Genomic DNA, 57,323 nt, shown 5'->3' with positions numbered 1-57,323 from the left:
GCGGCGGCAGGTCGGCCAGCAGGTCGGCGTTGCACAGCAGCTCGACGGCCTGGCGGTAGCCGTGGTCGTTCAGGCGCGCCATGTTCCAGCGCACCCACTGGCGGGCGTGTTCGCTGGCACCGTCGGACACGAGCCGGCCCGCGCGCTTGGCGGCCATGCCGGCAATGCCAAGGTCGTCGAGCGTGGCCAGGCGTTCGGCGCGCACCTTGGCGCGGGCGTCGATGCGCGCGGCGGCGCCGTAGCCGATGGCGGGGCTCACGAGCACGAGGCGGCGGATGCGCTCACTGGCGCTCGACTCGCTGCGGGCGGCCGACGCGGCGACGATGGCGCCCAGCGAATGGCCGACGAGCACGCAGGAGCGGATCGACAGCGCATCGAGCATTTCTTCAAGCCGTGCGGCGTAGTCGGCGGCGGTCGGCGCGGCCGAGGCCAGCGGCGTCGAGCGGCCGTAGCCCGGTGCGTCCCAGGCGATGAGGCAGGCCTGCGGCGCCAGCAGCGCCGCGGTGTCGAGCCACGAGGCCGCGCCCGAGCCGATGCCGTGCAGGCACACGATCACCGGGCCCTGCCCGCATTCGCGCACCGACACCACCGCGCCGCCGCCGACCGCGACGTCGCGGGCCGGAAAGCGCGCGTCGAGCCGCGCCAGCTCGGAAGCCGGCAGGGTCTGCGCGGAGATGTCGACGGTGCTCATGGCCTGTTCGCTCGCTGGCTCGCTCGCTCAGCGCTTGATCTTGGCCAGCGGGTGGTCGGCGGGGTACGTCGGCGTGACGGGCTTCTTGGCGCCGAGCATCACGCACATCAGCGCGTCTTCGTCGCCGATGTTGATCTCTTCGCGGTACACGCCGGGCGGCACCGAGATCAGGTCGCGGTCGGTCATGATGGTTTCGAAGCGCTCGCCGTCTTTCTCGATCACGACCTTGAGCTTGCCGCGGATCAGGAAGAACACCTCTTCCACGTCGGTGTGGATGTGCGGCGGGCCTTCGTGGCCGGCCGGGATCACCATGGTCGAGAAGGTGAAGTGCTCCGAGGGCACGGTGTTGGTGTCGGCCGCGACACCGGTGCCGCCGGTGCCCACGTAGCGCATCTGCGCGCGGCGGAACTTGGGGTCGAAGTCGGCCTGGAACTTCAGCGCATCCCAGTCGTACTTGCGGGTTTCGTAGCGGGCGATGCGGGTGTTCATCCACTCGGCCAGGCTGCTGCCTTCGGGCTGCGCCAGGGTGTTGGCGTTGTTGATCTTCTGCTGTTCGGACAAATCGCTCATGGGTGTACTCCTTGGTCGGGAAATTCGGTCGGTGGTGACGGGTTCAGTGCATCGCGAAGCCGCCGTTGACGGCGAGCAGTTGGCCGGTGACGAAGCGCGCCAGGCCGGACAGCAGGAACACGGTCGCGCCGCAGACGTCGGCCGCCTGCTGCTCGCGCGGGATGGCGCGGCCTTCGAGGTACTTCTGGTGGCGCGCCATCGGCACGTACTCGGTGGCCTCGACCAGCGTGAGGCCGGGCGCCACGGCGTTCACCGTGATGTTGTCGCCGCCCCATTCGCGCGCCAGCGAGCGCGTCATGGAAATGACCGCGCCCTTGCTCGAGGCATAGGCCAGCAGGTTGGGCGCGCCCCACAGCGCCGTGTCCGACGCCAGGTTGACGATGGCGCCACGGCCGCTGGCCGCCAGCGCGGGGCGGCAGGCGCGGCCCATGAGCCAGCTGCCGCGCACGTTGACGTTCATCACGCGGTCCCACATGTCGATCTCGAGCTGGTGCGCGTCGCGACCGCCCGAGTTGGTGATGGCGGCGTTGTTGACGAGGCCGTCCAGGCCGCCCAGCAGGCGCACCGCCTCGGCGGCGCCCGCCTCGATGGAGGTCGGGTCCGACAGGTCGATCGCCAGCGCGTGCGCCGTGCGGCCGGCATCACGCAGCGCCTTGGCTTCGGTCTCGGCCAGCTCGCCGAGGATGTCGGCCAGCACCACGCTCGCACCCGCCGCGGCCACGCACTGCGCGAACGCCAGGCCCAGGCCGCGCGCACCGCCGGTCACGAGCACGCGGCGGCCGGCCAGCAGGTTGGCGGGCATCTCGGCCAGCAGCGACTGCAGGCTGGAGGGATCGGCGATGGCTTTGAGGTCGGTCATGGCGGGCGTCTCCGTGAGGTTCAGTCGGCCTGGATGCCGAGTTCCTTGATGACCTTGCCGAAGCGCGCGAAGTCGGCGGCGTTGGTCTTGGCCAGCACGTCGGCGTCGCCGCCCACGGGCGTGGTGCCCAGCACGGCCATGCGCGCGACGATCTCGGGCATCTTCAGGATCTCGTTGAAGTGGCCGTTGAGCGTCTTCACGATCTCGGGCGGCAGGTTGCGCGGGCCCCACAGGCCGTTCCAGGCGGTGAGCTCGACGTCCTTGTAGCCCAGCTCGGCGAAGGTCGGCACCTTGGGCGCGAGCGGCGAGCGCTCGCGCGAGGCCACGGCCAGCGGGACCATCTTGCCGTTGGGCATGTAGGGCGCCACCGGGCCCAGCGTGATGAAGGTCACCGGCACATGGCCGCCGAGCACGTCGTTGACGGCGGGTGCCACGCCCTTGTACGGCACGTGCGCCAGGCTGGTGCCCGAGGCGCGGGCGAACATCTCGCCCAGGATGTGCATCGGCGAACCGCTGCCCGGGCTGGCGTAGCTCAGCGACTTGCCGCCCTTGGCCGCGGCCACCGCGTCCTTCAGGCCGGTGTAGCCCTTGGCGCCGCTGGCCACGAGGAAGAGCGGCAGATTGCCGGTCTGCACGATCGGCGTGAAGCCGTTGAGCACGTCGTAGCCCGAGGCGCTGCCGGTCTTGAGCACCAGCTGCGCGATCGAGAAGGTGCTGGGCGCAAGCAGCAGCGTGTAGCCGTCGGGCGCGGCCTTGGACACGAAGGCGCTGCCGATGATGCCGCTGGCGCCGGGGCGGTTGTCGACCACCACGGGCTGGCCGACGCGGGCCGAGAGCTTCTCGGCATACAGGCGCGCCAAGGCGTCGGTGTCGCCACCCGCCGGATAGGCAACGACCAGCGTGATCGGCTTGCTGGGGTAGGTGTCTGCCCAGGCGAGTCCGGAAGCGCAAGCGGCGGCCAGGGAGACGGCAGCGGCGATGGCGAGGCGGCGAGTGTGTGTCATCGAGGGTCCGTGGAATCGGTGGTTTGTTTCACTAAAGAAACAACGATTTATTAATGGAACACCGCGAGAATACCGACGAAGACAACTTCATGACTAGGTAAAAACCCTAGTTGAGGTGACGCCGGCGCGCGCGGCCCACGAAAAAGGGCGGCCGTTTCGGGCCGCCCTTCGAGGGGAAAAGCGTGGAGCGGCTACCCGCCGTAGCGCGCCACGGTCAGGCCTTCCATGTCGATTTCGGGCGCCCTGCCCGCGACCAGGTCGGCCATCACGCGGCCGGTGCCGGCCGCCATGGTCCAGCCGAGCGTGCCGTGGCCGGTGCTCAGCAGCAGGTTGGGCACGCGGGTGGCGCCGATCACCGGCGTGCCGTCGGGGGTCATGGGGCGCAGGCCGGTCCAGAAGGACGCATCGCGCACCGGGCCGCCGCGCGGGAACAGGTCGGTCACGACGTGCTCGAGCGTGTCGCGCCGCCGCGCATCGAGCGCCAGGTCGAAGCCCGAGAGCTGCGCCGTGCCGCCCACGCGGATGCGATCGCCCAGGCGCGTGACGGCGACCTTGAAGGTCTCGTCCATCACGGTCGATTCGGGCGCGCCGCTCGCGTCGGTGATGGGCACCGTGATCGAGAAGCCCTTGACCGGGTAGACCGGCAGGTCGATGCCCAAGGGCCTCACCAGCGCGGGCGAGTAGCTGCCGAGCGCGACCACGTAGCGGTCGGCGGCGAACACGCCCTGGTCGGTGCGCACCGCGGTCACGCCCTTCCCCGCTTCGTGTTCGAGGGCCTGGATGTTCACGCCGAATCTGAATTGCACGCCCTCGGCCTCAGCGAGCTTGGCCAGCGCCTGCGTGAACTTGAAGCAGTCGCCGGTCTCGTCGCCCGGCAGGCGCAGGCCGCCGACGAACTTGTCTTTCACGGCGCCGAGCGCGGGCTCATGCAGCACGCAGCCGTCGCGGTCGAGCACCTGGTAGGGCACGCCGGACGCCTTCAGCACCTCGACGTCCTTCGCGGTGCCGTCGAGTTGTGTCTGCGTGCGAAAGAGCTGCAGCGTGCCCTGCATGCGCTCGTCGTAGCGGATGCCCGTGTCGGCGCGCAGCGCCTTCAGGCAGTCTCGGCTGTATTCGGCCAGCCGCACCATGCGGCCCTTGTTGAGTTCGTAGCGCGCCTGCGTGCAGTTGCGCAGCATCGACAGGCCCCAGCGCCACATCGCCGGATCGAGCATCGGCTTGATGACCAGCGGGCTGTGCTGCATGAGCATCCACTTGATCGCCTTGACCGGCACCCCAGGCCCGGCCCAGGGCGCCGAGTAGCCGGGCGAGACTTCGCCCGCATTGCCGAAGCTGGTTTCGAGCGCGGGCGCCGGCTGGCGCTCCAGCACCGTCACCGCGTGCCCGGCGCGCGCCAGGTAGTACGCCACCGAGGTGCCGATGACACCGCTGCCGAGAATCAGGACCTGCATGACAACCCCTCCCTCTTGAAAGCCGCCATGGCCTGAGGGTACAGGCTTGGCGCTCAGAGACCCAGCGAGTCCTGCAGTTCGCGTGCCGTCCAGCGCTTCGGCTGTTGCGGCCAGGCCTCGAGCAGCGCGACCATGCGCGCGTTGCGCGGTGCGCTCAGGCCGTGCTCCTGCGCGAGCCGCACCACCTCGCCACTCAGTGCGTCGATCTCGGTGCGACGGCCCAACGCGAGGTCGTCGGCCATGCTGGAGCGCGCCTTGGCGTCGATGCGCAGCATGCGTGCCGCGACGATGCGAAACAGCCAGTCGGGCAAGCGCAGCAGGCCTGGCAGGCGCCGCGCCGGCACGGCCGCGACCTGCGCGGGCACGATGCCGCCCGTGCGCAGCACGCCCAGCGTTTCATCGATGAGCGCCGCGAAGCAGCGGCGGTAGCCGCGCTGCATGAGCTCGTCGCGCAGCGGCAGGCCCGACAGCGCATTGACCGGGTTGTTGAGGTTGAGCAGCAGCTTGCCCCACTGCACCGGCAGCAGATCGGCATGCAGGTCGAGCGGCACGCCGGCGCGCTCGAACACGGGCAGCCAGTCGCGCAGCGCGGGGTCGTCTTCCGCGGCCAGCCGGCCTGGCGTGCCGCGGTGGAAGGCACCGTCGTCGATCTCGGCCACGTTGTACGGCACCATGCCCGCACGGATGTTGAGCGAGGGGCCGGCCTGCCCCGCGGCGGCGCAGTTCGAGATGCCGTTCTGCAGCGAAACCACCGTGGTGCCGGCCGGCAGCGCAAAGGCCAGTTCGCGCGCCGCCTCGGCCGTGGCGCCGCTCTTCACGCACAGCAGCACCAGCGCGGGCCGCGCGCCCACCGGCACCTGCTCGCACAAGCGCAACATGGGCGCCGCCAGCTTGTGTTTGGCGCCGTCGAGGTCGGTGAGCGTGAGGCCGTGGCGCGCGAGCTTGTCGAGCACGCGCGGACGGCCGACGAAGGTGACGGGCACGCCCGCCGCCGCGAGGCTGCCGCCGATGAAGCAACCGATGGTGCCCGCCCCCATCACGAGCACTTCACCGGGGATCGCGTCGGACATGAAGTGCTGTGTGGGTAGTGAGCGGAAAGGACCTCAGGTCCGTTGGGCGACCCAGGCCTGCACCGATTGCAGCGCGGCCGGCAGGCCCGCGGCGTCGGTGCCGCCGGCCATGGCCATGTCGGGCTTGCCGCCGCCCTTGCCACCGACCTGCTGGGCCACGAAGTTGACCAGCTCGCCGGCCTTGACCTTGGCGATGCTGTCGGCCGTGACGCCGGCCGCGATCTGCACCTTGTCGCCGTCGACGGCGGCCAGCACGATGGCGGCGGTCTTCAGCTTGTCCTTGAGCTTGTCCATGGTGTCGCGCAGCGTCTTGGCGTCGGCGCCGTCGAGCTTGGCCGCGAGCACCTTGATGCCGTTGACGTCCACCGCCTGCGCGATGAGCTCGTCGCCCTTGGACGACGCGAGCTTGCCCTTGAGCGCACCCACTTCGCGTTCGAGCGTCTTGACCTGCTCGAGCACCTGCGAGAGGCGGCCCTGCAGCTCGGCGGCCGGCGACTTGAGCGTGGCGGCCACGCTGTGCACGGTCGATTCGAGGTCCTGCAGGTACGACAGCGCGTTGGCGCCGGTGACGGCTTCGATGCGGCGCACGCCGGCGGCCACGCCGCCTTCGCTGACGATCTTGAACAGGCCGATGTCGCCCGTGCGGCCCACGTGGGTGCCGCCGCACAGTTCGCGGCTGGTGCCGATGTCGAGCACGCGCACGGTCTCGCCGTACTTCTCGCCGAACAGCATCATGGCGCCGGTCTTCTGGGCCGACTCGAGGTCCATCACGCGGGCCTGCGTGGGCGCGTTGTCCAGGATCTCGGCGTTGACGCGCTTCTCGATCTCGAGAATCTGCTCGCGCGTGACGGGGGCGTTGTGCGCGAAGTCGAAGCGCGTCTTGTCGGCGTCGACCAGCGAGCCCTTCTGCTGCACGTGGTCGCCCAGCACTTCGCGCAAAGCCTTGTGCATCAGGTGGGTGACCGAGTGGTTGCGCATGGTGGCGGCGCGGCGCGCGATGTCGACGGCGGCCTTGACCGTGTCGCCCACCTTCAGCGTGCCCTGGGTCTGCGTGCCGTGGTGGCCGAACACGTCGGCCTTGATCTTCTGTGTGTCGTCGACACCGAACTGCACGCCTTCGGCCACGAGCACGCCCTGGTCGCCGACCTGGCCGCCGCTCTCCGAATAGAAGGGCGTGGTGTCGAGCACCACGATGCCGCTCTGGCCTTCCTTCAGCGCGTCGACGGCCACGCCGTCGAGGTACAGCGCGACGACCTTGGCGTTTTCTTCGAGGTGGTCGTAGCCGGTGAAGGTGTTGCCCGCGCCGGCGTACTCGACGTTGCGGTCCATCTTGAACTTGCCGGCGGCACGGCCCGCGGCCTTCTGCTTTTCCATGGCGGCGTGAAAGCCCGCTTCGTCGACGCTCAGACCGCGCTCGCGGCACACGTCGGCCGACAGGTCGAGCGGGAAGCCGTAGGTGTCGTGCAGCTTGAAGGCGACGTCGCCCGGCAGCACCTTGGCATCGCCGGCCAGCGCCGCGTCGAGGATTTCCATGCCGTTGGCCAGCGTTTCGAAGAAGCGTTCTTCTTCGGCCTTCAGCGTGTCGATGATGCGTTTCTCATCGGCCACGAGCTTGGGGTACGCGTCGCCCATGAGCTTCACGAGGTCGGGCACCAGCTTGTGGAAGAAGGGCTTCTTCTGGCCCAGCTTGTAGCCGTGGCGGATGGCGCGGCGCACGATGCGCCGCTGCACGTAGCCGCGGCCTTCGTTCGAGGGAATGACGCCGTCGGCCACCAGGAAGGAGGTGGCGCGGATGTGGTCGGCGATCACGCGCAGCGAGTTGTTCGACAGGTCTTGCGTGCCGGTCTCGCGGCCTGCGGCCTTGATGAGCGCGTCGAAGATGTCGATTTCGTAGTTGCTGTGCACGTGCTGCAGGATCGCGGCCAGGCGCTCCAGGCCCATGCCGGTGTCGACGCAGGGCGCGGGCAGCTTCTTGACCGAGCCGTCGGGCTGCATGTCGAACTGCATGAACACGTTGTTCCAGATCTCGATGTAGCGGTCGCCGTCTTCATCGGGCGAGCCGGGCGGGCCGCCGGGGATCTCGGGGCCGTGGTCGTAGAAGATTTCGGAGCACGGGCCGCACGGGCCCGTGTCGGCCATCATCCAGAAGTTGTCGGACATGTAGCGTCCGCCCTTGTTGTCGCCGATGCGCACGACGCGCTCGGGCGGCAGGCCGATTTCCTTGGTCCAGATGTCGTAGGCCTCGTCGTCCTCGATGTAGACGGTGGCCCAGAGCTTCTCGGCCGGCAGCTTGTAGACCTGGGTCAGCAACTCGAAGGCCCACTTCAGCGAGTCGCGCTTGAAGTAGTCGCCGAAGCTCCAGTTGCCCAGCATCTCGAAGAAGGTGTGGTGGCGCGCGGTGTAGCCCACGTTCTCGAGGTCGTTGTGCTTGCCGCCGGCACGCAGGCAGGCCTGCACCGAGGCGGCGCGCACGTAGGGGCGCTTGTCTTCGCCGAGGAACACGTCCTTGAACTGGACCATGCCCGAGTTCGTGAACATGAGCGTCGGGTCGTTGCCCGGCACCAGCGAGCTCGAAGGCACCACCGTGTGGCCCTTGGAGGCGAAGAAATCGAGAAAGGTCTTGCGGATGTCCGCGACCGTGAATGTGGGCTGGCTCATCTTTGGATTTCGTCTGCTGTCGGGGGCGGCCTGGCGATGGCGACCCTGCGTCGAAACCACTGCGTTGAACCGGCCTAACTGCTTGATTTGCTTGAACAATCGATTATAGGTTTGCGCATGGTGCCCGGGCCCGCCGCGGGCCTTGCGCACGCGCGATCCGGGAGCCGGGGCTAATATGGACGGCTGAAGCGGTGCGCGCCCTCCCCGGCTGCAGCCTGTTTCTTCCCTGTTTTCATCGGCAACCATGAATCAAGGAGCACGCATGGCGGGTCAGGCGTCGGAACACTGGAAGATCGAAGACCTCGATTTCTCCCGCATCGCACGCGAGCAGGTGCGCACGGACGAGAACCTCTTCTACCTGGTGGCGTCGGCCTCCTTCATCGAGAGCGGCTCCGACCTGTACACGCAGAACCTGGTCGATTTCTTCCGGGGCGACGACGAGGTCACCGAGTGGCTGTCGAACCACTGGGAGCAGGAAGAGCTGCAGCACGGCCGCGCCCTGCGCGCCTACGTGGACCACGTCTGGCCCGAATTTCCCTGGGAAAGCGCCTATCGCGGCTTCCTCGACGAGTACGCCACCTACTGCAAGGTCGAGCTGCTGGCCCCGACCCGCGCCCTGGAAATGACCGCCCGCTGCGTGGTCGAGACCGGCACCGCCACCTACTACCGGGCCATGGCCCGCAGCACCACCGAGCCGGTGCTGCGCGACCTGGCCACCCGCATCGCGACCGATGAGGTCAACCACTACAAGCACTTCTACCGGTTCTTTCGGCGTTACCGCGCGCAGGAGCGGCTGAACCGTTTCCGCGTGATGGGCACCATCGGCCGGCGCACGCTGGAGCTGAAAAGCGAGGACGCCGACTGCGCCGTCCGCCACGTGCTGCAGGCTCGCGCTCCGCACCGCGCCGGCGACGCGGCCTACGTGCAGCAGCTGAGCGCGCACATGAACCGCACCATCCGCACCCACCTGAGCCCCGCCGCCACGCTGAAGATGCTGATGCGCCCGCTGGAGCTGCCGGCCCGGGTACAGACGGTGATCCAGTACCCGATCCGGCAGTTCATGGAGCATGTCTTCCTGCGCTGACGGGCCCCAAACACCAGAAAGCGCCAGATAACGCCAGTAAGCGCACAAAAAAAACCCAGCACGATGCTGGGCTGAATCTCTGGATTGCTGTCACGCACAGAGAACCCGCACTTGAAGCGAGTCCGCAAAATTTAGGGCCCAGGCCGCCCCCGGCTTGTCGGACAACACCGACAGTTCTGCACGATCGTGCGGACCGCGGGTATCCCCCGAAGCTCGAAAAAGTGCCAAATTCTTCACACTTTTTAACTTGTCCTACGGTTACGACATTTTTCAGCTGACATGCTGGGCGCGCGTCCTCGCCGAGGATGCACTTGCTGTCACGCAACAGGGCCGCAAAAGAAGAGCTCTCTGTTTGCCTTAGAGCGCGCCCCTTCGGGGGCCCCTCGAGATACCCGCTCCGGCGGGTATTTTTTTGCCCGCCACCGGGCCGGCCGTCGCCTTACCACATCGCCATGACGGGTTTTCCCAATCCGGTGGGGACAATGTTGTGGAAAACCGTGTGTGCAGCGCGCGAAACCCTTGCCTGGCGGGGCCTGCAACGCGGTGCCTGCGAAAGAGGCAGCGAAGGTAAAAAACCCGGAAAAATATTCTTCCCGCCCGTTTTCGCCCGTCGAGACCCGCCCGCCGCCGCCCCGAACGGCGCTGAAAGAATTCATCAGACTCCCATCCCGAAGCCCCCGCTAGCATCGAACGACCCGGGCGGCCAGCCTGCGCCGCGCCGGGGACCAAGGGAGCAAAACATCGTGAAGTGGATCGTGGCTGGCTTTGTGGCGCTGGTTTTCTCAGTGCTGTCGTTCAACGCATTCATCGCCAACGACCTGAGCCGCCAGACCCGCGGCAACCGGCTCATCGCCATGCTGACCGACCTGTACGGCTGGCTGATGGGCACCCTGGGCGCCGTGCCGACGGGCGTGCTGTTCGCGGCGTGCGCCGTGGGCATCGTGGTGCTGGCGGTCCGGGACGGCAAGAAGGCGTCCTGAGCCATGCCGGTGACCACGCGCGTGGCCCTGCTCGACCCGCAAGGCACCACCGGACCCCAGCTGCTGCACAGCCTGTCCCGCCTGGGCTACGACACCCTGCGGTTCTCGAGTGCGGGCGACTTCTTTGCGTTGCTGGACAGCGGCCAGCCGATCGACCTACTGCTGCTGGTGGTCGAGAACGAGCTGGCTTCGCGCAGCCTCTTCGCCGCCTGCCGGGCGCTGAACATCCCGACGCTGCTCATCGTGCGCGACAGGCGCTGGGAGCAGCTCATGCCCTGGCGCGACGCGCCGGGCTGGGACGACTTCATCGAGCTGCACGGCGCCGGCATCGACGACGCCATCAACGAACTGGCCTGGCGCATGCGCACCCTGCTGCTGCGCGCCCGACAGGCCGCGCAGACCGCCAGCCTCGGCGCGGCGAGTTGGGGCCCCTACCGCTTTCTCGACATGGCCCACACGGTGCTGCTGCACGAGCGGCGCATCCGCCTGCAGCCGCGCCAGTACGCCTTTGCCGTCACGCTGTTCCGCAACGCCGGGCAGGTGATCACGCGCGAGTGGCTGTGGCAATCGATCTGGGACAAGACCACGCCCTATGAAGGCACGCGCGTGCTCGACGTGTGCGCGGCCAACATCCGCAAGCGCCTGGACCTGTGCGCCGAGAACGGCTACGAGCTGCGCGCGGTCTACAAGCAGGGCTACCGGCTGGTGTCGGTGTTGCCCGGGCGCGAACCCGTCAAGGAGAGGGAGTTCACGCGAAGAGGCCGGCCACGCCATGCCGCCCTTGCCGTGAATTGCTGACAGGCCCGGCCCCGCAGCGGGCCGGGCCCCGGGCGCGCGTCAGGCGTCCGCCCCCACGCGAATCAGCCGCGCCGGCTTCAGCCGGCCATCCAGCGACGCCAGCCAGGCGCCCAGGTCTTCGTTCGACACGGGCGTCAGCAGCAGCTCGAAGGAACGCTGCGCGCGCACCGCGACGGGCACCGACTCCACGCTCTCCAGCTCCGAGCGGTGCGTGAGGTACAGCAGCGGCAGCATCCAGTCGGCCGCCTGGTGCATCGCGGGCACGCGCGCGACCGTCTTCTGCGCATCGGCGTGCAGCCCCACGATCACCCCGTCGAAGCGCTGGCCCACCTCCAGCACCTGGATCAGGTCGGCGATGCGCACGAAGGGAATGAAGTCGGCCCCCAGCGCCGTCAGCGAGTTGCCGGTGCAGGCGCGCTGCAAGGCGTCGGAATCGACCAGCGCGATCCGGTAGCCCGAGGGAGCAGGCGCGTTCATCGTCACTGCTCCCCTGCGATGTCGAGCTCGACGCGCCGGTTGGGCTGCAGGCACTGCAGCAGCGCCGGCGTGCTGCGGCTGCCTTCGCAGTCGGACACCACCGGCTGGCGCTTGCCCATGCCCGCGGTGCGGATCAGCTTGCGGTCCAGGCCCTGCTGCACCAGCAGGTCGCGCACGGTGTTGGCGCGCTCCAGCGACAGCGCCTCGTTGTAGGCGTCGCCGCCCAGCCGGTCGGTGTGGCCCGTCACCACGATGTAGTGCAGCGAGCGGAAGTTGTTGCGCAGCTCGACGGCCAGGTGCTCCAGCCGCGCGCGCCCGGCGGGCTGAAGGTCGGTGAGCGAGGCACCGTCGAAGCGGAACAGGCCGTCTGCATTGAGCGTGACCTTCTGCGGCGGCGCCAGCTTGGTGCTGGCCGGGATCGGCGTGGCCGCCGGCGGCTGCGCGAGCAAGGCGCAGTCGGGGTTCTTCCACCAGCCGCCGGTCATCAGCTCGCTGCCGTTGAAACGCACCATGTACTGGCAGGTGGTGTAGTCGCTGCCCTTGCCCGTGTAGAAGTGGAAGATGTAGTTCCACTCGCGCACGCCCCACAGGCCTTCGCTGAAGTGCGGCCAGCCCAGCAGCTCGCGCAGCTGGTCCTTGCCCATGCCGGGGCGCACGCGCTGGAACTTCTCGGTGCCCGGAAAGGCGCCCTGCTTCCACTTGGCGCTGTCCAGCGCCGGAAACTCCTCGGGCCTGGGCGCTGCGGGCTTCTCGGCCGCTGCGCGCGCCTGCGCGTCCTTGTCGATGGCGGCGCCGGGCGAGGCGCAGCCCTGCAGGGCCGCAAGCAAGGCCGCAAGCAAGGCCGCCAGTGCGACCGCGGACAGGGTTCGGTTCATCTGCTTCATTCTTTTTCTCTCCCGCTTCAATTGAAGACCCACTCGGCACCGACCGTGGCCGCGGCCCCGGCGCGGCTCATGCCCACGCCGCCGGTCACGCTCCAGCCGTTGTTCTCGGCCGTGCGGCGGAAGCTGATGCCCACCGCACTCTCGCCCTTGAACGTGCCGTAACCCACGCGCATCACCGTCTTGCCCGGCACCGAGGTGCCCGGCATCTGCACCGCCATGGCGGCGGCCACGCCGGCATAGGCGTTCTTGGCGGTGTTGCGCAGCTCGTTGCCCAGCGCGTTGGTGCGCGCGTCGGTGTAGGCCATGCCGGCGGCGCCGGCCTGGTTCAGCTGCTGCACGTTGACCGCGTCGGTGGGCGCCACGCCCGGCGCCACGTTCTGCACCGTGACCGGGCCGGTGGAGGCCCCGTTGCCCATGGTCACGCTGTTGTAGTTGACGCTGCCGTCCACGTTCGTGTCGTAGCGCACCGCGCTTTGCTGCACGGCCTGCAACTGGCGCACGTTCACCGCGTCGGTGGCCTGCGTGCCGCCGGCCACGTTGGTGATCTGGCGTTCGTTGCCGGCCGAACCGACCGACACCGCACCCTGCGCCGACTGCACCACGGTGTTCGAGAACATCTCGCGCTGCCCGTTCATGCCCGCGCGGTTGGCCACCGCGCCGTCGCCCAGCGCCACGCTGTTGGCCGTGCTGGCCGTGCTGTTGGCACCCAGCGCGATGCTGCCGGCCGCCTTGGCCTGCGCGTTGTTGCCGGTGGCGATGGCGTTGTTGCCCAGCGCGACCGCGTTCGGCCCGATGGCCACGCTCTCGGCGCCGGCGGCGTTCGAGTCGGCCGCCTTCGAGTTGGCGTGGAAGTACTTGATGCCGCCACCGCCGGTGGTCATGTTGTTGATCGCCTGGTTCGTCGCGTACAGCTGGCTGCCGTTCACCGCGTCGGTGCTGGTGGCGCTGATCTCGCCGGCCGCGACGTTGGTGATCTGGCGCTCGTTGCCCTCCGAGCCGACGCTGACCACGCCCACCGGCTTGGTGCCGGCGAACTGGTAGGTCGTGCCCTGGAGCGTGACCTCCTTGGTGGGCTTGGCCTCCGCCGTGGTCGAGTCGTTGCCCAGCGCGACGCTGTTCTTCGTCGTGACCACGGCGCCCGTGCCGATCGCCACGCCCCGGTCGGCCTTGACGGCCGCGCCCGAGCCCACCGCCGTGCTGTCGGTGCCCGTGGACGTGGGCGCCACGTAGGTCGTCGGCGAACCGGTGATCCACTTGCTGCCCGCCGCCGCGGCCTGGCTGGCCACCGCCTGCAGCTGCGCCACGTTCACGGCGTCGCTCGGCGCACTGCCGGCGGCCACGCCGGTGATCTGGCGGAACACGCCGTTGGCGGCGTCGCCCACGCCCACCGCCCCCGTCGTGCTGGTGGTGGCCGCGATGGCATCCGCTTGTGCCGCGGTCGCCTCCGGCGGCACATAGCCCTTCACGCCCGCTGCGCGGTCTGCCACCGAGCCTGCGCCCAGTGCCGCGCCACCGGCCGCGGTGGCCGTGCTGCCTGCGCCCACGGCCACGCTGACGTCGCCGGCGGCGGCGCTCAGCGCGCCCATCGCGACGCTCGCCACGCCCGAGGCGTTCGATGCCATGCCCGCGGCCACGCTGCCATTGCCGCCGGCCCGTGCCCAGGCGCCGAAGGCGGCGCTGTCGATGCCGTCGGCAGTCGAGAAGTAGCCCACCGCCGTGCTGCGGTCGCCCATCGCCCAGGCGGCATTGCCGATCGACGTGGCGCTGACGCCCGCGGCCTGCGCCGCCGTGCCCATCGCCACCGCGTTGACGGCCGTTGCCTGTGCATCCTTGCCCGCAGCGATCGCGTCGGCGCCCGTGGCACCGTCGTTGTTCTCATTGCCGCCGCCGGTCGAGTTCACGCTGTAGTACTTGGTCTTGCTCTCGGCGACCGTGTCCTTGAGCTGGCTGACATTCACCGCGTCGGTGCCGGCCACGCCCGGTGCCACGTTGGTAATCACCTTGCCGCCCGCGTCGACGCCCGCCGTGGTCACGCTCGGACCGCCGACGATGGTCAGGCCGGTGGCGCCGAGGGTGACGTTCGGGCCCACGGTCACGCCGGCGTTGTTCATCACCGTGTCGCCGGTGGTCACGCTGTCGAACTTCACGTCCTTGGCCGTGGCCACGGTCAGCGTGTTGCCGTTGCGGGTGACGACCATGTTGTCTCCGTTGGCGAAGTTGGCCGTGCCGCCCGGTGCGATGTTCTGCGGCGTCGCCTCGCCGTTCGCACTCAGGTTCCAGCCCTTGCTGGCCGTGGCGTCGACCAGCTTGAGCTGCTCTTCGGTCGCTGCGCGGCCCACGGTTGCGAAGCTCGGGTCGGTCAGCGTCTTGTTGCTCAGGCCCTGGATGTCATTGCTGACGCCGCTGAGCTTGACGGTGCCGCTGGTGACGCCGCCGGCTGCGACTGCGGTGGTCGTCGTGCCGTTGTTGACCGTCAGGCCTGTAGTGTTCAGCACGCTCTGGCCGACCGTCACGCTGTTGTTGACCTTCACGTCGTCGGCCAGCTTGAAGTCGAGGTTCGTGCCGGTGCGCGTGATCGCGATGTTGCTGTCCGAGTTGCTGAAGTCGACCTTGCCGCCCGGCGCGACGTTGCCGCCGGTGGCTTCGCCATTGGCTGCGACATTCCAGCCTGCGCTGGCGGTGTCGTTGACCTGCTTCAGTTGCTCTTCCGTCGCAGCACGGCCCACAGTCGCGAAGCTCGGGTCGGTCAGCGTCTTGTTGCTCAGGCCCTGGACGTCATTGCTGACGCCGCTGAGCTTGACGGTGCCGCTGGTGACGCCACCCGCCGCGACGGCCGTGGTGGTCGTGCCGTCGTTCACGGTCAGGCCCGTGGTGTTGAGCACGCTCTGGCCCACGGTCACGCTGTTGTTGACTTTCACGTCGTTGGCCAGCTTGAAGTCGAGGTTCGTGCCGGTGCGCGTGATGGCGATGTTGCTGTCCGAGTTGCTGAAATCGACCTTGCCACCCGGTGCGACGTTGCCTCCCGTGGCTTCGCCGTTGGCCGCGACATTCCAGCCTGCGCTGGCGGTGTCGTTGACGATCTTGAGCTGCTCTTCCGTAGCCCCACGGCCCACCGTCGCGAAGCTCGGATCGGTCAACGTCTTGTTGCTCAAGCCCTGGATGTCGTTCGTCACGCCGCTCAGGTTGACCGTTCCGCTGGTCACGCCGCCGGCCGCAACCGCCGTGGTGGTCGTGCCGTTGTTGACCGTCAGGCCGGTGGTGTTGAGCACGCTCTGACCCACAGTCACGCTGTTGTTGACCTTCACATCGTCAGCCAGCTTGAAGTCGAGATCCGTGCCGGTGCGCGTGATCGCGATGTTGCTGTCCGAGTTGCTGAAGTCGGCCTTGCCGCCTGGAGCGACATTGCCGCCCGTGGCTTCGCCGTTGGCCGCGACATTCCAGCCTGCGCCGGCGGTGTCGTTGACCTTCTTCAGTTGCTCTTCAGTGGCCGCACGCCCCACGGTCGCAAAGCTCGGGTCGGTCAACGTCGTGTTGCTGAGACCCTGAATGTCGTTGGTGACACCGCTGAGGTTCACGCTGCCGCTGGTCACGCCGCCTGCGGCCACTGCGGTGGTCGTGGTGCCGTTGTTCACCGTCAGGCCCGTGGTGTTCAGCACGCTCTGGCCCACCGTCACGCTGTTGTTGACCTTCACGTCGTCCGCCAGCTTGAAATCGAGATTCGTGCCGTTGCGCGTGATCGCGATGTTGCTGTCGGAGTTGCTGAAGTCGACCTTGCCGCCAGGAGCCACATTGCCGCCCATGGCCTCACCGTTCGCTGCCACGTTCCAGCCTGCGCTGGCCGTGTCGTTGACGATCTTGAGCTGCTCTTCAGTCGCTGCGCGGCCTACCGTCGCGAAGCTCGGATCGGTCAACGTCTTGTTGCTCAGGCCCTGGATGTCGTTCGTCACGCCACTCAGGCTGACCGTCCCGCTGGTCACACCGCCAGCAGCCATCGTCGTGGTGGTCGTGCCGTTGGTCACGGTGGTGCCCGTCGCCGACGTCGTCGTGACGTTGCCCGCGCCGTCGTTCACGGTCAGGCCCGTCGTGTTGAGCACGCTCTGGCCCACCGTGACGCTGTTGTTGACCTTGACGTCGTCAGCCAGTTTGAAGTCGAGGTTCGTACCGCTTCGCGTGATCGCGATGTTGCTGTCGGAGTTGCTGAAGTCGACCTTGCCGCCCGGCGCGACGTTGCCTCCCGTGGCTTCGCCGTTCGCCGCCACGTTCCAGCCTGCGCTGGCCGTGTCGTTGACGATCTTGAGCTGTTCTTCCGTTGCCCCACGGCCCACGGTCGCAAAGCTCGGGTCGGTCAGCGTCTTGTTGCTCAGGCCCTGAATGTCGTTCGTCACGCCGCTCAGGTTGACCGTCCCGCTGGTCACGCCGCCGGCTGCAACGGCGGTGGTCGTCGTGCCGTTGTTCACAGTCAGACCGGTGGTGTTCAGCACGCTCTGGCCCACGGTCACGCTGTTGTTGACCTTCACGTCGTCAGCGAGCTTGAAGTCAAGGTTCGTACCGCTGCGGGTGATCGTGACATTGCTGTCGGAGTTACTGAAGTCCACCTTGCCGCCAGGCGCCACATTGCCACCCGTGGCCTCGCCGTTCGCTGCCACGTTCCAACCTGCGCTGGCCGTGTCATTGACGATCTTGAGCTGCTCTTCAGTGGCCGCACGGCCCACCGTCGCAAAGCTCGGATCAGTCAGCGTCTTGTTGCTCAGACCCTGGATGTCGTTCGTCACGCCGCTCAGCTTGACCGCCCCGCTGGTCACGCCACCGGCCGCAACGGCCGTGGTGGTCGTTCCATCGTTCACCGTCAGGCCCGTGGTGTTCAGCACGCTCTGGCCCACCGTCACACTGTTGTTGACCTTCACATCGTCAGCGAGCTTGAAGTCGAGATCCGTGCCGGTGCGCGTGATCGCGATGTTGCTGTCCGAGTTGCTGAAGTCGACCTTGGCGCCCGGTGCGACGTTGCCCCCCGTGGCTTCGCCGTTGGCCGCCACGTTCCAACCCGCGTTGGCGGTCGCATCGACGGCCTTGAGCTGGCTCACGTTCACCGCATCCGTATCGACCGCGCCGGCCGCCACGTTGGTGATGCGCCGCTCGGCACCCACGCCGCCTACCGACACTTCGCCCACCGGCACCGCTCCGGCGACCGACGTTGCGCCCGGCGGCACGTAGGCCGCGTTCGCGCTCAACGTCACGAGGTCCGAGGCCGTGGCGCTGTTGGCACCGAGTGCCACCGCGTTCGCGTAGGTGGCGCTGGCATCGGTGCCGATGCTGACGCCGCTGTCGCCCGTGGCCTTGGCACGGGTGCCGATGGCGACGGTGTTGCTGGCGCTGACGCTCTCGCCCGCGTTCAAGCCGATCGCGACGTTGGCGCTGCCCTGGACCCCGCCGCCGGCAAGACCGCCCAGCGCCACGTTGAAGGCGCCGTTGGTGCCCTGCCCCGCGGAACTTCCGATGCCCACGTTGGAGAAACCGGTCGTGACCGCCCCGCCATTCACGCCGATGCCAATGTTGGAGTCACCGGTGACGCGGGCGCCCGCGCTCAACCCGAGCGCGGTGTTGTTCCCGCCCGTCACCGACACACCGGCGCTGTTGCCGACGGCCGTGTTGTCCGCTCCCGCAACCTGCCGGCCCGCGGCGTACCCGACGAAGGTGTTGTGCGAGTTGCCAGCCGCCGTGCTGCCCGAACCGGCCAAGTTGCCGACCGCCACGGTGCCCACGCCCGCGGCCACCGCATCCACGCCTGCTGCGATCGCATTGATGCCGGTCGCGCCCTTGTTGTCGTAGTTGCCGCCCTGCGTGCCGTTGTCGTTCACGCTGTAGTAGTGCGTCTGCGCGCCCTTGAGCTGGCTCACGTTCACCGCATCGGTATCGTCCGAGCCCGCCGCCACGTTGGTGATGCGCCGCTCCTTGCCCGCGCTGCCCACCGACACCTCGCCCACCGGCGCGGTGCCGGCCACGGTCGTCGCGCCTGCCGGCACATAGGCGTCTTTGAGCGCCAGCGCGGCTGCGTCCTGCGTCGCCTTCGAATCCGCGCCCAGCGCCACGCTGTTGACGGCGGCAGCCTGCGCGCCATGGCCGACGGCAACGCCGTCGTCCTTGCTGGCCACGGCGCTGTTGCCGATGCTCACCGTGTTGTTGGCAGTGATGCCGGCAAACGTCGCGGTGTCGACGATGCCTGCGAGGCTGCCGATGGCGATGTTGCTGCTGCCTGTCGTTCCAGCGCCGGCCAGGGCACCGATGCCGATGTTTGCATCGCCGACGACGGAGGCACCCGACAAGTCACCCATGGCGATGTTGTCGTTGCCGTTCACGGCCTGGCCCGCGCTGCCGCCGATCGCGGTGTTGTAGGTGCCCTTGGTCCCGATGCCGCTGTAGACACCCATCGCGAGGTTGTAGTCGCCCTGGACGCCCTGGCCCGCCGCAATGCCGAACGCCGCATTCGAGCTGCCAGCCACGTCCTTGCCCGCAGCGGAACCCACAGCGGTGTTGCTGGACCCCACGACACCGCCACCCGCTTCGGTGCCGATGCCCACGTTGTTCTGGCCGGCCAGGCCGGCGCTGGCGCCCACGCCGGCCTGGTAGCCGATGGACACGCTGCGCTCGCCGTTGGCCTGCGCGCCCACGCCCGCCGCCAGTGCGTTGATGCCGGTGGCGCCGTCGTTGGCGTAGTTGCCGCCCTGCACGCCGTTGTCGTTCACGCTGTAGTAATGCGTCTGCCCCGCCTTGAGCTGCGCGACGTTCACCGCATCGGTGGCTTGCGTACCCGCTGCCACGTTCGTGATCTGACGCGTCTGCCCGTTACCGCCCACGCTCACCGCGCCCAGCGTGCTCTTCCACGTGGCCGAGGTGTCCGTCGAGGCCAGTCCCGTGGCCGGGTCGAAGCCCGCCACGCCCTTGTCCGTGCTCGCCACCGATTTGCTGCCCAGCGCCACGCCATCAGCCACCGTCACGCTGGTCGAATCGCCCAGTGCCGTGGCATTGGCCACGTTGACATTGACGTTGTTGCCCAGCACGAAGGTGTTGTTCGCCGCAGCGCCCAGCGTGTTGTTGTTGCCCACGCTGTAGCTGTTGGCGCCGTCGATCACGGTCGGGTCGCCGATGGCGCCGCTGTTGTTGCCGTTGACGACGTTGCCGGTGCCGATGCTGATCGACTGCGTGCCGTTGGCCTGGGCACCCTTGCCCATGGCAATGGAGGCTTCGCCCTTCGCAAAGGCGCTATCGCCCACCGCCACGCTGGACACACCGAAAGCCTTGCTCGCCGTGCCGATGGCCACGGCGGCCTTTTCGCCGGCGACCGCCGACGAGCCCAGCGCCACGGCGTCGTCGCCGGTGGCGCGCGACAGGTGGCCGATGGCCGTCGTGCGGCTGGCGTCGATGCCGGCCACGCCGTTGCGCTGGAACGCCTGGGTGACCGAGGTCTGCAGCTCGGCGGCGGTGACCAGCACGTTGCCGCTGCTGGCCTCGATGACGTTGCCGCTGGCGTCCAGGGTGTAGGTGCCGTCTGCCAGGCCGGCCTCGGTCACGCCGCGCTTGGCCAGAAAGCCCATGTACTCGGTCTGCGCCGCCAGGTTCGCCGCCTGCACGGCGGCCTGGGAGATCGGGGCGTTCGGGTCCTGCGCGGCCAGCGCCAGGTTGGCACTGGCCAGGGTGCCGAGCGCGATGTTGTTGCTGCCCTTGGACTGCAAGCCCGCCATCGTGCCCTGGTTGATGTTCTGGTCGCCCGTCACGAACTGGCCGGCGCGCTGGCCCACCGCGACGTTGCGGTTGCCGGCCGACAGCCCGCCCGCGCCGTAGCCCATGCCGGCGTTTTCGTCGCCCTGCACCGCAAAACCCGCCTGGTTGCCGACGTAGGAATTGCGCGCGCCATTGCCGCTCGCACCCGAGCCGCTGCCGACGAAGGTGTTGAGCGAATTGCTGAAATCGTTGGGGTCGACCTTGGCGGGGCGGCCCATGCCCGCGAAAGTGCCGATCGCGACGGTGTCGTAGCCGGCTTCGGCGCGCGAACCCAGCGCGGTGCCGCGTCCCTCGGCCTTGGCCGAGCCGCCCAAGGCGACGGAGTTGCCTTCGGTGGCGGAGGCATAGGTGCCGACCGCCACGGAACTCCAGTTCTCGGTCGGTCCGGTCAGGCGGTCGCCGCCGCTTGCAATGGCGGCGCGGCCGATGGCGATGTCGCCGAGCTTGTGCGCCTCGGCGCCGTTGCCCATGGCCACGGTGTCGTTCGCGAGCGCCTTGGCATCGGGGCCGATCGCCACGCTGTTGACGCCGATGGCGCCCGAGTTGGCCTGGGTCGAATTGCCGACAGCCGTCGAATTCACATGCAGGTACGGTGTCTCGTCGACATTCACCCAACGACCGTTCTTCCAGGTCATCAGCCCGACGCCGAGGCCGTTGGCCGAGGTGCCTGCCGTGGTGTTGAAGACGACCATGCCTTCCACCGGCGTGGGCGCGGCGAGGCCCCAGGTCGATGCGTCGGCCAATGCCACGCGCGGCATCAGCACGCCCTTGTTCGGTACGCCCGGGCCCGGCTCCGCGCCGATCGTCAGCCAGGCACTGGGGTCCGGGTTCGGCGTCCCGATCCCGACCTGCGCGAGCGCCGGCCCGCCCAACAGGAGCATGCCCAGACCCAGCGCCGCGAGTTGGCGCTGCGCGCTGCGGCTCTTCTTGCCTCGAGCCGAAGCAATTTCCGACGCGGCAACCCAAGCGCCCAGCGCCTCATTCCAGATGGATCGATAAGACTTGTTCATTTCCCCTGTTCCTCGGATGCAAGCCGGCCTTACTCCGCAGGATCGCGACATGGCGAGCGGAGATGACCGGAGATGTGGAGTGATCGGAGCGCCGGGTGGCGCTACAGGGGGCGGATGATGTCGACGGCCTTCGAGGGCCGAAGGGCCGGCGTGAGGTTTGGTCAGATTTGCAGCCAGCTTTAGGCTGCATTTGTGAATTTCTTTACTACTTCATAACCATCGCCAACAATGTTGCTAACGTTCACGCTACGGAATTCGTCAGATTTCGGGTGTGGATTCACTGTCAAAATTGCCGCCGCCACCCCTGGAGTCCATGCGCATCGCCATCCTTGAAGACGACCCGAACCAGCTCTCGCATCTCGTGCGGACACTCGAGCAGCTGTTAACAATTGGCGAGACGAATGTGACCTGCATCACGTTTTCGAACGGGTCGACCTTGCAACAGGCACTGCGGCGCGAAAGCTTCGATCTGCTGGTGCTCGACTGGAACGTGCCCGGCCTGGCCGGCGTCGAATTGCTGCAGTGGCTGCGCAAGTGGCAGACCGACAAAGTGCCGGTGCTCATGCTGAGTTCGCGTGCTTCCGAGCACGACGTGGTGCAGGCACTGAACCTCGGCGCCGACGACTACATCGTCAAACCCTTCCGACCGCTCGAACTGCGCGCCCGCGTGCAGCGCCTGATGGCCCGGCGCGTGCCACTCGCGCCGTCCGACGGCGAGCGCTTCGGCCGCTGGGAGTTCGAACGGGTGTCGCAAAGCGTCCTGATCCACCCGGCCCCGGGCGACGACGCCGCGCCGCAGCGGCACGCCCTCACCGACCGCGAATTCAAGCTCGCGCTGACGCTGTTCCAGCACATGGGCGACACGGTGTCGCGCGCGCATCTGCTCGAAAGCGCTGGCTACAGCAACGAAGAACTGCCTTCGCGCACGCTGGACAGCCACATCTACCGGCTGCGCAGCAAGCTCGGCCTCGAAGCCGAAAGCGGACTGAGCCTGCGCACGGTGTATGGCCGCGGCTATCGGCTCGAGGCCACGCAACACGCACCGCAGGCGGATTCCTGATGGCGACGACGCACGAAAACCCGTTCCGCCCGCACCGCCTCCTGGCCTGCGCCGCGCTGCTCGTCGCCACGGCGGCGGGCGCGCAGTCGCCGCACGTGGTGAAGCCCGGCGAAACCTTGTGGGGCATCTCGGGCCAGCAGCTGGACACGCCGCTGCGCTGGCCCGAAGTACAGCAGCGCAACCAGGTGGGCGAGCCCCGCCTGCTGCAACCGGGCACGGTGCTGTACTTTGCCGACGGCCGGCTCGTGCCCGAGGGCGCGGCGGTGGTCACTGCGGTCGAAGGCCGGGCCTCGCGCAAGCGCGCGGGTGTGCCTGAACAGGTCCTCACGCCCGGCCTGCCGATCCAGGCCGGCGACACGCTCATCACCGGCACCGATGCCTTCGTGACCCTCGGGGTGGCGGGCGGCAGCCGCGTCGTGCTGCCCTCGCGCAGCGCGCTGGAGGTGCTGGCCATCGACGCCAACACGGTGCGGCTGCGGCTGATCGAAGGCCGCGTCGAATCGCAGGTGCACAAGCAGCAGCCGAACCAGCAGTTCGAGATCCGCGCGCGGTCGATGGGCCTGGGCGTGCGCGGCACGCACTTTCGCGTGCGCGACGAAGACGGCGTGCTGACCGGCGAAGTGATTTCGGGTGAAGTGGTGGTGCAACGCACCGCACAGTCCGAACCGCCGCTCGTGCTGCGCGAAGGCCGCGGCGCGGTGCTGCTGGAAAGCGGCCCGTCGCAAGCGCAGGGCCTGCTGCCGGCGCCCCAGCTGGCGCCCGAAACGACGGCGCGCAACGACCGCACGTTCCGCTTCACGCCCGTTGCGGGCGCGCAAACCTATCGCCTGCAATTGGCGCGCGACGAGCGCTTCCTGCTGCCGGTGTACGAACAACGCGGCCCGGGACCTTCCTTCACGGTGCCGGCGGAACTGCCATCGGGCCTGTACCAGCTGCGCCTCACGGCCTTCGATGCCGCCCGGCTCGAAGGGCTGCCGGGCGACGGCACGGTCTACCTGCCCACGGTCGAAGGCGGCGCGGGCGGCCAGAGCACGTCGACCGCACTGCCCGACGGGCGCGTGGAGGTCCGCTGGCCGGGCATCGCGGGCCAGCGCTACACCTTCGAACTCGCGCGCAGCCCCGACTTCGCCGTGTTGCTGGTCAACGAGCCTGCGGTCTATGCCACCGGCATGACGGTCGGCCCCTTCGCGCTCGGCGGGCGCTACCACTGGCGCGCGCGCCAGGCCACCCCCGACGGTGCTGCGTCCACAGCGACCGGTTTCGGCGGAAGCTTCGACATTCCGGCGCGCTGAAGCGGGGCCACGCGCATGCGCCTCGTCGTCGAACGCCTGCTGATGGCGCTGCTGCTGCCGCTGGCCATGCTCGGGCTCGCACACCGCCCGGGCCTGCTGCAGATGGATGCCTACATCCACGATCGCCTGCTGATCCTGGCCTCGCACCGGGCGTCGGCCGACATCCTGATCATCGCCATCGACGAGCACAGCCTGCGCGAGCTCGGGCGCTGGCCCTGGAGCCGCGCGACCCACGCGCGCCTGCTCGAACGGCTCGCGCCCGCGGCGCCGCGCGCGGTGCTGCTCGACCTCTTCCTGACCGAGCCGAGCGCCGACCCGCGCGAAGACGCGCACCTGGCGCGGGCCATGGGCCTGCTGCCCGTGTACCTGCCGCTGCTGCACGCGAGCCCCTTGGCTTTCACGAGCCACGAATGGCCGGGCTTCCTGCCGCCGCTGCCGGACTTTGCCGCCCAGGCCCGCGGCGTGGGGCATGCCGGCCTCGCGCCCGACACCGACGGCGTGGCGCGCACGCTGTACCTGCTCGAGGGCTATCCGAACCAGCTGCAGCCCTACGTGGGCGCGCTGATGGCACAGCGCGTCCCGCCGGCCGTGGTCGACTCCGAAGCGACGCCGGTCGACTGGCTGCGCCAGAGCCCGTTGCGCCTGCTGTTCGCCGGCCCGCGCGGCAGCTACCGCACCGTGCCCTACGTGAGCGTGCTGCGCGGCGAAGTGCCCGCCGAGCTGCTGCGCGACAAGCTGCTGCTCGTGGGCGCCACCGCGCCCGGCCTCGGCGACCAGACGCTCACGCCCAACGCCGGCATCCGCGGCGTGCTGCCCGGCGTGGAAGTGCATGCCAATGCCATCGACAACCTGATGCACGGGCGCAACGTGAGCGTGTCGCCGCCGCTGTGGCACGCCGCCTGGACCGTGGTGCCGCTGTGGCTCGCGCTGTGGCTGCTGGTCCGGCGGGGCCGGCACGCGCTGCCGATCGCCGCCGGCCTCGCGAGCGCGTGCCTGCTGATCAGCAGCGTCGCCATGCTGGCGTGGCACCACTGGCTGCCGCCTGTCGCGCCGATGCTCGGCCTGGCCATCCTCTACCTGCTGTGGAGCTGGCGCCGTCTCGAATCGCAGTTCGTCTACCTGCGCAAGCGCGCGCAGGTGCTCGACGCCCTGCCCGGCGGCACCTTCGAAGTCATGCCGGCCCGCTCACCGGCGCCCGCCGACCCGGCGGAGCATCCCAAGCAGGCGCTCGACCGCGCCATTGCACGCCTGCGGCGCATGCAGCAGCTCATGGACAAGGCCATGCAGGCGATGCCCGTGGCCATGCTGATCTGCGACGAAGAGGGGCGCATCGGGTCGGGCAACGCCGCCGCCTTCCGGCTGCTGGGCGGCGGTGCCATGCCATCGCACGGCGACGATGGCCAAGCCCCGCCCGCGCTGCGCGGCGTGCGCCTGCCCGAGCTGATCGCGCCGCTGGCCGTGCCGCCCGCCAGCGGCACACCGGCCCGCTCGGGCGCCGCCCACTGGACCGACCGGCTGCACGGCGAATACGCCACCTCCGACGCGCGCGTGTTCCGCCTGGAGGCCGCGGCCTTCAGCGGCGACGCGCCCGAAGACCGGGGCTGGGTCGTGATGCTGCCCGAGCTCACGGCCGAGCGCGAAGCGCAGCGCCAGCGCGACGAGTGGCGCCAGTTCCTGTCGCACGACCTGCGCAGCCCGCAGGTCACGATCCTCAGCATCCTGTCGATGCACCCCACCGCCGATGCCGACATGCGTTCGGCCATCGGCCGCGAAGCCGAGCGCACCCTCGCGATGGCCGAGGGCTTCATGGATTTCGCGCTCGCCGAATCGGACGACTACCGCTTTGCGGACACGCACGTCGGCGCCGTGCTGCTCGATGCCAGAGACCAGGTGTGGCACTACGCGCAGTCCCATGGCGTGCGCGTCGAAGCCCGCATCGACGACGCCGCCGGCGACACGACCCTGCGCGCCGACGGGGCCTTGCTGACCCGCGCCATCGTCAACCTGCTGAACAACGCCATCCGCCACAGCCCGTCCGGCCGCCGCGTGGAATTGGGCATGGCCATCGAACCCGGCGCCGACGGCGCGGACGCGGCCAGCGTGCGGATTTCCGTCAGCGACCAGGGCTCGGGCATGACGCCCGGACAGCTCGACGCCCTGCTCCACGCACCGCGCGGCCGGCGCGCGCCCACCGTGCCGGAAGCCGCCCCCGGCGAGACCAAGGGCACGGGCACACGGCGCATGGGCCTGGGCTTTTCCGTCGTGCGCGCGGTGGTCCAGAAACACAACGGCACCCTGGGCGCGGACAGCACGCCCGGTGCCGGCACGACCGTCTGGCTGCGGCTGCCCCTGCCCGGTTCGCGCCCTAGCACATCGAAGTGACGGGTTTTCCAATCCCGATGGGGACAATGTTGTGGAAAACCGTGTGCGCAGCGCGCGAAACCCTTGCCTGGCGGGGCCTGCAACACGGTGCCTGCGAAACAGGCAGCGACGCTGAAAAACCTGGAGAAATATTTTTCTCGGCGTTTTCGCCACACTTCCGGCGGCGAATCGGGACGCGCCGCAGCACCGGCGGGACCACCCCGGCGCTCAGTCCGAGGGCTCGCTCGCCGCGCCGTCGGCGAGCATGGCCGCGATGGCCGAGGCCTCCAGCCCGGCTTCGGCCAGGAGGCGGCGCGTGTCCGCGCCGCGACGCACGGGCGCGCGCAGCGAAGGTGTCAGCGGCTCGCTGGACGTGAAGCCGATGCCTGGCACCGGCACCCGCCGCGCGCCGTTCGGCAAGGGCAGTTCCACGTGCGGCCAGTCGCGCGCCATCTGTGCCGCCGCCTGCGCGGGGCGCATCACCGGCGTGGCGGGCACGCCGTGGCGGGTCAGCAGCGCATCCCATTCGGCCGTGGTCCTTCCACTCAGTGCCTGCCCCAGCAGCGCCTGCGTGCGCGGCACATCACGCTGCTCGGCGGCTTCGTGCAGCGACGACAGCAGCGAGCTGTCCGTGCCGGTTTCGCGCAGCGCGTTCAGCAGCCCCCTCGCCTGGTCGGCCGCATTGCAGACGATGGCCAGCTGGCCGTCGGCCACCTCGAAAGTGCCCGACAGCGGGCTGCCTGAAAACGCGGTCGATGCGCTGCGCGGCATCTCCATGCCGCTGACCAGCGGCCCCGCGTAGGTGGGCGCCATCAGCGTGAGCGCCGCGCCCATCATCGACACCTGGAGCCATTCGCCGCGCACGCGCGCCTCGCCGCTCGGCCGGTCGCGCCGGTAGAGCGCGCTCATCACCGCCAGCGCCGCCTGCTGGCCCACGGCGTAGTCGACGAGCGGAAAACCCACCCGCTGCGGCTTGCCGTCGCGGTCGGCATTGGCTGCCATCAGCCCGCTCGCGGCCTGGATGACGTGGTCGTAGGCGCGCCGGTCCGATGCGGGGCCGAAGCCGGTGATCGAGCAGACGACCAGCTGCGGATGGCGCGCGATCAGTTGCTGCGGATCGAAGCCGAGCGCCGCCAGCTTGCCGGGCCGGAAGTTCTCCAGCAGCACGTCCGCGCTGCCGATCAGTTCGGCCAGCGCCTGTTTGGCTCGCGGGTCGCGCGCATCGATGGCCAGCGAGCGCTTGCCCGCGCCCTGCGTCACGAAGGTCTCGCCCAGTCCGAGCGCGGTCAGTTCGGCATCGAGGCCCTTGGCGCGGATCATGTCGTCGCCGTCGGCGCGCTCGATGCGGATCACCTCGGCGCCGAGCAGGCCGAGCTGGTAGCCGGCGAAGGGGCCGGCCAGCACGTGGGTCCAGTCGATGACGCGCAAGCCGGCCAGGGGTGTGGGGGTCGATGTCATCGCGTCACTCCGGCTTGACGCCACTGTTCTTCACATAACGCGCCCAGCGGGCGATCTCTTCCCGGGCGAAGCGGCGGCCCTCTTCCAGATTGAACGCCAGCGGCTGCGTTCCGCTGCTGGCGCGCAGTTGCACCGACTCCGGCGATGCCGACGACTTGCGGACGGCCGCATGCAGCGTCTCGACGATGGGCGCGGGCGTGCCCGCGGGCACGAGCACGGCGGTCCATCCGGTGATCTCGAAATCGGCAATGCCTTGTTCGCGGAACGTGCCGACGTCGGGCGTGGCCGGATAGCGCCGCGCGGCGGCCACGGCCAGCGGCTTCAGCTTGTTCCCGTCGATGAAGACCTTGGCCACCGACGCGTCGGAAAACGCGAAGTCGATGTGCCCGCCGGCCAGGTCCGCCAGCGATTGCGGGTTCGACTTGTAGGGAACCGTGACGGCGTCGATGCCCGCCGACTTGCGAAAGATCTCGCAGGCCACCTGCGTCACCGCGTTGCCACTGCCGCACCTGAGCGCGCTCGGATGGGCCTTGCCGTAGGCCATCAGGTCGGCCAGGTTGCGCCACTTGGCGTTGGCCGCGACGTACAGCGAGATCGGGCTGGTGCCCAGGCCCGCCACCATCTCGAACGACCCGGGTTCATAGCCGAGCCTGGCCGGGAAGAACGAGAAATTGACGGCGTTGGTCGTGGCCGAGCCGATCAGCAGCGTGTACCCGTCGGGCTTCGCGCGCGCGGCGGCCGCCGTTCCCAGCGCGCCGTTCGCGCCCTGCTTGTTGTCGACGATGACGGGCGTCTTCAGGATGTCCGTCAGGTCCTTGGCCAGTACGCGCGCGCCGATGTCGGTGCCGCTGCCCGCAGCGAACGGAACCACCAGCGTGATGGGGCGCGAAGGATAGGCCGCCTGCGCGCAGGCCGAGCCAGTCCCCAGGGCCCACAAGGCGCACAGGGCGCCCAGGAAGAAAGAACTGCGAAGCATGATGGGTGTGTCTCCTGGTGGTGTCCGGACTGAACGATAGGTTGCCGCCCGGCGCGCAGCAACCTACATTCCGTGGCGACCTTTTCCACTTTGGAAAACCATGAACTTGAACGACCTCCATCTGGCCGTGGTGATCGCGCGCGAAGGCGGGCTGAGCCATGCCTCGGCCTGTCTCGGCATTTCACCGGGCACCCTGAGCAAGGCCGTGACGCGGCTCGAGCGCGCCACCAAGGTCAAGCTGTTCGAACGGCTGGCCCGGGGCATGCGCCCCACCGAGCTGGGCCAGGCCTTCCTGAAGCGGGCGCAGCGCATCGACCTGGATGCCGCCGACCTGCATGCGGAACTGCGCGACCTGCGGCAGGCGCGCGCCGGCGTGCTGCGCTGCGGTGTCGGCGACGGCATTCCCGACCGCTGGGTGCTGCCGGTGGTGGCCGCGCTCATCGAACGCGGGATCCGCGTGGACCTGTCGGGTGGCAACTCCGACTCGCTCACGCGGGCCGTCGCCATGGGCGAGCTGGAGTTCGCCCTGACCGGCCTGCACAAGAAACCGGCGGCCGCGCTGGCATGGGAAGGCCTGCGGGACGACCCGCTGCTGCCCATGGCGCCGATCGGCCATCCGCTGGCACGCACCAAACGCGAGGTGGGCTGGGACCAGCTCGCGCAGGCGCGGTGGATCGTCATGGCGCCCGGCACGTCGACGCACACCGAGTTCGAAGCGAACTTCCGCGCGCACCGGCTCGACCCGCCCGAGCCGGTGGGCACCTCGCGCTCGTCCCAGCGCGAGCTGGCGTTGGTGCGCTCGCTGGGCGCCTTGATGCCGGTGCCGCGTTCGGTGCTGAAAGAGCCGCCGGTCGCGGCGCAGTTCGTGCCGGTCAGCCCCGCCGGCGGATGGCGATCGACCCGCCGCGTGGGCATCGTGCGGCGCGCCGGCGGCTACCTCAGCCCCTCGGCGTCGCAAGCGATGGAGGCGCTGGAAGCCATCCTGCGCAAGGAGCGCTGACGACTGGAGCCGCAAGGCATGCGTTAGGCTCCACGATCCCTTCAACCCCTCCTCCCATGCACATCGAAGAACGCATCCACATCGCCGTCCCGCCCCGGGTCATCGACCGCATCTGGAGCGAGGTCGACCGATGGCACCTGTGGGACCCGGACACCAAGGAAGCTCGACTCGACGGCCCCTTCGCCGTGGGCACCAAGGGCCGGATCGTTCCGCAAAAAGGCATGGGCGTTCCGATGGTGGTCACGGAGCGCTCCGAGGGCCGGTCGTTCACCGCGCAGGGCTACATCCCCCTGTTCCGCATGCACTTCAAGCACACGGTGTCCCCAACAGACAGCGGCTCGGACGTGGTGCACCGCGTGTGGTTCACCGGCGCCCTGGCCTTCCTGTTCGGGCCGGGCGTCGCCAAGCAGGTGCGACACGGACTGCCCCGGACCATGCTGTCGCTGAAAGCCTACGCCGAGCAGCGCCACGCCACATCGGGGTCCGGCGACGCCCCCTGAAAGCCGCCGCGCGCTGGCATCGCGCCGCAAATTCCAGCGCGCCCGCAAATGAAGGCGCATCATGGGCCGATGAACATCCAGCTCGGTTTCGAGATCGCCTACCAGTTTCCCCGGCCGACGCCGATGATCCTGGCCCTCAGCATTCACTACTCGCGCGCCTCGGACCTCCTGCGCCCGGACCATCTGCTCACGAAGCCGGCCGTTCCCACCACCGCGTACCGTGACCTGTTCGGTAACTGGTGCACGCGCCTAGTGGCGCCTGCAGGCCGCTTCGTGTTGAGCACGGACACCGTGGTCCACGACAGTGGCGCACCCGACATCGTCGTGCCCTCGGCGCCGCAGGTGCCGGTGGAGTACCTGCCCGAGTCCACCCTGCTCTACCTGCTGGGCAGCCGTTACTGCGAAACCGACCTGCTGTCCGACTTCGCCTGGCAGCGCTTCGGCAACGGCCCGACCGGCTGGGGCCGCGTGCAGGCGGTGTGCGACTTCGTGCACCAGCACATCGAGTTCGGCTACCCACATGCGCGGCGCACCCGCTCGGCGTTCGAAGCCTTCAAGGAAGGGCAAGGCGTGTGCCGCGACTATGCGCACCTGGCCATCACGCTGTGCCGCTGCCTGAACATTCCGGCCCGCTATTGCAGCGGCTACCTCGGTGATGTCGGCACCCCGCCGCCGCACGGCACGATGGACTTCGCGGGCTGGTTCGAGGCGTTCCTGGGCGACCGCTGGTACACCTTCGACGCGCGCAACAACGTGCCCCGCATCGGCCGCGTGCTGATCGCGCAAGGGCGCGACGCCAGCGACGTCGCGCTGTCCAACACCTTCGGGCCCAACGAACTGGATGGGTTCAGGGTGTGGTGCGACGAGGTGCAGTGAACTGAATCGCCGCTCTTCGCCGACGCCCCGCGCTACGCGCTGCCCCAGCCTCCGCCCAGGGCCTTGTACAGGTTCACGGTGTTCACCGCCGCCTTGAGCTGCAGTTCGATCAGCTGCTGCTGCCCGGTGTAGAGCTCGCGCTGCGCGTCCTGGCTCGAGAAGTAGTCTTCCATGCCACTGCGAAAACGCGTGCGCGAGATGCCGGCCACTTTCTCGAGCACCTGCACGCGCGCCTGTTGCGCCTCCAGCTGCGGCTGCAGGTGGTCGCTGGCGATCAGCGCGTGGGCCACCTCGCGAAAGGCGACCTGCGCCGCCGATTCGTAGCCGGCCATCGCGGCGGCCAGCCGCTCTTCGCTGGCGCTCACGTTGGCCGACCGGCGGCCCCAGTCGAAGATCGGCAGCGACACGCCCAACACGCCAGCCCAGCTGCTGTTGCCGCTGCTGAGCAAGGTCGACAGCTCCTTGCTGACACCGCCGGCCAGCGCCGTGAGCGAAATGGTCGGCAGCATCGCGGCCTTGGCCGCGCCCACGCCGGCGTTGGCGGCCTCGACGCGCGCGTAGGCCGCGAGCAGGTCGGGCCGGCGCTGCAGCAGGCTCGACGGCAGGCCGGCCGCGACCTGCGCCGTGGAGCGCTCGGGCCAGGGCCGCGCGCTGCCCGTTTCGGGCGGCACGGGGCGCCCGACCAGCACGTTGAGCCACTGCAGGTCCTGCGCGACACGCATGCGGTATTCCTCCTGCCGCACGCGCGCGGTCTGCAGCAGCGACTGCACGCGGTACACGTCCAGCTGCGCGGCGCCGCCCACGGCGCGGGCGCGACCGATCGTGTCGGCATTGGCGTTCAGCGCGGCCTCGTTGGACTCGGCCAGCGCGAGCAGGGCACGGTCGGCGCGCAGCGTGAGGTAGGCGTTCGACACCTCGCCCACCAGGTTCATGCGCGCGGCCGCGTGGTCCTTGTCGCCGGCCTCGGCGAGCGCGCCGCTTTGTTGCGCGGTGCTCTGCTGCCGGCCGAAGAAATCGAGTTCGTACGACATCACGCCCGCCTGCACGTCGAAGCTGTTGGACACGCGCCCGTCCGACGGCAGGTTGCCGACCGGGCTGAGCGAGCCCTGCGGCGTGGTCTGCGCGCGCTGGGCATGCGCCGACAGGCCCAGCGCCGGGAACAGCGAAGCGCGGTTGCCCGCGTAGTTCGCGCGCGCCTCGCGGGCCTTCGCGGCATAGGCGCGCAGGTCGCGGTTCTGCTCGAGCGCGGTGGCGATCAGGCTGCGCAGCTCCTCGTCCTGCACGAAGCTGCGCCAGTCCACGGGCTGCGCGCTCGGCGCCGTCGTGCCCGCAGGCCATTGCGAAGGCACCGTCAGGTCGGGGTTCTTGAGCGGCGGCGTGAGGTTGCACCCGGTCGTCACCAGCACGATGCACACGGCCAGCACCGCGAAGAGCAGGCGCAGCGACAGGCGCGCGAAGCCCGCGCCCGGCGCGCGCATGCCCGCACTCGCGAACAGCGCCGACGCCGCCTGCCAGGGCCGCACTTGCACCGCCACGTGGCTCGGCGGCACGTTGAAGACGTGGCGTACGAGGTCTTCGCGCTGCGCCTCGGTGGCAGCGAACTTCAGCTCGGCGCCCGCCCTGCCGCGCGCGGCAAGGTGGGCCGGCAGCCAGCCGACCGGTTCGACATGCACCTCCAGCGGCTGCCCGACGCGCAGGCGCTTCAACGGCCCCCGGCCTTCGAGCAGCGCGCCGTCGGCCGCGATGTTGACGAAGCGCGACTCGCCCTCGCCCGCCGCCGTGCGCACCCGTGCCCGCGCGCGCCAGGGAAAGCGCTCTTCCTGCTGCGGGCGCGGCAGGTCGACGCAGGCCATGAGCGCACTCAGGCACAGCACCAGCGCGATGCCGGTCCATACGAGGTTGAGCTGGTCGCCCGGCGTCAGCGCCTCGCCGCCCAGGGCCGCCATCGCGGCCGCCCCCTGCAGCGCCACCAGCAGGCCGCCGAAGACGGCCACCAGCTTCCAGTGCACCACCGTGCGCGAGCGGTCCAGCCCCTTGGCCGTCACCTTGAACGGATGGCCGAAGGGCTTCAGCATCGCGCGCGCCAGCGTGCCGCTCACGGCCATCGCCGCCACCAGCTGGCTCACCTCGCTGAACACGGGCAGGCAGCGCCGCTGGCTGACCCAGTAGCTGTAGGCCCAGAACATCACGAGCGACGGCAGGCCGTAGGCCGCAAAGGCCTGCGGCGTGGCATGGAAGGCCGAGACGCCGGCATACCAGTACAGCGCCGGCGCCAGCAGCACCAGCACCATGAAGGGCTTGCCCAGCCAGTGCAGCAGCCCGTGCAGGAAGTGCATCCGCGCCGACAGGCTGTAGCCCGGGCCGCGCAGGGGCCCGTCGGGCAGCAGCGCGAGCTGCACGGTGCCCAGGCACCAGCGGCTGCGCTGGTTGATGTAGTCGATGATGCTCTCGGCCGACAGCCCGTTGGACAGCCGCTCGCCCAGCCAGCGCGTGATGCGGCCGTGGCGCAGCAGCAGGTAGGTGGTGTGGATGTCTTCGCACACGCTGCCCACCGGGAACCCGCCGGCCTCGGTGATCGCGTCGCGCCGCACGATGAACGAGGTGCCCACGCAGAAGGCCGAATCGACCGCGTCCTTGGCGGGCTGCAGCACGTCGAAGAACACGCGCTGCTCGTCGACCCAGCTGTCGGTGGCGCGCAGGTTGTGCTGGATGGGGTCGGCGTTGTAATAGAACTGCGGCGTCTGCACCAGCCCCACGCGGCGGTCCTCGAACAGGCCGAGCATGCGGTAGACGATCTGGCGCTGCGGCGCGAAGTCGGCGTCGAGCACGAGGATGAACGGCGCGTCGGTCACGCCCGCGGACAGGCGCAGGCCGTTGTTGAGGTTGCCGGCCTTGGCATGGCGGTTGTCGGGCCGCCGCGCGTAGTGCACGCCGCGGCGCTCGCAGTAGGCGCGCAGCCAGTCGCGCCGCGTGTCGTCGAGCACCCAGACGTTCAGCCGCGGGTAGTCGATGGCCTGCGCGGCGATGATGGTCTTCTCGAGCACGGCCAGCTCTTCGTTGTAGGTGCAGATGAAGACGTCGACGGCCGGCACGTCTTCGCCACGCGCATGGCGTTCGCGCAACGCGGCCTCGCCCCGGTCGGCCTGCGCGCGGTTGTCGCGGCGCCGCATGAGCATGTGGATCGACATCAGCGTGTAGACGATGGCCGTGAGCTCGAAGCCCAGGAACACCCAGGCGAACAGGGTCTCGAAGCCCAGGTCCGACGGCGGCATCGTGGCGACCACGCGCCAGACGGCGTAGCGCAGCAGCAGCAACGCGGTGAGCGCGCCGAACAGCACGCGGTGGGTGATGCGCTCGACCCTGGCCCAGGTCATGAGGAGCAAGGCGAGCCCCCCGACCAGGGCGTTGAGCTGGAATTCCGGTGTGGCGATCAGGCTGGACATGAGGGGACTTCCGATGCGGCGGTCTTGCCGGTGAAGGGGTTGAAACCCGTGGCGGCCAGGGCGATCCAGGCGGTCGCGCCCAGGTGCGGCCAGCGGTAGTAGAAGAAATCGGCACCGGTCGAATCGGGGCCGATGGCCAGGCCGGTGGCGATGCGCGCGCTCGGCGTGGCGTAGTACAGGCCGTTGCCGGCGCGCTGCGAAGCGAGCAGCTGCCACAGCGCCTCGGGCGCCGCGCCCTTGCGGGCCACCAGCGTGGCGGCCGCCTGCGCGCTGCCTTCGGTCCAGATGCCGTCGGGCTCGCGCGAGAAACCGTAGCCCGCGCCGACGCGGTGGTGCTTCTCGACCCAGTCGAGGCTGCGCACCCAGGCGCAGGAGCCTTCGGGCGCCGCGAGCAAAGGCCACAGCTGCGCATCGAGGCCGGAGCCTTCGGTGGAGATCGTGGCGCCATCTTCCTTGGTGCCGATGTGAAAGCGCTGCTCCGACGGGTTCCACATGCGGCCCACGAAGTCGAGCGCGGTGCGCGCCTGCCTTTGCTCCGCCGCGTCGGGCTGGCCGTCGGCACGCATCGCGCGTGCGGTCCACGCCGCCGCCATGGCGATGTCCAGGTTGTGCTCGGTCGACTTCCAGGTCTGCGCGCGCTGGGCGTTGTCCCAGCCGTGGCGCCCGCCGTTGTAGCCGTCGGGGCCGTTCCGGGCGCGCGTGTTCTGCTCGGTCCAGGCCAGCAGCCGGCGCGCGGTCGCCAGGTAGGCGGGCGTGGGTTCGGCCTGGTGCAGGTTCAGCAGCAGCAGCGCGGCCCAGGCCACGTTGCCGGTGGCGGTGCTGACCTGGTAGGCATCGGCGATCCACTGCTTGCGCCCCGCGTCCCAGCGGCCGGGCAGCGCGGGCTTTTCCTCGGTGACCGGCCCGGCGCGGTAGGCATTGCGCACGCGCCCGTCGGGCATGGTCTGGTCGTGCGCCACGGCCCGGACCACGGCGTCGCCGATGCGCCGGGCGGCGGCGCGCTCGCCGCACGCCAGCAGCGCGATGCCGGCCAGCGCGTTGTCGTAGGTGAAGCCGGCGCCCGCCAGCGCGGGCTCGAACGGCGGCTCGCCCTGTGCGTTCGCCGGGCGGTAGCTGCTCAGGAACAACGGCCCCGACGTGGCGCCGCTTTGGTCGTGCGCGACGGCGCGGCGCAGGCCGTCGCAGCTCTCGCGCGCAAGGGCCTTTTGCGTGGCGCCGGGTGAAGGCGAAGGCGCGGCAGCTGCAGCGACGCCGGCAAGCGCCATCGATGCGGCGGTGCACCGTGCCACGGCACGGAAAGAAAAAGGGATCGACATGGCGTTCTCGGTGGGCTGCGCGACATGCTTTCTCACGCCTTGGCGAGGCTGGCCGAGACCACCTTGCCCGGCACGCACAGGGTCTGGCGGCTGCCGTCTTCCGAGGGCGGCGGTTCGGGCGCCTCGATGCGTGCCACCGCATAGATCGAGCCCTGCTCGGCAAAGGGGAAGGGCACGCTGTACGTGCTCTGCAGCGCGTCGGAGGCCACGGGCAGCAGTTGCTCGACGCGCGCCTGCACGTCGACGTTCTGCGCCACCTTCACGTCGAGCTTGGAGCCGACGCTCAGCCGCTTGGCCAACCGCGCGGGAAACACGGCGACGACGCCGATCCGGCTGCAGTCGGTCACGCGCACCAGCGAGGAGCCCGCCGTGACATACGCGCCCTCGGGCGCCAGCACCGTGTGCACCATGCCGGGCTGGCTCGCCTTGACCTCGTAGGCGGCGAGCTTGTCGACGCGGCGGCGCTCTTCGTCCTCGAGCTGCGTGATCTGCGCGAGCTGCTTGACGATCGCGGTGCCGTCCTGGCGCGCGCGGTCGCTGCTGTTGCGCAGCGCTTCACGCCGGCTCGCGAGCGTCTGGAACAGGCTGTTGCCGCTGGTGCCCACGAAGGCGCCCTGCCCCGCGCTCGCCACCGTCTGCGCCTGTCCCGCGAAGGCCTGCTCGGCCACCGCTGCATTGGCACGCGCGGTGCTCAGCTGGGCCTCGGACGCGTTCATCACCTGTTCGCTGATGGCGCCTTCTTTCAGCAGCGCCTCGTTGGTGCGCACCTTGTTTTCCTGTTCGGCCACCACGCTGTGCGCCACGTCGCGCTGGCGCTGCGCGATCTCCCAGGCGTCCCAGGTCTGCGCCAGCGAGGCCTGGCGGGTCACCTGCGCCTGCTGGCCGATGGAGCGCATCTCCTGGCTGTCGGACTTGTACTGGTTGCCCAGCTGCGACAGCTGGCTCTGCAGGGCCAGGCGCTGCGTGGTCAGCGTGGTGAGGATCTCCTGGCTGACGGTCGGGTTGCGCACCGTGGCCACCAGCGTGCCGGGCGCCACCGCATCGCGCGTGCGCACCGCCATCTGCGTCACCACGCCATTGATCGGCGAGGTGACGATGCCGACCGGCGCCTGCAGCACGGCCCGCGTGGCCTGCGAGGACAGCAGCGGCTCGACCAGCGTGGCGACCATCAACCACAGCACGAAGGCCAGCAGCGCATAGGCCGCCAGCTTCGGAACGAAGGCGCCCCGCTGGCGCCGGGCAATTCCGGCACCCGGGGCGCGCGGTCGGCCCGGTTCCGACGGAAAAGGAATGGGTCTGGACACTCGCATAACCACCTCTTGGAAACATCGACGGCATGCCGGCGAACGGCATGCCGTCTGGTGAAGAAAGAGACTCGAATCAACCTCCCGACCCCTCGGTCCGCGCCTCGATTTTTCGTGCTGCGGTGCAATAAAGGTACGCCCAAAGCGCGGCCGACCCTGCTTCCGGGAGAAACAAGATGTGCGAACTTCACATCTACTTTTCGGCCGCGGACCGGGCGAAGTCCTACATAGGTGTTGCGGCGGTGGGGGTTGACACGGGCCGGGCGTGTGGGCACGCGCGGAACAGCGCGTGATCGCGTTTGTCTCGAAGGCCTACGGGCATCGCACGGGGCAAGGTCCGATGAAGCGGCCCCCTGCGCGCGCGGCGTCGACAACGCGGCTTCGGCGTCGGGTTCAACAGGCCGTAACGATATTGCCGCGATTGGTCACAGCCGCCGCGGGGGCGCTGTGGCGGGTACGCATCAGCGACGGTCATCAACCCCGGCGAGCCCTATGCCCTTCGCGACATGGGGACACGCCCAAGCTGCGGCATGCGCGCGTTCTTCCTTTGCACCACCGGCTTTTCGGCGGTTGTCCTACACCTTGGGCCGCGCAGAAGACTAGACCTGTACCTGCGCCGGTTCAGCGCCGTGCGCACCCCTTTTCCTGCCATGAACCAGGCCGCCCAACTTACTTTTTCTTCAAAGGATTCCAGATGCGAAAAGTCAACGCTGTGATGACCCGCGATGTCGAGGTCATCAGTCCCGACGCCACCCTCGCGGAGGCCGCCAGGCGCATGCGCGACGGCGACTTCGGGATGATGCCGGTGGGCGAGAACGACCGCATGATCGGCGCGATCTCGGACCGCGACATTGCCGTGCGCGGCATCGCCGAGGGACACGACGGCAACGCCAAGGTGCGCGACGTCATGTCGGACGGCATCCGCTGGGCCTACGAGGACGACGCCGTCGATCATGCGGCGCAGCTCATGGCCGAGCACCAGATCCGGCGCCTGCCCATCGTCAACCGCGACAAGCGGCTGGTGGGCATCCTGGCGCTGGCCGATGTCGCGGTGAAGGAGCCCAAGGTCAAGCCGGCCGCCGAGGCGCTGTGCGGCATCTCGCAACCCGTCGAGGCCTGAGAAGGTCTGACCAGGCGAGGTCCTTCACCCCGATTCACTGTCCCTTCCCTTTCTTCCTGGAGGACTTGCCATGCACGTCGCACCTTTCCACCTGCTCGCAGCCGCCGCCATCGCGGCGAGCCTCGCCGTGACCGGCTGCACGGTCACCCGCCCCTCCGGCGCGGCGAACGACATCCCGGCGTCGTCGGCATCGGCCATCGACGCCCAGGTCGACGCATCGCTGGCCCGGCTCTATGACACCGTCGCCGGTTCGCGCGCGCTCGTCGCCGGCGCCCAGGGCGTGCTGGTCTTCCCGTCCGTGGTGGGCGGAAGCTTCGGCATCGGCGCCGACTATGGCCGCGGTGCCCTGCGCAGCGGCGGCCGCACGCAGAGCTACTACAGCACGACTGCCGGCTCCATCGGCTTCCAGGCCGGTGCGCAGTCGAAGGCCGTGTTCTACGTGTTCACCTCCAGGGAGGCGCTGGACAAATTCCGCCAGAGCCGGGGCTGGACGGTGGGCGTCGACGCGACGGTGGCGCTGGCACGCTACGGTGCCAACGGCGTCGTCGACAGCAGCACCTTCCGGCAACCCGTGGTCGCCTTCGTGATGACCAATGTGGGCCTGGAGGCGGGTGCGTCGGTGCAGGGTGCGAAGATCACCGAAATTCGACCTTGATACGGGCATGGCATGACGGGCATCCGGTCGGAAACGCCATCGACAAGGAGTGCCCGCCATCATGCTCAACGGAGCCGAAGCCCACCCGATCCAATCCGCGACGCGCGCGTTGTTCGACCGCTATGAGCGGGAATTCAATGCGGGGCTGACCGGTGAAGTCGACCTGGAGGCCGTGGCGGCGCTGTACGCCGCGTGCTTCATTGCCGCTTCGCCCGCCGGCGTCTTCACGGGCAAGAACGATGAAGAACTCAGGAGCGTGTCCGCGAAGGGGTTCAAGCATTACCGCGACACCGGCGTGCAACGGATGACCGTGCGCAACCTGCACATCTCGGCCATCGACGATTTGCACGGGCTCGCCTGCGTGGCGTGGAGAGCGATCTACAAGGTCGACGGCGCGCAGAAGGTGATCGACTTCACCAACGTCTATCTGGTGCGGCTCGAGGGGGACAGCGCGAAGGTGTTCGGCTGGATCACCGGCGATGAGGCCGAGGTGCTGCGGCAGCACGGCATCGGTTGAGAGGCTGCCGGGCGCCGAGGAATGGGGGCTGGAGCGGGTGAAGGGAATCGAACCCTCGTATGAAGCTTGGGAAGCTGCCGTTCTACCATTGAACTACACCCGCAGCAGGCGCGGATTCTAACGTCAGTTCACTCGCACACGGCGCACGCTCAGGTCTGCAGCGCATCCCTTCGCAGCCGCAGCGCCGCGCGCCCTTGCGGCGTGATGAGCAGGACGACGGCAACGCGCGGGCCCGTGCCGCTCGCGGCCGGTGGCAGCACGGCTTCGATGAGGTGCGCGGCGACCAGCATGGTCGCGCAGTGGATGTCGGCTTCGTCGCGGACCGCCATCGGGAACGACGCGTCTTCGATGCGCTCCAGAAAGTCCATAGGCATGGGAAGGCTCCTGAGGAAACGAGGCGCAGTCTAGGTCGTTGCGCCCCCGAAATGCGGGTCCAGATAGGTCGCTTTTGTAACCAAATCGACAGGTCGCACGGTGCGAGCACCGTGCGAGAACTTTCGCCCGACAGCGCCTCGCCACCCGCGTCTCAGCGCGGTGCATGCATCCGTGCGAAATCGCCGCAGGCCAGCACGATGGGCCCGCGCGGATCGGCCCGGAAGCGCGCCACGGCCGCCGCCGAAACCACGTCGAAATGCCGCTTGCAGGCATGCAGCGTGTGCTCGCCGATTTCCTGCGCGCCGAGCGCATCGTGCAGCACGTCTTGCGAAATCTGCGCCAGCACGCGCGCGCCGTCGGGACCGTCGGGGTACACGGCGAAACGCACCGTGGCCGTATCGAAGCAGTAGATGCCTTCGAAGTCCATCTCTTTGTCTCCGTCACCATGGGGTCAGGATTCGGCGCGCGCGACGCGACGCGTGGTGATGGACTGGCGCGCATGTTCGGGAAGGAAGCGGCCTACAGCCTCGGCGCGTGCCTCAGGCCGAGCCGCTAGACACCGGCCTGGTGAGCGTGGACGTCGCCTTGGCGCCCAGCGTCATCTCGGTGATCCACGACACGAGCAGCGCGCCATAGGCCTGGCGCGATTCCAGGCGCGACAGCGCGTGGTCCGCGCCGGACAAGGTGCGGTAGGTCGCCGAGCGCACGCGCTTGAAGGCGGCGAGGTAGTTCTCGATGACGGGGTGCGGCACGGTCTGGTCGTCTTCCGATTCGACGATGAGCACGTCGCCGGTGAAGGCCGCGCAGGCCGCGAGCGCGCGGTTGTCGTCGGGCCCGACGAGCGTGCGGCGGTAGGCCACGAGGTCGGAGCGGCTCAGCAGGCCCTTGGGCGTGTCCCACTCGCCGTCGCGGTACAGCGCGGGCGCGCGCAGCGCGAGCCAGCGCACGGGCCGCATCGCGCTGACGAGCGCGGCCAGGTAGCCGCCGTAGCTGCTGCCGACGATGGCGACGGCCGCGGGGTCGACGGTCGGGTGGCCCACCAGCGCGTCGTAGGCGGCGAGCACGTCGCGCAGGTTGTCCTCGCGCGTCACCTGCTGGCGCAGCCCTTCATGGCGCGCATGGCCGCGCAGGTCGAAGGTCAGGCAAACGCAGCCGAGCGCGGCGATCTCCTGCGCGCGCTTGAGGTACTGCTCCTGGCTGCCGTCCCAGCCGTGCACCAGCAGCACGCCCGGCACCATGCTGGACGCAGCGAACAGCGTGCCCTCGATGTGATGGCCGTCCACGGGAATGTCGATAGAACTATGGCGTGTCGGCATGCGGGGTGGCGGTGGTCTCGATCACCGTGTATTTGCACAGCGGCCCGGTCTCGGGGTCGTTGCCCTGGTAGGCCACGATGGCGCCGGCGGGCACGCGGGCGGCCTCGCCGTACACCTCGAAGCAGGACGCGTGCACGCGCTGGCACGCCGGGTCCTGGTGGAAGGCTTCGAGCGCCGCGATCTCCGCGCCCGTGGCGCCACCGACGCGCCACGACTGCTCCAGCACGCCCGAGCGCCAGTCGCCCCGGCCGTCGAGCCCTTGCGCCACGTCGTAGTTCACGCGCGAGGCGAAGAAGTCGGGGTAGCAGTCGATCACCGCGCGGTGGTAGCGCCGCGCCTGCTCGATCGCGCGGCGCAGCGGCGGCGGCGGATCGACGCGGGCCAGCAGCGCGTCGAAGTCGCCGCGCACCAGCAGCAGGTCGGAGCCGCCGTAGACCTCCTGCCCGGCGTTGTCGCGCGTGAGGCGCTGCTCGCCGCAGTAGCTGACGATGCGCTGCGCCACGATCAGCTGCCCGACGCTGTAGGTCTGGGGTTGTTCCAGGTTGGTTTCGAGCACGAGGCCTTCGGTGGCGATCGCGCGGTCGTCCATCGCATCGAGACCGCGCTCGAGCGCATCGATGCCGTCGACCACCTGCTGCCCGCGCCCACCGGTGGCCGTCACGGGCTTCAGGCGCACGCGGCCGATGTCGAGCAGCGCCCTCCCCGCAACGCGCGCCTCGTCCAGGCTGAAGCAGGTGAAGCCGGGCAAGGCGGCATCGCCGATCTCCCCCGCGATGCGCGCCGACCAGCCCAAGGGCCGCACGGCGTCGGGGCCGACGAGCGGATGGCTGATCGCCTTGGTGGCGACGAAGGCATGGGGTACCACGCCACCGAAGAGGTCGTCCACGCCGGCGATGCCCATGGCGCGCGCCTGGTGCGGGTCGGTGAGCGTGTCGCTCGGCACGAAGTAGAGCGGGTCCGGCCCCGGTTGGCTGGCGTCGTAGGCGCCCGCGAACGCCCAGCCCTGGAGCGCCGCCAGGCGCTGCGCAACGTTGGCGCGCGTGGCGTGCTCGTGTTCGCTGCAGTAGCCCTGCGGACGCACGTCCCAGGTGACGACGCGGCGCGTGGCCGGGCCGGTGGCGGGTTCCGCGGCCATGACGGTGTTCAGGCGCAGGTCCATCGGGGCCTCAGGCGTCGGCCTTCCTGTCCTCGGGCTTCCTGTCCTTGTCCGCATCGCCCGATGGCAGCTTGACCTTCGTGACGGTGACCGACACCGGGTCGCTCGCCGGAAAGGACTCTTCCACGCCGCTGTCGAGCGCTTCTTCGCTGGACGGCTGCTCGGTCGGCTTGGCGGCCTCGGCCGGTGGCTTGCCGTGGTTCTCGGACGTGGGAAACGGAAACTTCTCCGGCGGGTTCTGGTCCGGGCTCGCCGGCTTCGGGTCGGGGGTCTGCTTCGAAGTCATGGGGTCTCCTTGGTGCGATGCACACGGGCTCACATGGCTGCCTCCTCCGGGTTGGCGGCTGCAGTGCCTCCATGTTCTGCGGATCGCGCGGCGCGCCGGTCGGAGGGCACAGCGCCTGCGCGTGGGACCCGTCTGGCACCCGCCTGACCGTTGCCCCGTCCTCGCGCGCGCGTGCGGCCTTGGCCCACACGAAGACCGGACACCTGGCCGATGCGGCGCGGCCCGAATGCGGGCACACAGAGGGCATGGCCCGTTCCGACACGCCCCTCGCAACCTACCAGGCGAAGCGCGACTTCGCCGTCACCGACGAACCCGCCGAAGGCGGCAAGGCCCGGCCGCACGCGCCCGCGTTCGTGATCCAGAAGCACGCGGCGCGGCGGCTGCACTACGACTTCCGGCTCGAACTCGACGGCGTGCTGGTGTCATGGGCCGTGCCCAAGGGGCCGAGCCTCGACCCCGCGCACAAGCGCATGGCCGTGCATGTGGAAGACCACCCGCTGTCGTACGCCGGCTTCGAGGGCACGATTCCCGAAGGCCACTACGGCGCGGGCGACGTCATCGTGTGGGACCACGGCACCTGGGAGCCCGTGGGCGATCCGCGCAAGGGCCTGGCCGCGGGCAAGCTCGCGTTCCGGCTGCACGGCCAGAAGCTCGAAGGGCTGTGGGAGCTCGTCAGGATCGCCAAGGGCGGCGAGCGGCAGGAGCCCTGGCTGCTGTTCAAGAAGCGCGATGCCTTCGCGCGCTCGCATGCCGAGTACGACGTGGTGTCCGCGCTGCCCGACAGCGTGGCCGGCGCGCGCAAGAGCGCCAAGGCCAAGGCCCAAGCCTTGCCTGCCTTGCCCGCAACGGGCGCGGTGAAGGCTCGCCTGCCCGCCAAACTTTCACCGCAGCTCGCGACACTCGCCACCGGTGTGCCCGAAGGCGCTCCCGGCGACTGGATCTTCGAGATCAAGTTCGACGGCTACCGCCTCATGGCGCGCATCGGCAACGGCAAGGCACGCCTGCTCACGCGCGGCGGCCACGACTGGAGTGCGAAGCTGCCGAAGCTGGTGGCCGAGCTGGAGCGACTGGGCCTCGGCAACGCCTGGCTCGACGGCGAGATCGTCGTGCCCGACAAGAACGGTACGCCCGACTTCAACGCGCTGCAGAACGCGCTCGACCGCGAACGCGCCGATCCCATCGTGATGTTCCTGTTCGACGTGCCCTTCTTCGAGGGCTTCGACCTGCGCCACACGCCGCTCGCCGAGCGCCGTCGCCTGCTCAGGCAGCTGATGGACGCGCGCGCCACGCGCCGCCTGCGCTTCAGCAGCGACTTCGAGGCCGACGTCGACTCGATCCTGCAATCGGCCTGCCGCATGAACCTCGAGGGCGTGATCGCCAAGCGCGCCGACGCGCCGTATGTCTCGCGCCGCAGCGACACCTGGCTCAAGCTCAAGTGCATCCGGCGCCAGGAGTTCGTGGTGTGCGGCTACACGCTGCGCACCGACAGCCCGACGCGCATCGGCAGCCTGATGCTGGGCGTGCACGCGAAGAACGGCGAGCTCGTGTCGGTCGGCGGCGTCGGCACCGGCTGGAACGACCGCGAGGCGCGCGACATCCGCCGCCAGCTCGCCGCGCTCGACACCGACCACGCGCCGTTCACCGGCGGCGAGGCCAAGCCCGGCCGCCGCCGGCCGGGCGGCACGCGGCACTGGGTGAAGCCCAGGCTCGTGGCCGAGGTGCGCTTCGCCGCATGGACGCCGGACGGGCAGATCCGCCACGCGTCCTTCGTGGCGATGCGCAACGACAAGCCGGCGTCGGAGATCGTGCATGAAGAGCCCCGCGACATCGCACTTGTCCCTCGCGAAAAAGGCACGAAGGCCATGAAGACCTCATCGAAGAAATCCGCCTCCACCGTCGGCGGCGTCGCCGTGAGCCACGGCGAGCGCGTGATCGATGCCGCCTCGGGCCGCACCAAGCTCGACCTCGTGCGCTACTACGAATCGGTGGCCGACGACATGCTGCCGCACCTGAAGGGCCGCCCCTGCGCGCTGGTGCGCGGGCCGCAGGGCGTGGGCGGCGAGATCTTCTTCCAGAAGCATGCCGAGAAGGTCCACATCGCCGGTGTGAAGCAACTCGACCCGGCCCTGTGGCCCGGCTACCCGTCGATGCTCGAGGTCGGCACGCGCGAGGCCTTGCTGAACGCGGCGCAGTTCAACGTGATCGAGTTCCACACCTCGAACGCGACCTCGACGCACTTCGACCGGCCCAACCGCATGATCTTCGACCTCGACCCGGGCGAAGGCACGCCGTGGGCGCATGTGCAGGAAGGCGCGCTGCTGATGCGCACGCTGCTCACCGAGCTGGGCCTGGTGTCATGGCTCAAGACCAGCGGCGGCAAGGGCCTGCACGTGGTCGTGCCGCTGCGCATGCACTACGACAACGACACGGTGAAGGCCTTCTCGCGCGCCATCGTGCAGCACATGGCGCACGTGATCCCGTCGAAGTTCGTGGCCAAGAGCGGGCCCTCGAACCGCGTGGGCAAGCTCTTTGCCGACTACCTGCGCAACGGCGTGGGCGCGACCACCGTGGCGGCCTACTCGGCGCGCGCGCGGCCCGGCATGGGCGTGTCGATGCCCGTGAGCTGGGACGACCTCGGCAGCCTGAAAAGTGGCGCGCACTGGACCATCGCCACCGCGCGCGAACACCTGTCGTTCCAGTCCGAAGACCCCTGGGCCGACTACTGGACCACGCGCCAGCCGCTGGGCGAGGCGATGAAGCGGCTCGGCTTCAAGCGATAGCCACGAACCCACGCACAAGGAAGGAAGCACACCATGGCCACGAGAACCCTCTGGAAAGGCGCCATCACCTTCGGGCTGGTCCACATCCCCGTGGGGCTGCACACCGCCAGCACCGAACAGGGCATCGACTTCGACTGGCTCGACAAGCGCAGCATGGACCCGGTGGGCTACAAGCGCATCAACAAGCGCACGGGCAAGGAGATCGCGCGCGAGCAGATCGTGAAGGGCTTCGAGTACGAAGACGGCAAGTACGTCGTGATCTCGCCCAAGGAGATCGAGGCCATTTACCCGCGCACCACGCAGACCATCGAGATCCAGCGCTTTCTCGACGTCGGCGAGATTCCCTTCGTGTACCTGGAGCGCCCTTACTACCTCGCGCCGATCAACAAGGGCCAGAAGGTCTACGCGCTGCTGCGCGAGGTGCTGGTGAAAACCGGCAAGGTCGGCCTGGCCAAGGTGGTGATCGCGACCAAACAGCACCTGGCACTGCTGATTCCCTTCGGCAAGGTGCTGGTGCTCAACCTGCTGCGCTGGGGCGACGAGATCAAGGACGCCGACGGGCTCGACCTGCCGGCCGCCGGCATCAAGGGCGCGAAGCTGTCGGCCGCCGAGATGAAGATGGCCGAGCAGCTGGTCGGCGACATGTCGGGCCCGTGGAACCCCGACGAGTTCAAGGACGAGTTCAAGCACGCCGTGATGAAGATCGTCGAGAAGAAGGTCAAGGCAGGCGACACGGAGACGGTCGTGCAGCCGGAAGAAGAAGCACCTGAGGGCGGCGCCGAGGTGATCGACCTGACCGAGCTGCTCGCGCGCAGCCTGCGCAGCGGCAAGCGCACGCCGCCTGCGGCGAAGAAACGTGCGGCGAAGTCGACGGCTTCTGCACGCAAGACCGCGCACAAGCCTGCGGCGGCCAAACGCGCGAAGAGCGTGGCCCGCAAGGCGGCTTAGGCTTAACGCCGCGGCGCTTTCGACGGGCCCGGCAGCGCCGCCACGCGCTGCGCCAGGAAGTCGACCAGCACCTGCACGCGCAGTGGCAGCTGCCGGCGCGGCGCATAGAGCAGGTGCAGCTCCTGCGCCGGCCCCGTGTGCCGCGCGAGCACGCGCACCAACCGCCCCTGGGCGAGCAGGTCCGCCACCATCCACGTGGGTTGCAACGACACGCCCGCGCCCGCGAGCACGCTGTCGAGCAGCGCCACGGCGTTGTTGACGCGGTAGCGGCTGCGCACCGGCACGGCCACCGCGCCGTCGGGGCCCGTGAGCAGCACGCCGTCGTCGCCCGCCGCGTAGCGCAGGTAGTCGTGCACCAGCAGGTCCTGCGGCGTGCGCGGCTTGCCGCGTGCGGCCACGTAGTCCGGCGAGGCGACGAGCACGCGCGGCCAGCTGCCAAGGTGGCGCGCGACGAGGTCGGGCGGCAGCGCGCCGCCGACGCGCAGCGAGACGTCGATGCGCTCTTCGCGCGGATCGACGAAGCGGTCGTCGAGCACCAGCTCCAGTTCGATGTCGGGGTACAGCCGCAGGAATTCGACCGCCATCGCGTTGAGGTGCCGCTGCCCCAGCGTGACCGGCGCACTCAGGCGCAGCAGGCCGCGCGGCTGCTGCACCTGCGCACGCGCATCGGCCACGGCGTCGCCGTAGTCCTCGAGCATGCGGCGCGCGCGTTCATGAAAGCGCTGGCCCTCCTCCGTGAGGCTCAGGCCCGTGGCCGCGCGCCGCAGCAGCCGCACGCCCAGCGACCGCTCCAGCCCGGCGACCAGCTTGCTCACGGTGGGCTGCGTGGTGTCGAGCGCGCGGGCCGCGCCCGAGAGGCTGCCGAGCTCGACGCTGTGCACGAAGGCGGAGAGTGCGCGAAGGGTGTCCATGAGGTCATTCGAATCGGGAATGCGATGCATGCCATTCTGCCTTCTACCCCTCGCGATTCGAATGGAAGAAAGTTCGCCCATCGACACTTCTTTCACCTGAGGACATTCACATGACCGCTTCGCGACTCACTTCCCTCCTGCGCCAGGGCGCGCTCGCCCTTTCCCTCGCGGGCGCCGCCACCGCCTCCGTTGCAGCGCCCACGCACTGGAGCCCCAGCTGGATGGCCGCCACCCAGCCGCTGTGGGACGAAAGCTTCGTGCTGCCCCTGGGCATTCCCGCCCGCTTCGAGCGGCAGACGCTGCGCCAGGTGGCGCGCCTGAGCATCGGCGGCACGCGGCTGCGCGTGGTGATCAGCAACGAAGGCGGCGCCGCGCCGCTGCACATCGGCGCGGCGCGCGTGGCCCGCCATGCGGGCGGCTCGGCGGTCGTCGAAGGCACCGACCGCGTGCTGCGCTTCGGTGGCCGCAGCGACGTGACGCTGCCGCCCGGCGCGCGCCTCGTGAGCGACCCGGTCGACCTGCCACTGCCCGCGCTGAGCGAAGTGGCCGTGTCGCTGTACCTGCCGGAACCCAGCCAGCCCGCGGGCTTTCACTTCGATGCGCGGCAAACGCTGTACATCGCCGACGGCGACCTGAGCGCCGCGGCGCGGTTGCCGGCCGCCGCCACCTCGTGGAGCACACGCGTCTACGTGAGCGGCCTGATCGTCGAGACGCCCCAGGCACCCGTCACCGTCGTCGCGCTGGGCGACTCGATCACGGACGGCAACGGCTCGACGCCCGGCGCCCACACGCGCTGGCCCGACGCGCTGGCCGAACGGCTCGCGCCGCGCGGCGTGGGTGTGCTCAACGCAGGCATCTCGGGCGGCCGGCTGCTGAAGGACGGCATGGGCCGCGCGGCACTCGAACGCGCGGGCCGCGACGTGTTCGCGCAGCCCGGCGTGCGCGCGATGGTCGTGCTGCTGGGCACCAACGACATCGGCTGGCCCGGCGGTCCCTTTGCGCCGCAGGACCCCGCGGTGCGCGCCGAGGCCGTGATCCAGGGCTTTCGCCAGCTGATCGAGATGGCCCACGCCCACAACGTGCGCATCGTGGGCGCCACCATTCCGCCGAATGAACGTGCGCTCGAAGGCACACCGCTGGCCGGCCACCACTCGCCCGAGAAAGACACCGTGCGCCAGGCCATCAACCGCTGGATCCGCGAAGGCGGCGCCTTCGATGCGGTGATCGATGTCGACGCCCTGCTGCGCGACCCTGCCCGGCCGACCCGACTGAAAGCCGCCATGGATTCGGGCGACCACCTGCATCCCGGCGACGCCGGCTACCGGGCGATGGCGGCGGCCATCGACCTCGACGCCCTGCTCGGCAACGATCTTCGATAGACTGCAAATATACTGTACATAAATACAGTCTTTTCTCTAGAATGGCTCGTCTCCAAGAACAACATTCGAGGCGACGCCATGACCACCGCCAACCCGCCTGCGCCCTCCGCGCAGGTGCTTTTTTTCTCCTCGCGACAGCATCCGTTGCAGTCGCGTTCGCGCACCACCGGCAAGACAGGCCGGATTTCGAACTGGCCCTTCCGCGTGACGCGGGAGCACGGCCACGACGACAGCAACGAACAGGATGACATCCGCGTTCAGGCGGCGCGCGTCATCCGGACGACGGCCGCGCACTGGTGGCCGCCGGAGCCCTGAACCGCCTTTTCATCCTTCTTCCCCCGGAGAACTGCAATGGACGACTTCCACCGTGGCGATGCGTTTGCGAACGGGCCCGAACCCGACTGGGACTCCCCCGCTTTCGAGAGGCAACGCCACCTTCTCATCGCGCTGTTTCCCGAGCCCGAGGTGCAAGCGGCGATCGAAGCGCACCGCAAGGAATGGATCTGGCCCAAGGGCCACTACTTTCCTCGCAGCCCGCGACTGCACCTGACGCTCCACTGCTTCGGCGACCAGCCCAAGGAGGTCGAGAAACGCCTGCGTGAAGCGCTCGCCCAGGTTCGGGTGCGGCCCATGAGCCTCGTGCTGGACAGCTCGCGCACATGGCGCAACGACATCGCGGTGCTGCAGCCCGCCGAGCACGGCGCTTTGCGCACCCTGCATGCGGACATCGGCCGTGCCGTCCAGAAGGCGGGCATCGTCACGGAAACGCCGACGTTCACACCGCACATCACCATCGCCCGCCGCACCGAGGGCGCGGCCTACCCGATGCGCCTGCCGCCGATCCCGTGGCGCGTGAGGAAATTCCTGCTCGTGCGCTCGTTCACTTCGCATCCCGTCGAGCACAAGGTGCTGGCCACCTACGAGGCCGACGAAGAAGACAAAGAAGACGCCGTCTGACAACGGCGGGCCGGCTTTCGTGGCCTTATCGGGTGAGACAATTTTTGGCGCCCATCGAACCCACGCCACGCCCGCCGCATGCTGACACCACCCGATATCGCCCCCGACGCCGTTCAAGCGCGTCTCGCCGAAACCTACGACCTGCAGGCGACACGCACCGAATTCCTGCCGCTGGGCGCCGACGTCGATTCGGCCGCGTTCCGCATCGAGGCATCGGACGGCCGCGCGTACTTCCTGAAGCTGCGCCGAGGCGGTTTCACACCCGCCGTGGTCGACGTGCCGGCCGTGCTGCATCACACCTATGGCATCGACGCCGTGATGGCCCCGCTGCTCACGCGCACGCGGCGACTCAGCGTGCAGGATCAGGGCTTCGACTGGGCGCTCTACCCCTTCTTCGACGGCACCGACGGCTTCACGCGCGCGCCGACCGATCGGCAATGGACCTTGCTCGGCACCACGCTGAGCACCATCCACCGCACCGAGCTGCCCGAATCGCTGCGGGCGGGCCTGCCGCGCGAAAGCTATTCGCACCACTGGCGCGAAGGCGTGCGTCGCTACCAGCGCCGCTTCATCAACGGCGTGGCGGGCGACGATCTGGTCAAGCGCTTCCTCGCCTTCTGGGACGCGCACGACGAAGAGATCGATTCGATCGTCTACCGCAGCGAACAGCTCGCCTCGATCCTGCTCGAGAAGTCGCTGCCGCAGGTGCTGTGCCATGCCGACCTGCACGCGGGCAACGTGCTGCTGGGCGACGACGACCGTCTGTGCATCGTCGACTGGGACACGCTGATCCTCGCGCCGAAGGAGCGCGACCTGATGTTCATCGGCGGCGGGGTCGGCGGCGTGTGGAACCAGCCGCGCGAAGAAGCGCTGTTCTTCCAGGGCTACGGCACGAACGAGGCGATCGACACGCTCGCCCTCGCCTACTACCGCCACGAACGCATCGTGCGCGACCTGCTCGAGTTCTGCGACCAGATGTTCGATCCGCAGGCCAGCCGCGAAGACCGCGAGGAAGGCCTGCGCCAGATGGCGAGCCAGTTCGAGCCGGGCAACGTGGTCGCCGTCGCGCACCGCGACTACGACGCCATCACCTGAAGCACCTGAAGGGCGCCGCTCAGATCAGCAGGTCCTGCGCGTCGTCCTCGAAGCCCGCCACGGGCTGCGCCTTGGCCAGCGCCAGCCACACCGAAAAAGGAATGCGCTCGAAGGCGCGGTGCACCGCGGCACGCGCCACCACGAGACGCTCGCCCTCGAGCACCATCACGCCGCATTCGGCCGGGATCTCGTCGGGCGACGCGATGCAGCGGCCCTTGGCGTCGTTGCCCAGCACGTACCAGCACTCGCCGCCCAGGTCGAGATAAGCCGCGCGCTTGTCGGGCTTGCGCAGGTCGCCCAGCAGGTCGGCGCGGCTGACCTTCACCTCGTGCACGATGGGATGCGCATAGGCCTCGACGCTGGTGTTGCGGATCGAAAACACGTCGGGCCGCGCCATGCACCAGCGCGGCTTGCCGCCCTCTTCCAGCGGCGGCAGCCGGGCGCGCAGGCCCAGGCCGCGCCAGGCGATTCGGCCGCCGCGCGTCATCTCGCGCGCCACGCGCTCCACCAGCGCCTCGTGCGGCGACAGCGCCGCGCGGTTGACGGTGAGCGTGGTGGCGATGCGTGCAATGCCCGCGTCGGTCACGCGCAGCGTCTCGTGGCCCAGCGCGCTGCGCACGCGCTCGAGAAAACCGCCCGCGAGCAGTTCGACCTCGATGGTGTCGCAGCAGGGCCAGCCGGCCGAGCGGTAGATCTCGCGCAGGCGCCGTGCGTGCGGCTTGCCGAAAGGCACGGCGGTCTGCAGGGGCGGCGGGTCGCTCACCGGCGGCGGAAAACCGGGGTCCGTCACCGGGGGCATGACGGGCGGCGGATCGCCTTCGGGCGGGAGCACGGGCGGCGGCGGTGGCGGCATGGGCACATCGGGCGCGGGCGGCGGCGGGCCGATCGGCGTGGCGACGACCTCATCGGCAAGGGCAAATCCGGCGGTTGCGGCGAGTGCGGACATGGGAGGAACAGGTTAGCGAAAAGTGAGGGGCGGCGCGAGGCATGGAACGATCGGTTGCATTCGCAATGCCTCAGTGGAAGTCGCGGCTGGTGTTGCTCTGCGCCAGCCGGCCCAGCAGCGGCGTGAGGTCCTTGAAGCCGGTGGCGATCAGGTGCTGCACCTTGCCGCCGCTGTCGTCGTCGCGCTGCCAGGTGCCCTGCACCGCGAGCAGGTGCGACTTGAGCAGCGGCTCGCGCCAGGCCTCGATGACGTGGCTCCACACGATCACATTGACGTTGCCGGTCTCGTCCTCCAGCGTGACGAAGATGGTGCCGTTGGCGGTGCCGGGCCGCTGCCGGCCCTTGACGATGCCGCAGGCGCGCACGGTCTGGCCGCTGCGTGCGGTGCGCAGCTCCACCGCGCTCAGGAGCCGCATGCGCGCCAGGCGCGGGCGCAGCAGCGCGAGCGGATGGCGGCGCAGCGTGAGGCCCAGCGCCGCGTAGTCGCCGACGATTTCCTCGCCCTCGGGCGCGGCCGGCAGGAGCAACGCCTGTTCGTGGATCGGCACGCCCTTGAGCAGGGCCGACGAGCGGTGCTGCGCGGTGGCGTCCCACACCTGCTGGCGTCGATGGCCCGAGAGCGACATCAGCGCATCGGCCGCGGCGAGCGCGGCCATGTCCTTGCCTTCGAGTTCGGCGCGCAGGGCCAGGTCTTCGGTGCTGGTGAAAGGCGCTTGTGCGCGCGCTGCGAGCAAACGCCTGGCGCCGGCTTCGCTGAGGCTCAGGACCCGGTTCAGGCCCAGCCGCACCGCCGGCTGGTTCTCGTTGCCCAGGCGCTCGGCGTAGCGCGTGTCGGTGCCTGGCGGCATGCGCGGCGCATCGGGTGCGCGGGCTTCGAGCGTGGTGTCGATCTCGCTGCACGTCACGTCGACCGGCCGCACCTCGACGCCATGGCGGCGCGCGTCCTGCACCAGCTGCGAGGGGCTGTAGAAGCCCATCGGCTGCGAGTCGAGCAGTGCAGCGAGGAAGCAGGCGGGTTCGTAGTTCTTGAGCCAGCTGCTGATGGTGACCAGCAGCGCGAAGCTCGCGGCGTGGCTTTCGGGGAAGCCGTAGTCGCCGAAGCCGAGGATCTGCTTGAAGATGGCTTCGGCGAACTCCTTCGGGTACTTGTTGTCCACCATCCCATCCACGAGCTTCGCGTGAAACTTGTCGAGGCCGCCCTTGCGCTTCCACGCGGCCATGGCACGACGCAACTGATCGGCTTCGTCTGCGCTGAACTTCGCTGCGATCATCGCGATCTGCATCACTTGCTCCTGGAAGATCGGGATGCCCAGCGTGCGTTCCAGCGCCTCGCGCAACTCGTCTTTCTCGTAGTGGATCGGCAAGCCCTTGCGCACCCGCTCACGCTGCTTGAGATACGGATGCACCATGCCACCTTGAATGGGCCCGGGCCGCACGATCGCCACCTCGATCACCAGGTCCTCATACGTCCGCGGCTTCAGGCGCGGCAGCATCGACATCTGCGCGCGGCTCTCGATCTGGAACACGCCGATGGTGTCGGCGTCGCAGATCATGTCGAACACCTTCGGGTCGTCGTTGGGGATGTGGTGCATCTGTACCGCCGAGCCCCGCCAGCGGTTCATGTGGTCGAGCCCGCGCCGAATCGCACTGAGCATGCCCAGCGCGAGCACGTCGACCTTGAGCATGCCCATGGCCTCGAGGTCGTCCTTTTCCCACTGGATGACGGAGCGGTCTTTCATCGACGCCTTCTCGACCGGCACCAGCCGCGTGAGCTTGGTGTGCGTGAGCACGAAGCCGCCGACGTGCTGGCTCAGGTGGCGCGGAAAGCCCTTGAGCTTTTGCGTGTGCTCGATCCACTGCATCAGCTTGAGCCGGTCTTCCTTCACGCCGACGCGCGCAGCGGCCTTGTCGAGCTGCTCGCCGAGCACGGTGTCGTCGAACCAGTAGTGGTCCTTGGCGAACTCGTCGACCAGCCGCTCGTCGATGCCGATGGCCTTGCCGACGTCGCGCAAGGCGCTGCGCGAGCGGTAGCAGATGACGACGGCGGCGATGGCGGCGCGCTCGCGGCCGTACTTTTCGTAGATGTACTGGATGACCTCTTCGCGCCGCTGGTGCTCGAAGTCGACGTCGATGTCGGGCGGCTCCTTGCGATGGCGGCTCAGGAAGCGCTCGAACAGCAGGTGGCCTTTTTCGGGGTCGATGGCGGTGATTTCGAGGCAATAGCAGACAGCGGAATTGGCCGATGACCCGCGACCCTGGCAAAGAATTTTCTGTGAGCGCGCAAAGCGGACGATGTTCTCTACGGTGAGAAAGAACATCTCGTATTCAAGCTCCCTGATCAGGTCCAGCTCTTTCTGCACCTGGGCTCGCACGCCATCAGGAATCCCGTTCGGGTAGCGCCTTTGCGCCCCTTCCCACGTCTTGCGCGCCAGCGTCTGCGTCGCCGTCTCGTTGCTACCCAGAGTCTCCAGCGGGTACTTGTAGGTCTCGCGGATCACCTCGGGATCGAAGCGGCACCGCTGCGCCACCTCCAGCGTGTTCGCCAGCATCGCGGGCAGGTACAGCTCGGCCAGCCGCACCCGCTGGCGCAGGTGCCGCTCGGCATTCGACTGCAGCGCGAAGCCGCACTCGGCCACCGTGCGGCCTTCGCGCACCGCCGTGAGCACGTCGTGCAGCGGCTTGCGGCCGCGTGCGTGCATGTGCACGTCGCCGGCCGCGACCAGCGGCACGCCGGCCTGCTCGCCCGCCTGCATCAGCGTGACGAGCCAGAGGTCGTCGTCGAGTTCGTTGAACAGCTCCACGGCCAGCCAGAGGTTGTCGCCGTACAGCGCCTTGGCGGCGGCCAGGTCGTCCTGCACGGTGGCCGCATCCGGCATGCCGCCCGGCGGACGGTGCGGCACGAAGAGGACCTGGCAGCGCTGCAGCGAGGCGACGTCGCTCGTGTCCCAATCGACGCGGTACTCGCCCTTGGGCAGTTCGGTGTTGCGCGCGGCGGTGATGAACTCGCAGAGGTTGCCCCAGCCCTCGGGGTCGTTCGCGATCACCACGAGCTTGAAGCGCTCGAAGCGGAATTCGCTGCCGAACAGCAGGCGGAATTCGGTGTGGCGCGGGATCGGCGGCTCGTCCGGGTGCTCGCGCTCGTAGGTGTCCAGCTTGACGGGCAGGTCGCGCAACGCGACATGCGCGCGCACGATGCCGGCCACCGAGCATTCGTCGGTGATGGCCAGCGCCGCATAGCCGAGGTGGTAGGCGCGCTCGACCACCTCTTCGGGCGTCGAGGCGCCGCGCTGGAAGCTGAAGTTCGTGAGGCAGTGCAGCTCGGCATAGCCGGGCAGGCCCGGCGCCGGGCGCAGCCGCTGCGGCAGCACATGCACCTTGGCGGGCTGGCGCTTGCGCTCTTCCTTGCCGCTCAGGTCAGGCATAGAAGCCTTGCAGGTACCAGCGCACCTCGCCCGACGAAAAGCGCGTGGCGGGCCGCTCGCGAAAGATCCACACCAAGCCGGCCTCGGGGCTTTCGGCCACGTAGTAGTCGCGCATCGCGGGCTGGCCGCCGTCTTCCTCGCCGCCCCACCAGCCGGCCTCCACGCGCTGCGGCCCGACCAGCTTGCGCAGCGGCCCGCAGTAGCACGGGCGTTCGCCGTCCATCTCGAGCCGCAAGGGCTCGGGCAGCAGCCAGGGCGGGTAGATCGCATCGGGCTGCGAGGCGGCGTCCTTGCGGGCCTTGTCGGGCGCCTGCGTTTTCTCTTTCTGCAGCGCGGGCCGCCACCGCTGCTGGCGCTCGGGCCGGTGGTCGGCCTGCGCGAGCGGCACCACCACCTGGTCGGCGCCGAGCCGCACGCTGAGCCGTTCGACCATCTCGTGCAGCTTGTCGCCCTTGCGGTTGTCTTCCGGCAGGAAACTGGTGCTGGCGCCGGCCAGCGGATCGGTTTCGAGCGTGCGCAGCTTCAGCCAGCTCGCGGGCGCGGCCAGCGTGGTGAGCGCGAGTTTTTCGGACAGCAGGCGGCGCAGGTGCGCCATGTCCTGCGTGGGCTCTGCCGTGCGCACGGTGAGCTGCTGGTGCGGCGGCAGGGTCACGCCGTTGAGGCGCCGCAGGTCGAGCGTCCACTGCAGCTCGAGCGCACGCGCGCCGCGCTGGCGGGCGCGCAGCCAGATCTGCAGCGCCGACAGCAGGCGGTTGGCCGACCACATGAGTTCGGGCCCGGTCTCGGCCAGCGCGGGCAGTTCGAGCTTCTGCTCGAACACGTCGGGCAGCGTGAGCCAGGCGTGGCTTTCGGGGCGCAGGCCCCAGGCGATGTCGAGCGCCTCGCGCAGCCCGGTGCCGAAGCGCCGCGTGAGGCCGCCACGCGGCAAGGCGGCCACATCGCCCCAGGTGCGGCAGCCCAGGCGCGCGAGCAGGTCGAGGTGGCCCTGCGCGGCCGTCAGCGTGTCCAGCGGCAGGCCGGCCGGCACCTCGGCGGGCCGGTGCTCGTTGCGCGCGAACAGGCGCAGCCGCGCCAGCGCGATCAGGCTGGTGGCGCCCTGCGCGCCGCGCATGCGCGCGTCGGGCGCGGGGTTGAGGGCCAGCAGCTGGCGCATCAGCGGCGCGCGACCGCCCCACAGGCGCTCGCAGGCCGAGACCTCGAGCATCAGCGCCTCGTCCTGCCAGGCGACGTGCGGCGTGAACTGCAGCGCCCACCAGCCCAGGGCCTCGGGCGGGGGCATGTCGGGGGCGTCGGCTTCTTCGGACTCAGACGACCACTGCAAGGCGATCCAGTGCATCCGGGCCTCCTTTCCATGCGTCGATGCGCACCACCGTGGCCGACGGCGCGACGGCCGGCGCCATGGGCGGCTGCAGGCGCAGCTGGCGCCGCACGCGGGCCGCAGCCAGCAGCGCGCTCATGCGGGCGTTGCGCGCCGGCACCCGCACCGGCGCGGCCAGCGGCGGCCCCCGGCGCTTGAGCAGGTGCAGCGCGATCTGCGCCGGATCGTCCGGGCAGCGCTCGGCGCGCAGGCGCAGGCGCGCGGGCGAAGCCGACAGCGCCACCGACTCGGGCCGGCACACGAACAGCAGCACCTCGTGCTGCGCGGCCGCCAGCTGCAGCCGCCGCAGCTCGCCCACGCGGGCCTGCGGCAGCCAGGCGACGACGGCGGCGATCTCGGCGCAGCGCAGCGCCTGCTCGCAGGCCCACAGCCGCGCGGCCGGGGCGTCGCTGCGCACGCACATCAGCGCCTCCACCGGCAGCCCCTGCGCCGCCAGCGCGGTGCCGCAGGGCTCGTAAGGCGCACCGACCAGCACCACCGGTCCGCCGCGCGCTTCCACGGCCTGCGCCAGCGCGGGCAGCAGCAGGCGCCAGACATGGGCCTCGGGCGTGGCCTGCAGCAGCTCCGTCATCGCGCCCACGGGCCAGCCGCCGCCGGGCAGCTCGGCGTCGAGCGCGGCATGCCCGGTGGCCACGACCTGCGCGTCGGCCAGGCCGAGTTCGTCGGCGTGCCAGACGCCGCGGCCCGCGGCGGTGGAAAAGGAGTCGAGGAAAGGGAGGCCCATGATTGCAGTTGTTAACTGTATTTTTATACAGTATTCCCCAGGTCGCAACCAGCGATCGATTTACCTGCGAAGGCCCGCGCCTTAAGATCGGTTTATTAACAATTAGTGACTATGAGACACAAAAAGATTCATCTGCGGTTCTGGGCTCTCGCCGCGCTCGCCTTCGCCGTGGCGCCCGCCTCGGCCCAGCCCGCCAAGCCGCTCCTGATCGGCCAGACCTACGTGCAGACCGGCCCGCTCGCATCGCTGTCGACCGAGCCGCTGGTGGGCATCCGCGCCATGTTCACCGCGCTGAACGCGAGCGGCGGCGTCAACGGCCGGCCGGTCGAGCTGCGCCAGCTCGACGACGCCTACGACCCCGCCAAGGGCGCCGAGAACGTCAAGACCTTCGCGCGCGACGGCGCCGTGGGCGTGCTGATGCCCATCGGCACCTCGTCGGCGGTCGGCGCGCTGAAGGCGGC

General features: G+C 69.5%; 44 protein-coding genes and 1 tRNA gene (2 of these 45 only partly in view). 19 read left to right on the top strand and 26 right to left on the bottom strand.

Translation table 11 applies throughout. The annotated features are described in order from the left end of the window. From AC07XP_RS03835 to alaS, 7 genes are all read right to left on the bottom strand, one after another. On the bottom strand, positions 1-691 hold the 5' portion of the coding sequence (locus AC07XP_RS03835) for an alpha/beta fold hydrolase (RefSeq protein ID WP_492726237.1). Its footprint begins 179 nt before the window's first position; the window shows 691 of its 870 coding nt (coding positions 1-691); the start codon lies at positions 689-691; its stop codon lies off the left edge, out of view. Between the two features lie 27 nt (positions 692-718). Next, a complete protein-coding gene (locus AC07XP_RS03830) occupies positions 719-1,261 on the bottom strand; it encodes a cupin domain-containing protein (protein ID WP_492695774.1) in 543 nt (180 codons plus the stop codon). Positions 1,262-1,304: 43 nt separating this feature from the next. After that, the gene (locus AC07XP_RS03825) at positions 1,305-2,120 is read right to left on the bottom strand and encodes an SDR family oxidoreductase (protein WP_495263856.1); all 816 of its coding nucleotides are present in this window, start codon (positions 2,118-2,120) and stop codon (positions 1,305-1,307) included. Positions 2,121-2,140: 20 nt separating this feature from the next. Next, the gene (locus AC07XP_RS03820) at positions 2,141-3,124 is read right to left on the bottom strand and encodes a Bug family tripartite tricarboxylate transporter substrate binding protein (protein WP_495263855.1); all 984 of its coding nucleotides are present in this window, start codon (positions 3,122-3,124) and stop codon (positions 2,141-2,143) included. Positions 3,125-3,315: 191 nt separating this feature from the next. Further along, on the bottom strand, positions 3,316-4,575 hold the full coding sequence (locus tag AC07XP_RS03815; RefSeq protein ID WP_495263854.1) for a D-amino acid dehydrogenase: 1,260 nt from the start codon (positions 4,573-4,575) through the stop codon (positions 3,316-3,318). A 53-nt stretch (positions 4,576-4,628) separates the two neighbouring features. Beyond that, positions 4,629-5,645 carry a 2-dehydropantoate 2-reductase gene (locus AC07XP_RS03810; protein ID WP_495263853.1) on the bottom strand — a complete coding sequence of 339 codons (1,017 nt, stop codon included), beginning with the start codon at positions 5,643-5,645 and terminating at the stop codon, positions 4,629-4,631. Between the two features lie 33 nt (positions 5,646-5,678). Continuing rightward, the gene (alaS, locus tag AC07XP_RS03805; RefSeq protein WP_495263852.1) at positions 5,679-8,303 is read right to left on the bottom strand and encodes an alanine--tRNA ligase; all 2,625 of its coding nucleotides are present in this window, start codon (positions 8,301-8,303) and stop codon (positions 5,679-5,681) included. Between the two features lie 262 nt (positions 8,304-8,565). Between alaS and AC07XP_RS03800 the strand changes: the two genes are divergently transcribed. The 3 genes from AC07XP_RS03800 to AC07XP_RS03790 all read left to right on the top strand — a co-directional run bounded on the left by AC07XP_RS03800 (position 8,566) and on the right by AC07XP_RS03790 (position 11,165). Next, a complete protein-coding gene (locus AC07XP_RS03800) occupies positions 8,566-9,387 on the top strand; it encodes a ferritin-like domain-containing protein (protein ID WP_095947537.1) in 822 nt (273 codons plus the stop codon). A gap of 743 nt (positions 9,388-10,130) precedes the next feature. Continuing rightward, a complete protein-coding gene (locus AC07XP_RS03795; protein WP_095744972.1) occupies positions 10,131-10,367 on the top strand; it encodes a hypothetical protein in 237 nt (78 codons plus the stop codon). Positions 10,368-10,370: 3 nt separating this feature from the next. After that, positions 10,371-11,165 (top strand): winged helix-turn-helix domain-containing protein, encoded by a 795-nt coding sequence (locus tag AC07XP_RS03790; protein ID WP_495263851.1) that lies wholly within the window; start codon positions 10,371-10,373, stop codon positions 11,163-11,165. Between the two features lie 39 nt (positions 11,166-11,204). Here the strand turns inward: AC07XP_RS03790 and AC07XP_RS03785 are convergent, their stop codons facing one another. From AC07XP_RS03785 to AC07XP_RS03775, 3 genes are read right to left on the bottom strand one after another with little or no spacing between them, the layout of a single operon-like run. Then, on the bottom strand, positions 11,205-11,642 hold the full coding sequence (locus AC07XP_RS03785; RefSeq protein ID WP_095947536.1) for a hypothetical protein: 438 nt from the start codon (positions 11,640-11,642) through the stop codon (positions 11,205-11,207). Positions 11,643-11,644: 2 nt separating this feature from the next. Next, a complete protein-coding gene (locus tag AC07XP_RS03780) occupies positions 11,645-12,517 on the bottom strand; it encodes an OmpA family protein (RefSeq protein ID WP_495263850.1) in 873 nt (290 codons plus the stop codon). Between the two features lie 26 nt (positions 12,518-12,543). Next, positions 12,544-21,312, bottom strand: a complete 8,769-nt coding sequence (locus AC07XP_RS03775; RefSeq protein WP_495263849.1) for an ESPR-type extended signal peptide-containing protein — start codon at positions 21,310-21,312, stop codon at positions 12,544-12,546. Between the two features lie 313 nt (positions 21,313-21,625). On the opposite strand from AC07XP_RS03775, the gene AC07XP_RS03770 reads away from it, so the two are divergent. From AC07XP_RS03770 to AC07XP_RS03760, 3 genes are read left to right on the top strand one after another with little or no spacing between them, the layout of a single operon-like run. Beyond that, positions 21,626-22,372, top strand: a complete 747-nt coding sequence (locus AC07XP_RS03770) for a response regulator transcription factor (protein WP_062474555.1) — start codon at positions 21,626-21,628, stop codon at positions 22,370-22,372. Further along, complete coding sequence (locus tag AC07XP_RS03765; RefSeq protein WP_495263848.1) at positions 22,372-23,664, top strand: FecR family protein; 1,293 nt, start codon at positions 22,372-22,374, stop codon at positions 23,662-23,664. Before AC07XP_RS03770 ends, AC07XP_RS03765 begins: the two co-directional genes overlap by 1 nt. Positions 23,665-23,679: 15 nt before the next feature. Beyond that, the gene (locus AC07XP_RS03760) at positions 23,680-26,046 is read left to right on the top strand and encodes a CHASE2 domain-containing protein (protein ID WP_495263847.1); all 2,367 of its coding nucleotides are present in this window, start codon (positions 23,680-23,682) and stop codon (positions 26,044-26,046) included. A 207-nt stretch (positions 26,047-26,253) separates the two neighbouring features. Here the strand turns inward: AC07XP_RS03760 and AC07XP_RS03755 are convergent, their stop codons facing one another. Continuing rightward, the gene (locus AC07XP_RS03755) at positions 26,254-27,483 is read right to left on the bottom strand and encodes a CaiB/BaiF CoA transferase family protein (RefSeq protein ID WP_495263846.1); all 1,230 of its coding nucleotides are present in this window, start codon (positions 27,481-27,483) and stop codon (positions 26,254-26,256) included. Between the two features lie 4 nt (positions 27,484-27,487). Beyond that, positions 27,488-28,459 carry a Bug family tripartite tricarboxylate transporter substrate binding protein gene (locus AC07XP_RS03750; RefSeq protein WP_495263845.1) on the bottom strand — a complete coding sequence of 324 codons (972 nt, stop codon included), beginning with the start codon at positions 28,457-28,459 and terminating at the stop codon, positions 27,488-27,490. Between the two features lie 100 nt (positions 28,460-28,559). On the opposite strand from AC07XP_RS03750, the gene AC07XP_RS03745 reads away from it, so the two are divergent. The 3 genes from AC07XP_RS03745 to AC07XP_RS03735 are packed head-to-tail and all read left to right on the top strand — an operon-like array spanning position 28,560 to position 30,835. Then, entirely contained in the window at positions 28,560-29,459 is a 900-nt protein-coding gene (locus AC07XP_RS03745; RefSeq protein WP_495263844.1) for a LysR family transcriptional regulator, read from the top strand. Between the two features lie 56 nt (positions 29,460-29,515). Beyond that, a complete protein-coding gene (locus tag AC07XP_RS03740) occupies positions 29,516-29,959 on the top strand; it encodes an SRPBCC family protein (RefSeq protein WP_495263843.1) in 444 nt (147 codons plus the stop codon). Between the two features lie 48 nt (positions 29,960-30,007). Beyond that, positions 30,008-30,835 carry a transglutaminase-like domain-containing protein gene (locus AC07XP_RS03735; protein ID WP_447743551.1) on the top strand — a complete coding sequence of 276 codons (828 nt, stop codon included), beginning with the start codon at positions 30,008-30,010 and terminating at the stop codon, positions 30,833-30,835. 32 nt (positions 30,836-30,867) lie between these two features. Here the strand turns inward: AC07XP_RS03735 and AC07XP_RS03730 are convergent, their stop codons facing one another. The 3 genes from AC07XP_RS03730 to AC07XP_RS03720 are packed head-to-tail and all read right to left on the bottom strand — an operon-like array spanning position 30,868 to position 36,904. After that, positions 30,868-34,278, bottom strand: a complete 3,411-nt coding sequence (locus tag AC07XP_RS03730) for an efflux transporter outer membrane subunit (RefSeq protein WP_495263842.1) — start codon at positions 34,276-34,278, stop codon at positions 30,868-30,870. Beyond that, a complete protein-coding gene (locus AC07XP_RS03725) occupies positions 34,266-35,594 on the bottom strand; it encodes a hypothetical protein (RefSeq protein ID WP_495263841.1) in 1,329 nt (442 codons plus the stop codon). The genes AC07XP_RS03730 and AC07XP_RS03725 overlap by 13 nt, the downstream gene beginning before the upstream one ends. Before the next feature lie 32 nt (positions 35,595-35,626). After that, entirely contained in the window at positions 35,627-36,904 is a 1,278-nt protein-coding gene (locus AC07XP_RS03720; protein ID WP_495263840.1) for an HlyD family secretion protein, read from the bottom strand. Between the two features lie 688 nt (positions 36,905-37,592). Here AC07XP_RS03720 and AC07XP_RS03715 point away from each other — a divergent pair. The 3 genes from AC07XP_RS03715 (at position 37,593) to AC07XP_RS03705 (ending at position 39,190) form a co-directional block, all read left to right on the top strand. Beyond that, positions 37,593-38,018 (top strand): CBS domain-containing protein, encoded by a 426-nt coding sequence (locus tag AC07XP_RS03715; RefSeq protein ID WP_062480639.1) that lies wholly within the window; start codon positions 37,593-37,595, stop codon positions 38,016-38,018. Between the two features lie 70 nt (positions 38,019-38,088). After that, entirely contained in the window at positions 38,089-38,673 is a 585-nt protein-coding gene (locus AC07XP_RS03710; RefSeq protein WP_062480641.1) for a BPSL1445 family SYLF domain-containing lipoprotein, read from the top strand. A 61-nt stretch (positions 38,674-38,734) separates the two neighbouring features. Next, positions 38,735-39,190, top strand: coding sequence for a nuclear transport factor 2 family protein (locus AC07XP_RS03705; RefSeq protein WP_495263839.1), 456 nt, complete (start codon positions 38,735-38,737; stop codon positions 39,188-39,190). Positions 39,191-39,219: 29 nt separating this feature from the next. Here the strand turns inward: AC07XP_RS03705 and AC07XP_RS03700 are convergent. From AC07XP_RS03700 to AC07XP_RS03675, 6 genes are all read right to left on the bottom strand, one after another. Next, positions 39,220-39,293, bottom strand: a tRNA-Gly gene (locus tag AC07XP_RS03700). Between the two features lie 46 nt (positions 39,294-39,339). Next, positions 39,340-39,564 carry a hypothetical protein gene (locus AC07XP_RS03695; protein ID WP_062472399.1) on the bottom strand — a complete coding sequence of 75 codons (225 nt, stop codon included), beginning with the start codon at positions 39,562-39,564 and terminating at the stop codon, positions 39,340-39,342. 152 nt (positions 39,565-39,716) lie between these two features. Next, positions 39,717-39,992: a hypothetical protein gene (locus AC07XP_RS03690; protein ID WP_495263838.1), complete on the bottom strand. Its 276-nt coding sequence runs from the start codon at positions 39,990-39,992 to the stop codon at positions 39,717-39,719. A gap of 112 nt (positions 39,993-40,104) precedes the next feature. After that, positions 40,105-40,881 carry an alpha/beta hydrolase family protein gene (locus AC07XP_RS03685; protein ID WP_354347656.1) on the bottom strand — a complete coding sequence of 259 codons (777 nt, stop codon included), beginning with the start codon at positions 40,879-40,881 and terminating at the stop codon, positions 40,105-40,107. Then, complete coding sequence (locus AC07XP_RS03680; RefSeq protein WP_495263837.1) at positions 40,865-42,040, bottom strand: DUF3182 family protein; 1,176 nt, start codon at positions 42,038-42,040, stop codon at positions 40,865-40,867. The genes AC07XP_RS03685 and AC07XP_RS03680 overlap by 17 nt, the downstream gene beginning before the upstream one ends. Before the next feature lie 7 nt (positions 42,041-42,047). Further along, positions 42,048-42,323 carry a hypothetical protein gene (locus tag AC07XP_RS03675; protein WP_495263836.1) on the bottom strand — a complete coding sequence of 92 codons (276 nt, stop codon included), beginning with the start codon at positions 42,321-42,323 and terminating at the stop codon, positions 42,048-42,050. A gap of 245 nt (positions 42,324-42,568) precedes the next feature. Here AC07XP_RS03675 and ligD point away from each other — a divergent pair, with 245 nt between their 5' ends. Together ligD and ku are read left to right on the top strand one after the other, a co-directional pair. Continuing rightward, positions 42,569-45,103 carry a DNA ligase D gene (ligD, locus tag AC07XP_RS03670; RefSeq protein ID WP_495263835.1) on the top strand — a complete coding sequence of 845 codons (2,535 nt, stop codon included), beginning with the start codon at positions 42,569-42,571 and terminating at the stop codon, positions 45,101-45,103. A 33-nt stretch (positions 45,104-45,136) separates the two neighbouring features. Then, positions 45,137-46,051, top strand: coding sequence for a non-homologous end joining protein Ku (ku, locus tag AC07XP_RS03665; RefSeq protein WP_062472415.1), 915 nt, complete (start codon positions 45,137-45,139; stop codon positions 46,049-46,051). A gap of 2 nt (positions 46,052-46,053) precedes the next feature. Here the strand turns inward: ku and AC07XP_RS03660 are convergent, their stop codons facing one another. Further along, positions 46,054-46,962, bottom strand: coding sequence for a LysR family transcriptional regulator (locus AC07XP_RS03660; RefSeq protein ID WP_495263834.1), 909 nt, complete (start codon positions 46,960-46,962; stop codon positions 46,054-46,056). A gap of 110 nt (positions 46,963-47,072) precedes the next feature. Here AC07XP_RS03660 and AC07XP_RS03655 point away from each other — a divergent pair, with 110 nt between their 5' ends. The 4 genes from AC07XP_RS03655 to AC07XP_RS03640 all read left to right on the top strand — a co-directional run bounded on the left by AC07XP_RS03655 (position 47,073) and on the right by AC07XP_RS03640 (position 50,393). Then, entirely contained in the window at positions 47,073-48,341 is a 1,269-nt protein-coding gene (locus tag AC07XP_RS03655; protein WP_495263833.1) for an SGNH/GDSL hydrolase family protein, read from the top strand. Between the two features lie 78 nt (positions 48,342-48,419). Continuing rightward, the gene (locus AC07XP_RS03650; RefSeq protein ID WP_070059288.1) at positions 48,420-48,656 is read left to right on the top strand and encodes a hypothetical protein; all 237 of its coding nucleotides are present in this window, start codon (positions 48,420-48,422) and stop codon (positions 48,654-48,656) included. 36 nt (positions 48,657-48,692) lie between these two features. After that, positions 48,693-49,298 (top strand): RNA 2',3'-cyclic phosphodiesterase, encoded by a 606-nt coding sequence (gene thpR, locus AC07XP_RS03645; RefSeq protein ID WP_495263832.1) that lies wholly within the window; start codon positions 48,693-48,695, stop codon positions 49,296-49,298. Between the two features lie 78 nt (positions 49,299-49,376). Next, a complete protein-coding gene (locus tag AC07XP_RS03640; protein WP_495263831.1) occupies positions 49,377-50,393 on the top strand; it encodes a phosphotransferase enzyme family protein in 1,017 nt (338 codons plus the stop codon). 19 nt (positions 50,394-50,412) lie between these two features. Here AC07XP_RS03640 and AC07XP_RS03635 read toward each other — a convergent pair whose 3' ends face one another. From AC07XP_RS03635 to imuA, 4 genes are all read right to left on the bottom strand, one after another. Then, a complete protein-coding gene (locus AC07XP_RS03635; protein ID WP_095744951.1) occupies positions 50,413-51,339 on the bottom strand; it encodes a hypothetical protein in 927 nt (308 codons plus the stop codon). Between the two features lie 70 nt (positions 51,340-51,409). After that, a complete protein-coding gene (locus tag AC07XP_RS03630) occupies positions 51,410-54,760 on the bottom strand; it encodes an error-prone DNA polymerase (RefSeq protein WP_495263830.1) in 3,351 nt (1,116 codons plus the stop codon). Then, the gene (locus tag AC07XP_RS03625) at positions 54,753-56,096 is read right to left on the bottom strand and encodes a Y-family DNA polymerase (protein WP_495263829.1); all 1,344 of its coding nucleotides are present in this window, start codon (positions 56,094-56,096) and stop codon (positions 54,753-54,755) included. The genes AC07XP_RS03630 and AC07XP_RS03625 overlap by 8 nt, the downstream gene beginning before the upstream one ends. Further along, positions 56,065-56,862, bottom strand: coding sequence for a translesion DNA synthesis-associated protein ImuA (gene imuA / locus AC07XP_RS03620; RefSeq protein WP_495263828.1), 798 nt, complete (start codon positions 56,860-56,862; stop codon positions 56,065-56,067). Before imuA ends, AC07XP_RS03625 begins: the two co-directional genes overlap by 32 nt. Positions 56,863-56,973: 111 nt before the next feature. Between imuA and AC07XP_RS03615 the strand changes: the two genes are divergently transcribed. Further along, on the top strand, positions 56,974-57,323 hold the start of the coding sequence (locus tag AC07XP_RS03615; RefSeq protein ID WP_495263827.1) for an ABC transporter substrate-binding protein. Its footprint extends 778 nt past the window's final position; only the first 350 of its 1,128 coding nucleotides appear in the window; its start codon is at positions 56,974-56,976; the stop codon falls past the right edge of the window.

Source organism: Variovorax sp. GW531-E2 (assembly GCF_059423125.1).
The sequence above is the reverse complement of the archived record's forward strand: the minus strand, read 5'-3'. Positions and strand labels throughout refer to the sequence as shown.

Coding starts and splice junctions, on each gene's coding strand:
- AC07XP_RS03830 (WP_492695774.1), bottom strand. CDS start 1,261: ATGAGCGATTTGTCCGAACAGCAGAAGATCAACAACGCCAACACCCTG.
- AC07XP_RS03825 (WP_495263856.1), bottom strand. CDS start 2,120: ATGACCGACCTCAAAGCCATCGCCGATCCCTCCAGCCTGCAGTCGCTG.
- AC07XP_RS03820 (WP_495263855.1), bottom strand. CDS start 3,124: ATGACACACACTCGCCGCCTCGCCATCGCCGCTGCCGTCTCCCTGGCC.
- AC07XP_RS03815 (WP_495263854.1), bottom strand. CDS start 4,575: ATGCAGGTCCTGATTCTCGGCAGCGGTGTCATCGGCACCTCGGTGGCG.
- AC07XP_RS03810 (WP_495263853.1), bottom strand. CDS start 5,645: ATGTCCGACGCGATCCCCGGTGAAGTGCTCGTGATGGGGGCGGGCACC.
- alaS (WP_495263852.1), bottom strand. CDS start 8,303: ATGAGCCAGCCCACATTCACGGTCGCGGACATCCGCAAGACCTTTCTC.
- AC07XP_RS03800 (WP_095947537.1), top strand. CDS start 8,566: ATGGCGGGTCAGGCGTCGGAACACTGGAAGATCGAAGACCTCGATTTC.
- AC07XP_RS03790 (WP_495263851.1), top strand. CDS start 10,371: ATGCCGGTGACCACGCGCGTGGCCCTGCTCGACCCGCAAGGCACCACC.
- AC07XP_RS03785 (WP_095947536.1), bottom strand. CDS start 11,642: ATGAACGCGCCTGCTCCCTCGGGCTACCGGATCGCGCTGGTCGATTCC.
- AC07XP_RS03780 (WP_495263850.1), bottom strand. CDS start 12,517: ATGAACCGAACCCTGTCCGCGGTCGCACTGGCGGCCTTGCTTGCGGCC.
- AC07XP_RS03775 (WP_495263849.1), bottom strand. CDS start 21,312: ATGAACAAGTCTTATCGATCCATCTGGAATGAGGCGCTGGGCGCTTGG.
- AC07XP_RS03770 (WP_062474555.1), top strand. CDS start 21,626: ATGCGCATCGCCATCCTTGAAGACGACCCGAACCAGCTCTCGCATCTC.
- AC07XP_RS03765 (WP_495263848.1), top strand. CDS start 22,372: ATGGCGACGACGCACGAAAACCCGTTCCGCCCGCACCGCCTCCTGGCC.
- AC07XP_RS03760 (WP_495263847.1), top strand. CDS start 23,680: ATGCGCCTCGTCGTCGAACGCCTGCTGATGGCGCTGCTGCTGCCGCTG.
- AC07XP_RS03755 (WP_495263846.1), bottom strand. CDS start 27,483: ATGACATCGACCCCCACACCCCTGGCCGGCTTGCGCGTCATCGACTGG.
- AC07XP_RS03750 (WP_495263845.1), bottom strand. CDS start 28,459: ATGCTTCGCAGTTCTTTCTTCCTGGGCGCCCTGTGCGCCTTGTGGGCC.
- AC07XP_RS03745 (WP_495263844.1), top strand. CDS start 28,560: ATGAACTTGAACGACCTCCATCTGGCCGTGGTGATCGCGCGCGAAGGC.
- AC07XP_RS03740 (WP_495263843.1), top strand. CDS start 29,516: ATGCACATCGAAGAACGCATCCACATCGCCGTCCCGCCCCGGGTCATC.
- AC07XP_RS03735 (WP_447743551.1), top strand. CDS start 30,008: ATGAAGGCGCATCATGGGCCGATGAACATCCAGCTCGGTTTCGAGATC.
- AC07XP_RS03730 (WP_495263842.1), bottom strand. CDS start 34,278: ATGTCCAGCCTGATCGCCACACCGGAATTCCAGCTCAACGCCCTGGTC.
- AC07XP_RS03725 (WP_495263841.1), bottom strand. CDS start 35,594: ATGTCGATCCCTTTTTCTTTCCGTGCCGTGGCACGGTGCACCGCCGCA.
- AC07XP_RS03720 (WP_495263840.1), bottom strand. CDS start 36,904: ATGCGAGTGTCCAGACCCATTCCTTTTCCGTCGGAACCGGGCCGACCG.
- AC07XP_RS03715 (WP_062480639.1), top strand. CDS start 37,593: ATGCGAAAAGTCAACGCTGTGATGACCCGCGATGTCGAGGTCATCAGT.
- AC07XP_RS03710 (WP_062480641.1), top strand. CDS start 38,089: ATGCACGTCGCACCTTTCCACCTGCTCGCAGCCGCCGCCATCGCGGCG.
- AC07XP_RS03705 (WP_495263839.1), top strand. CDS start 38,735: ATGCTCAACGGAGCCGAAGCCCACCCGATCCAATCCGCGACGCGCGCG.
- AC07XP_RS03695 (WP_062472399.1), bottom strand. CDS start 39,564: ATGCCTATGGACTTTCTGGAGCGCATCGAAGACGCGTCGTTCCCGATG.
- AC07XP_RS03690 (WP_495263838.1), bottom strand. CDS start 39,992: ATGGACTTCGAAGGCATCTACTGCTTCGATACGGCCACGGTGCGTTTC.
- AC07XP_RS03685 (WP_354347656.1), bottom strand. CDS start 40,881: ATGCCGACACGCCATAGTTCTATCGACATTCCCGTGGACGGCCATCAC.
- AC07XP_RS03680 (WP_495263837.1), bottom strand. CDS start 42,040: ATGGACCTGCGCCTGAACACCGTCATGGCCGCGGAACCCGCCACCGGC.
- AC07XP_RS03675 (WP_495263836.1), bottom strand. CDS start 42,323: ATGACTTCGAAGCAGACCCCCGACCCGAAGCCGGCGAGCCCGGACCAG.
- ligD (WP_495263835.1), top strand. CDS start 42,569: ATGGCCCGTTCCGACACGCCCCTCGCAACCTACCAGGCGAAGCGCGAC.
- ku (WP_062472415.1), top strand. CDS start 45,137: ATGGCCACGAGAACCCTCTGGAAAGGCGCCATCACCTTCGGGCTGGTC.
- AC07XP_RS03660 (WP_495263834.1), bottom strand. CDS start 46,962: ATGGACACCCTTCGCGCACTCTCCGCCTTCGTGCACAGCGTCGAGCTC.
- AC07XP_RS03655 (WP_495263833.1), top strand. CDS start 47,073: ATGACCGCTTCGCGACTCACTTCCCTCCTGCGCCAGGGCGCGCTCGCC.
- AC07XP_RS03650 (WP_070059288.1), top strand. CDS start 48,420: ATGACCACCGCCAACCCGCCTGCGCCCTCCGCGCAGGTGCTTTTTTTC.
- thpR (WP_495263832.1), top strand. CDS start 48,693: ATGGACGACTTCCACCGTGGCGATGCGTTTGCGAACGGGCCCGAACCC.
- AC07XP_RS03640 (WP_495263831.1), top strand. CDS start 49,377: ATGCTGACACCACCCGATATCGCCCCCGACGCCGTTCAAGCGCGTCTC.
- AC07XP_RS03635 (WP_095744951.1), bottom strand. CDS start 51,339: ATGTCCGCACTCGCCGCAACCGCCGGATTTGCCCTTGCCGATGAGGTC.
- AC07XP_RS03630 (WP_495263830.1), bottom strand. CDS start 54,760: ATGCCTGACCTGAGCGGCAAGGAAGAGCGCAAGCGCCAGCCCGCCAAG.
- AC07XP_RS03625 (WP_495263829.1), bottom strand. CDS start 56,096: ATGCACTGGATCGCCTTGCAGTGGTCGTCTGAGTCCGAAGAAGCCGAC.
- imuA (WP_495263828.1), bottom strand. CDS start 56,862: ATGGGCCTCCCTTTCCTCGACTCCTTTTCCACCGCCGCGGGCCGCGGC.